The organism is Inquilinus ginsengisoli (assembly GCF_031453975.1).
Taxonomy (GTDB): Bacteria; Pseudomonadota; Alphaproteobacteria; order DSM-16000; family Inquilinaceae; genus Inquilinus; species Inquilinus ginsengisoli_A.
Map to the genome: position 1 here is coordinate 56,943 of NZ_JAVDPW010000008.1, position 55,807 is coordinate 112,749.

Annotated in this window: 55 protein-coding genes and 1 riboswitch (2 of these 56 only partly in view); of the genes, 42 read left to right on the forward strand and 13 right to left on the reverse strand. The window is 70.2% G+C overall.

Annotation, left to right across the window (positions count from 1 at the left end):
• From E9232_RS22110 to E9232_RS22175, 14 genes are all read left to right on the forward strand, one after another.
• Window positions 1–25: the end of a DUF5818 domain-containing protein gene (locus tag E9232_RS22110; protein ID WP_309797553.1), read on the forward strand. The gene continues 365 nt to the left of window position 1, outside the view; 25 of the gene's 390 nt are visible here — the last part of the coding sequence; its start codon lies beyond the left edge, outside the window; the stop codon is at window positions 23–25.
• A 123-nt stretch (window positions 26–148) separates the two neighbouring features.
• The gene (locus E9232_RS22115; RefSeq protein WP_309797555.1) at window positions 149–1,093 is read left to right on the forward strand and encodes an ABC transporter substrate-binding protein; all 945 of its coding nucleotides are present in this window, start codon (window positions 149–151) and stop codon (window positions 1,091–1,093) included.
• Window positions 1,094–1,095: 2 nt separating this feature from the next.
• The gene (locus E9232_RS22120; protein WP_309797556.1) at window positions 1,096–1,875 is read left to right on the forward strand and encodes an ABC transporter permease; all 780 of its coding nucleotides are present in this window, start codon (window positions 1,096–1,098) and stop codon (window positions 1,873–1,875) included.
• Window positions 1,872–2,660: an ABC transporter ATP-binding protein gene (locus tag E9232_RS22125; protein WP_309797557.1), complete on the forward strand. Its 789-nt coding sequence runs from the start codon at window positions 1,872–1,874 to the stop codon at window positions 2,658–2,660. The genes E9232_RS22120 and E9232_RS22125 overlap by 4 nt, the downstream gene beginning before the upstream one ends.
• 340 nt (window positions 2,661–3,000) lie before the next feature.
• Window positions 3,001–3,843, forward strand: a complete 843-nt coding sequence (locus E9232_RS22130) for a hypothetical protein (RefSeq protein WP_309797558.1) — start codon at window positions 3,001–3,003, stop codon at window positions 3,841–3,843.
• Window positions 3,840–5,336, forward strand: a complete 1,497-nt coding sequence (locus E9232_RS22135; protein ID WP_309797559.1) for a choice-of-anchor X domain-containing protein — start codon at window positions 3,840–3,842, stop codon at window positions 5,334–5,336. Before E9232_RS22130 ends, E9232_RS22135 begins: the two co-directional genes overlap by 4 nt.
• A 106-nt stretch (window positions 5,337–5,442) precedes the next feature.
• Entirely contained in the window at window positions 5,443–5,817 is a 375-nt protein-coding gene (locus tag E9232_RS22140) for a YciI family protein (protein ID WP_309797561.1), read from the forward strand.
• Window positions 5,817–7,538, forward strand: coding sequence for a SulP family inorganic anion transporter (locus E9232_RS22145; protein ID WP_309797563.1), 1,722 nt, complete (start codon window positions 5,817–5,819; stop codon window positions 7,536–7,538). Before E9232_RS22140 ends, E9232_RS22145 begins: the two co-directional genes overlap by 1 nt.
• A gap of 104 nt (window positions 7,539–7,642) precedes the next feature.
• Window positions 7,643–8,386 (forward strand): ImuA family protein, encoded by a 744-nt coding sequence (locus tag E9232_RS22150; protein WP_309797566.1) that lies wholly within the window; start codon window positions 7,643–7,645, stop codon window positions 8,384–8,386.
• Complete coding sequence (locus E9232_RS22155; RefSeq protein WP_309797568.1) at window positions 8,301–9,842, forward strand: Y-family DNA polymerase; 1,542 nt, start codon at window positions 8,301–8,303, stop codon at window positions 9,840–9,842. The genes E9232_RS22150 and E9232_RS22155 overlap by 86 nt, the downstream gene beginning before the upstream one ends.
• The gene (locus tag E9232_RS22160) at window positions 9,842–13,078 is read left to right on the forward strand and encodes an error-prone DNA polymerase (RefSeq protein ID WP_309797569.1); all 3,237 of its coding nucleotides are present in this window, start codon (window positions 9,842–9,844) and stop codon (window positions 13,076–13,078) included. The genes E9232_RS22155 and E9232_RS22160 overlap by 1 nt, the downstream gene beginning before the upstream one ends.
• Before the next feature lie 164 nt (window positions 13,079–13,242).
• Window positions 13,243–13,566 carry an ArsR/SmtB family transcription factor gene (locus E9232_RS22165; protein WP_309797571.1) on the forward strand — a complete coding sequence of 108 codons (324 nt, stop codon included), beginning with the start codon at window positions 13,243–13,245 and terminating at the stop codon, window positions 13,564–13,566.
• The gene (locus tag E9232_RS22170; protein WP_309797573.1) at window positions 13,563–14,099 is read left to right on the forward strand and encodes an SRPBCC family protein; all 537 of its coding nucleotides are present in this window, start codon (window positions 13,563–13,565) and stop codon (window positions 14,097–14,099) included. The genes E9232_RS22165 and E9232_RS22170 overlap by 4 nt, the downstream gene beginning before the upstream one ends.
• Window positions 14,100–14,113: 14 nt before the next feature.
• Window positions 14,114–14,479 carry a VOC family protein gene (locus E9232_RS22175; RefSeq protein WP_309797575.1) on the forward strand — a complete coding sequence of 122 codons (366 nt, stop codon included), beginning with the start codon at window positions 14,114–14,116 and terminating at the stop codon, window positions 14,477–14,479.
• A 6-nt stretch (window positions 14,480–14,485) separates the two neighbouring features.
• Here E9232_RS22175 and E9232_RS22180 read toward each other — a convergent pair whose 3' ends face one another.
• The gene (locus E9232_RS22180; protein WP_309797576.1) at window positions 14,486–15,220 is read right to left on the reverse strand and encodes a FadR/GntR family transcriptional regulator; all 735 of its coding nucleotides are present in this window, start codon (window positions 15,218–15,220) and stop codon (window positions 14,486–14,488) included.
• Between the two features lie 113 nt (window positions 15,221–15,333).
• On the opposite strand from E9232_RS22180, the gene E9232_RS22185 reads away from it, so the two are divergent.
• The 6 genes from E9232_RS22185 to rpmB all read left to right on the forward strand — a co-directional run bounded on the left by E9232_RS22185 (window position 15,334) and on the right by rpmB (window position 21,632).
• Window positions 15,334–16,413, forward strand: coding sequence for an ABC transporter ATP-binding protein (locus E9232_RS22185; RefSeq protein WP_309797578.1), 1,080 nt, complete (start codon window positions 15,334–15,336; stop codon window positions 16,411–16,413).
• Between the two features lie 13 nt (window positions 16,414–16,426).
• Window positions 16,427–17,353, forward strand: a complete 927-nt coding sequence (locus E9232_RS22190) for a carbohydrate ABC transporter permease (RefSeq protein ID WP_309797580.1) — start codon at window positions 16,427–16,429, stop codon at window positions 17,351–17,353.
• Between the two features lie 5 nt (window positions 17,354–17,358).
• Window positions 17,359–18,225, forward strand: a complete 867-nt coding sequence (locus tag E9232_RS22195; protein ID WP_309797582.1) for a carbohydrate ABC transporter permease — start codon at window positions 17,359–17,361, stop codon at window positions 18,223–18,225.
• 74 nt (window positions 18,226–18,299) lie between these two features.
• The gene (locus E9232_RS22200) at window positions 18,300–19,613 is read left to right on the forward strand and encodes an extracellular solute-binding protein (RefSeq protein ID WP_309797583.1); all 1,314 of its coding nucleotides are present in this window, start codon (window positions 18,300–18,302) and stop codon (window positions 19,611–19,613) included.
• Between the two features lie 73 nt (window positions 19,614–19,686).
• Window positions 19,687–21,207 (forward strand): arabinosylfuranosidase ArfA, encoded by a 1,521-nt coding sequence (gene arfA / locus E9232_RS22205; protein ID WP_309797585.1) that lies wholly within the window; start codon window positions 19,687–19,689, stop codon window positions 21,205–21,207.
• Between the two features lie 131 nt (window positions 21,208–21,338).
• The gene (rpmB, locus tag E9232_RS22210) at window positions 21,339–21,632 is read left to right on the forward strand and encodes a 50S ribosomal protein L28 (RefSeq protein WP_309797586.1); all 294 of its coding nucleotides are present in this window, start codon (window positions 21,339–21,341) and stop codon (window positions 21,630–21,632) included.
• A 119-nt stretch (window positions 21,633–21,751) separates the two neighbouring features.
• Here rpmB and E9232_RS22215 read toward each other — a convergent pair whose 3' ends face one another.
• Window positions 21,752–22,399: a CatB-related O-acetyltransferase gene (locus E9232_RS22215; RefSeq protein WP_309797588.1), complete on the reverse strand. Its 648-nt coding sequence runs from the start codon at window positions 22,397–22,399 to the stop codon at window positions 21,752–21,754.
• 166 nt (window positions 22,400–22,565) lie between these two features.
• On the opposite strand from E9232_RS22215, the gene E9232_RS22220 reads away from it, so the two are divergent.
• Window positions 22,566–23,237 carry a glutathione S-transferase family protein gene (locus E9232_RS22220; RefSeq protein WP_309797590.1) on the forward strand — a complete coding sequence of 224 codons (672 nt, stop codon included), beginning with the start codon at window positions 22,566–22,568 and terminating at the stop codon, window positions 23,235–23,237.
• 212 nt (window positions 23,238–23,449) lie between these two features.
• Here E9232_RS22220 and E9232_RS22225 read toward each other — a convergent pair whose 3' ends face one another.
• Together E9232_RS22225 and E9232_RS22230 are read right to left on the reverse strand one after the other, a co-directional pair.
• Window positions 23,450–24,238, reverse strand: coding sequence for a carnitinyl-CoA dehydratase (locus tag E9232_RS22225; protein ID WP_309797592.1), 789 nt, complete (start codon window positions 24,236–24,238; stop codon window positions 23,450–23,452).
• On the reverse strand, window positions 24,228–26,303 hold the full coding sequence (locus E9232_RS22230) for an acetate--CoA ligase family protein (RefSeq protein ID WP_309797594.1): 2,076 nt from the start codon (window positions 26,301–26,303) through the stop codon (window positions 24,228–24,230). The genes E9232_RS22225 and E9232_RS22230 overlap by 11 nt, the downstream gene beginning before the upstream one ends.
• Before the next feature lie 128 nt (window positions 26,304–26,431).
• Here E9232_RS22230 and E9232_RS22235 point away from each other — a divergent pair, with 128 nt between their 5' ends.
• The gene (locus tag E9232_RS22235) at window positions 26,432–26,764 is read left to right on the forward strand and encodes an endonuclease domain-containing protein (protein ID WP_309797595.1); all 333 of its coding nucleotides are present in this window, start codon (window positions 26,432–26,434) and stop codon (window positions 26,762–26,764) included.
• Window positions 26,765–26,892: 128 nt separating this feature from the next.
• On the opposite strand, the gene E9232_RS22240 is transcribed toward E9232_RS22235, so the two are convergent.
• Window positions 26,893–28,044 (reverse strand): acyl-CoA dehydrogenase family protein, encoded by a 1,152-nt coding sequence (locus E9232_RS22240; protein WP_309797597.1) that lies wholly within the window; start codon window positions 28,042–28,044, stop codon window positions 26,893–26,895.
• Between the two features lie 90 nt (window positions 28,045–28,134).
• Here E9232_RS22240 and E9232_RS22245 point away from each other — a divergent pair, with 90 nt between their 5' ends.
• Window positions 28,135–29,082, forward strand: coding sequence for a GlxA family transcriptional regulator (locus tag E9232_RS22245; protein WP_309797600.1), 948 nt, complete (start codon window positions 28,135–28,137; stop codon window positions 29,080–29,082).
• Here E9232_RS22245 and E9232_RS22250 read toward each other — a convergent pair.
• Window positions 29,051–30,046 carry a nitrilase family protein gene (locus tag E9232_RS22250; RefSeq protein WP_309797602.1) on the reverse strand — a complete coding sequence of 332 codons (996 nt, stop codon included), beginning with the start codon at window positions 30,044–30,046 and terminating at the stop codon, window positions 29,051–29,053. The genes E9232_RS22245 and E9232_RS22250 overlap by 32 nt on opposite strands.
• A gap of 74 nt (window positions 30,047–30,120) precedes the next feature.
• Here E9232_RS22250 and E9232_RS22255 point away from each other — a divergent pair, with 74 nt between their 5' ends.
• Window positions 30,121–30,999 carry a LysR family transcriptional regulator gene (locus E9232_RS22255; protein WP_309797604.1) on the forward strand — a complete coding sequence of 293 codons (879 nt, stop codon included), beginning with the start codon at window positions 30,121–30,123 and terminating at the stop codon, window positions 30,997–30,999.
• Here E9232_RS22255 and E9232_RS22260 read toward each other — a convergent pair.
• The 5 genes from E9232_RS22260 to E9232_RS22280 form a co-directional block, all read right to left on the reverse strand.
• Window positions 30,996–32,186: an MFS transporter gene (locus tag E9232_RS22260; protein WP_309797605.1), complete on the reverse strand. Its 1,191-nt coding sequence runs from the start codon at window positions 32,184–32,186 to the stop codon at window positions 30,996–30,998. The genes E9232_RS22255 and E9232_RS22260 overlap by 4 nt on opposite strands.
• Window positions 32,183–32,761 (reverse strand): NADPH-dependent FMN reductase, encoded by a 579-nt coding sequence (locus tag E9232_RS22265; protein ID WP_309797606.1) that lies wholly within the window; start codon window positions 32,759–32,761, stop codon window positions 32,183–32,185. The genes E9232_RS22260 and E9232_RS22265 overlap by 4 nt, the downstream gene beginning before the upstream one ends.
• A gap of 118 nt (window positions 32,762–32,879) precedes the next feature.
• A complete protein-coding gene (locus E9232_RS22270; RefSeq protein WP_309797609.1) occupies window positions 32,880–33,770 on the reverse strand; it encodes a LysR family transcriptional regulator in 891 nt (296 codons plus the stop codon).
• 190 nt (window positions 33,771–33,960) lie between these two features.
• Entirely contained in the window at window positions 33,961–35,001 is a 1,041-nt protein-coding gene (locus E9232_RS22275) for an aldo/keto reductase (RefSeq protein ID WP_309797611.1), read from the reverse strand.
• Between the two features lie 108 nt (window positions 35,002–35,109).
• Entirely contained in the window at window positions 35,110–35,724 is a 615-nt protein-coding gene (locus E9232_RS22280) for an arylesterase (RefSeq protein ID WP_441716911.1), read from the reverse strand.
• A 175-nt stretch (window positions 35,725–35,899) separates the two neighbouring features.
• On the opposite strand from E9232_RS22280, the gene E9232_RS22285 reads away from it, so the two are divergent.
• The 6 genes from E9232_RS22285 (at window position 35,900) to E9232_RS22310 (ending at window position 41,403) form a co-directional block, all read left to right on the forward strand.
• Window positions 35,900–36,568: an ABC transporter ATP-binding protein gene (locus E9232_RS22285; RefSeq protein WP_441716518.1), complete on the forward strand. Its 669-nt coding sequence runs from the start codon at window positions 35,900–35,902 to the stop codon at window positions 36,566–36,568.
• The gene (locus E9232_RS22290; protein ID WP_309797616.1) at window positions 36,565–39,090 is read left to right on the forward strand and encodes an ABC transporter permease; all 2,526 of its coding nucleotides are present in this window, start codon (window positions 36,565–36,567) and stop codon (window positions 39,088–39,090) included. Before E9232_RS22285 ends, E9232_RS22290 begins: the two co-directional genes overlap by 4 nt.
• 128 nt (window positions 39,091–39,218) lie before the next feature.
• Complete coding sequence (locus E9232_RS22295; RefSeq protein ID WP_309797619.1) at window positions 39,219–39,974, forward strand: Bax inhibitor-1/YccA family protein; 756 nt, start codon at window positions 39,219–39,221, stop codon at window positions 39,972–39,974.
• An 80-nt stretch (window positions 39,975–40,054) separates the two neighbouring features.
• Window positions 40,055–40,726 carry a fused DSP-PTPase phosphatase/NAD kinase-like protein gene (locus tag E9232_RS22300; protein WP_309797621.1) on the forward strand — a complete coding sequence of 224 codons (672 nt, stop codon included), beginning with the start codon at window positions 40,055–40,057 and terminating at the stop codon, window positions 40,724–40,726.
• A 57-nt stretch (window positions 40,727–40,783) separates the two neighbouring features.
• Complete coding sequence (locus tag E9232_RS22305) at window positions 40,784–41,068, forward strand: type II toxin-antitoxin system Phd/YefM family antitoxin (protein ID WP_309797623.1); 285 nt, start codon at window positions 40,784–40,786, stop codon at window positions 41,066–41,068.
• A 5-nt stretch (window positions 41,069–41,073) separates the two neighbouring features.
• Window positions 41,074–41,403: a type II toxin-antitoxin system RelE/ParE family toxin gene (locus tag E9232_RS22310; protein WP_309797625.1), complete on the forward strand. Its 330-nt coding sequence runs from the start codon at window positions 41,074–41,076 to the stop codon at window positions 41,401–41,403.
• Between the two features lie 75 nt (window positions 41,404–41,478).
• Here the strand turns inward: E9232_RS22310 and E9232_RS22315 are convergent, their stop codons facing one another.
• Window positions 41,479–42,546: a saccharopine dehydrogenase family protein gene (locus E9232_RS22315; RefSeq protein WP_309797626.1), complete on the reverse strand. Its 1,068-nt coding sequence runs from the start codon at window positions 42,544–42,546 to the stop codon at window positions 41,479–41,481.
• A gap of 311 nt (window positions 42,547–42,857) precedes the next feature.
• Window positions 42,858–43,757: an aldose 1-epimerase gene (locus E9232_RS22320; protein ID WP_309797628.1), complete on the reverse strand. Its 900-nt coding sequence runs from the start codon at window positions 43,755–43,757 to the stop codon at window positions 42,858–42,860.
• A 119-nt stretch (window positions 43,758–43,876) separates the two neighbouring features.
• Here E9232_RS22320 and E9232_RS22325 point away from each other — a divergent pair, with 119 nt between their 5' ends.
• From E9232_RS22325 to thiD, 12 genes are all read left to right on the forward strand, one after another.
• On the forward strand, window positions 43,877–44,032 hold the full coding sequence (locus E9232_RS22325) for a hypothetical protein (protein ID WP_309797630.1): 156 nt from the start codon (window positions 43,877–43,879) through the stop codon (window positions 44,030–44,032).
• Window positions 44,033–44,148: 116 nt separating this feature from the next.
• The gene (locus E9232_RS22330; protein ID WP_309797633.1) at window positions 44,149–44,886 is read left to right on the forward strand and encodes a FadR/GntR family transcriptional regulator; all 738 of its coding nucleotides are present in this window, start codon (window positions 44,149–44,151) and stop codon (window positions 44,884–44,886) included.
• A gap of 29 nt (window positions 44,887–44,915) precedes the next feature.
• Entirely contained in the window at window positions 44,916–46,664 is a 1,749-nt protein-coding gene (locus E9232_RS22335; RefSeq protein WP_309797635.1) for an IlvD/Edd family dehydratase, read from the forward strand.
• A 66-nt stretch (window positions 46,665–46,730) separates the two neighbouring features.
• Window positions 46,731–47,507, forward strand: coding sequence for an SDR family NAD(P)-dependent oxidoreductase (locus tag E9232_RS22340; RefSeq protein WP_309797638.1), 777 nt, complete (start codon window positions 46,731–46,733; stop codon window positions 47,505–47,507).
• A gap of 10 nt (window positions 47,508–47,517) precedes the next feature.
• On the forward strand, window positions 47,518–48,522 hold the full coding sequence (gene araD1 / locus E9232_RS22345) for an AraD1 family protein (protein WP_309797640.1): 1,005 nt from the start codon (window positions 47,518–47,520) through the stop codon (window positions 48,520–48,522).
• Window positions 48,523–48,657: 135 nt separating this feature from the next.
• Complete coding sequence (locus E9232_RS22350; RefSeq protein WP_309797642.1) at window positions 48,658–49,386, forward strand: SDR family NAD(P)-dependent oxidoreductase; 729 nt, start codon at window positions 48,658–48,660, stop codon at window positions 49,384–49,386.
• Window positions 49,387–49,390: 4 nt separating this feature from the next.
• On the forward strand, window positions 49,391–50,389 hold the full coding sequence (locus tag E9232_RS22355; protein ID WP_309797643.1) for a phosphotransferase family protein: 999 nt from the start codon (window positions 49,391–49,393) through the stop codon (window positions 50,387–50,389).
• Window positions 50,386–51,660, forward strand: coding sequence for a phosphopyruvate hydratase (gene eno, locus E9232_RS22360; RefSeq protein ID WP_309797644.1), 1,275 nt, complete (start codon window positions 50,386–50,388; stop codon window positions 51,658–51,660). The genes E9232_RS22355 and eno overlap by 4 nt, the downstream gene beginning before the upstream one ends.
• 42 nt (window positions 51,661–51,702) lie before the next feature.
• Complete coding sequence (locus E9232_RS22365) at window positions 51,703–53,055, forward strand: DNA recombination protein RmuC (RefSeq protein ID WP_309797646.1); 1,353 nt, start codon at window positions 51,703–51,705, stop codon at window positions 53,053–53,055.
• A 74-nt stretch (window positions 53,056–53,129) separates the two neighbouring features.
• Window positions 53,130–54,569, forward strand: a complete 1,440-nt coding sequence (locus tag E9232_RS22370) for an aldehyde dehydrogenase family protein (RefSeq protein ID WP_309797647.1) — start codon at window positions 53,130–53,132, stop codon at window positions 54,567–54,569.
• Window positions 54,570–54,708: 139 nt separating this feature from the next.
• Window positions 54,709–54,803: riboswitch (TPP riboswitch) on the forward strand.
• 64 nt (window positions 54,804–54,867) lie between these two features.
• Window positions 54,868–55,545, forward strand: coding sequence for a thiamine phosphate synthase (gene thiE, locus E9232_RS22375; protein WP_309797649.1), 678 nt, complete (start codon window positions 54,868–54,870; stop codon window positions 55,543–55,545).
• Window positions 55,542–55,807, forward strand: partial view of a bifunctional hydroxymethylpyrimidine kinase/phosphomethylpyrimidine kinase gene (gene thiD / locus E9232_RS22380; RefSeq protein ID WP_309797650.1) — the start only. It continues 553 nt past the right edge of the window; the window shows 266 of its 819 coding nt (coding positions 1–266); the start codon lies at window positions 55,542–55,544; its stop codon lies off the right edge, out of view. Before thiE ends, thiD begins: the two co-directional genes overlap by 4 nt.

Genomic DNA, 55,807 nt, shown 5'->3' on the forward strand with positions numbered 1-55,807 from the left:
GTCGTCATCCGTCACCGTCTACTGACCGCCGCTCCGGTTCCGCTGCACCGCAAAACGCCGTAGCCGCCGCCCCGTCTTTGGGGCAGGCTGCGGCGAATCATGCCTGGGCGCCACGACGCACGGGCGACCGGAACAGGGGAACAGCATCATGCGCCTGGGCATCGCCGCCGCCATCGCCTTCGCCTTGACCGCCACGTCGGCCACCGCCGCGGAGCCGGTGAAACTGCGCCTGGCCATGAGCGGCTGGACCGGCTTCGCGCCGATCACGCTGGCCAAGCAGCTGGGCTTCTTCGAGAAGCACGGCATCGACCTCGACATCGTCAAGATGCCGACCTCGAACCGGCACCAGGCCATGGCCTCGGGCGACGTGCAGGTGATCACCACCACCGTCGACACCCATCTGCTCTATGCCAGCTCCGGCGTGCCGGTGGTGCAGGTGCTGGCGCTCGACACATCCTCCGGCGGCGACGGCATCGCCGCGCGCAAGGACATCGCCGACATCGAGGCGCTGAAGGGCAAGAGCATCGCGGTGCAGTTCGGCGGCGATTCGCAGTTCTGGCTGGCCTATCTGCTGAAGCAGCACGGCATGAGCTTCAAGGATGTCAGCCTGACCGACCTGCAGCCGCCCGACGCGGCCGCAGCCTTCATCGCCGGCCAGTTCGACGTCGCCGTGACCTATGAGCCGTACCTGTCGAACATCCGCAAGGATCCGAACGGCAAGATCCTGGTCACCTCGGCCGACACGCCCGGCGTGATCATCGACACCCTGGCGTTCCAGCCGGACTACGTCGCCGCCCATCCCGACGTGGTCAAGGCCGTGGTCGACAGCTGGTTCGAGGCGCTGGACTACATCAAGGCCAACCCGGCCGAGGCCAACAAGATCATGGGCGCCGACGTCGACCAGACGGCGGAGCAGTTCGCCGATTCGGCCCAGTACGTGACCTGGTACGACCGCGCGGCCAACAAGGCCTACCTGACCGGCACCATGCCGAGCTTCATCAACCAGGCGGCGGACATCATGCTCGAGGCCGGGCTGCTGCGGCGCAAGCCGGAGGACCTGACCGCGCTGTACACCGCGAAATTCGTCGAGTAGCCGTGCCCACACCGCTCGCCCCCGTCGGCGCCGCCCGACGCCTCGCCCTCGGCATCCTGTGCTTCGTCCTGTTCGTGGCACTGTGGGGCGCGGCGACCTGGAGCGGGCTGGTCAAGCCGTTGTTCCTGGCCAGCCCGGACACCACCTTCACCGAAGGCGTCGAGCTGTTCATGCGGTTCGGCTTCGCCTGGGACATCGCCGTCACCATGTTCCGCGTCTTCGGCGGCTTCCTGCTGGCGGCGCTGCTGGCGGTGCCGCTCGGCATCCTTATGGGCACCTTCAAGGGCATCGAGGCGTTCTTCGAGCCCTTCGTGTCCTTCTGCCGCTACCTGCCGGCCTCGGCCTTCATCCCGCTCCTGATCCTGTGGGCCGGGGTGGGCGAAACCCAGAAGCTGCTGGTGATCTTCATCGGCTCGGTGTTCCAGCTGGTGATCATGGTCGCGGTGATCACCGGGTCGATCCGGACCGAGTTGGTGGAGGCGGCGCGGACGCTGGGCGCCCGGACCCGCGGCGTGGTGGTGCGGGTGATGATCCCGAACGCGGCGCCGCAGATCTTCGAGTCGCTGCGCCTCGTGCTGGGCTGGGCCTGGACCTATGTCATCGTCGCCGAGCTGATCGGATCCTCCGCCGGCATCGGCCACATGATCATCGACGCCCAGCGCTTCCTCGACACCGGGCAGATGATCTTCGGCATCTTCACCATCGGCACCATCGGCCTGATCACCGACCAGCTGTTCAAGCGGCTGAACCGCGCCCTGTTCCCCTGGAGCCTCGGCCGATGACACTGGTCCGTGTCGAAGGCGTCAGCCGGCAGTATCCCGGAATCCATGGCGGCGCGCCGACCCAGGCGCTGAGCCCGGTCGACCTGACCATCGCCGAGAACGACTTCATCACCCTGCTGGGCCCGTCCGGCTGCGGCAAGTCCACCCTGCTGCGCATCGTCGCCGGGCTGGACCGGCCGAGCACCGGGCGGGTGCTGGTCGGCGGCAGGCCGGTGACCGAGCCGGGGCCCGACCGCGGCGTGGTGTTCCAGGCCTACACCCTGTTCCCGTGGCTGAGCGTGGCGCAGAACATCGCCTTCGGCCTGCGCGAGAAGGGCGTGCCGCAGAGGCAGCAGGCCGAAATCGTCGCCGAATACGTCGCCAAGGTCGGCCTGCGCGGTTTCGAGAACCACTACCCGAAGATGCTGTCGGGCGGCATGCAGCAGCGCACCGCGATCGCCCGGGCCCTGGCCAACGACCCGAAGATCCTGCTGCTGGACGAACCCTTCGGCGCGCTGGACACCCAGACCCGGGCGCTGATGCAGGAGCTGCTGCTGTCGATCTGGGAGGCCGAGCGCAAGACCGTGCTGTTCGTCACCCACGACATCGATGAGGCAGTGTTCCTGGCCAACCGGGTGATCGTGATGAGCGCCCGGCCCGGCCGGATCATCGAGGACCGGCCGATCGCCCTGCCGCATCCGCGCCACTACACGGTGAAGACCACGCCGGAGTTCCAGGAACACCGCGCCGCCCTGACCGAGGCGGTGCGCCAGCAGGCGATGATCGCCGCCGGGATGGCGGGATAAAGCGACGAACGCCATAAAAAGGGCATTTTGTTTCGAGAAACTACCCTTGTTCTGCATCTTTCTTAGAGTATCTGGAAATAATATTCCGACCCTCGGATCCTGATCCGCGGACGGTCGGGTGGAGCGGTCCGGGCCGACCGGCTCGGCATCCCATCATCGAGAGTTGCGGGCCTTCGTCGTTGCGCGGCGGCCGGTGCCTTGGGGCACATCGTCCTGCGGTCCGGTGATTCCCGGCGACTGGCCGGGACCAGCGCATCGGCAGGTGCCGCCGTCCATCGGCGATCCCGCCGACATGCGGAATCCGGGACGGCGCGTCTCCAGCGAACATCGGAGACAGCGCATGGCCATACAATTGGAAATCAGGGACGGCACACCGGACTGGTGGATGAGTCCCGACATCTGGGTCGTCCCAGGCAACGACCCGACCGGACAGCCGGGGGCGCCGATTGCGGGGCAGCCGGCCTATGTCTGGGCCCATGTCGAGAACCACGGATCGAGTGTCGCCGACGGCACCCGCATCGATTTCTGGTGGGCCGATCCCAGCACCCAGATCCTGCGCAGCACCGCCCATTTCATCGGGTCGGCCAATGCGGACCTGCAGCCCGGCGCGGCACAGGACGTGCTGTGCCTGGTGCCCTGGGCGGTGACCATGGTGAATGGCGGGCATGAGTGTCTGATCGCCGTCGCCAATCATTCCGGCAGCTCGATCCCGGTCCCGCCGCCGGATGATTTCAACCCGCCGGCCTATCCGGAGGCCGCGCAGCGCAACCTCAGCGTCGTCGTGGCGCAGACCGGCATTCCCGCCCGGATGCTGACCATCGCGGCCGGCCTCCGCACCGACAAGCGGGTTCTGGTCACGGCCAAGGTCGGGGGCGAACTGGACGAGGCGCAACTGCGCCGGCTGGACCTGGCCGGCCTGAAGCCGTCCAAGGCCGCCAAGGTCGAGGTCGGCATGGGGCAGGAGCCGATGTGCACGCCGGAAAAGGGCGGCCTGGGCAAGCGGGAACTGGAGTTGCACATTCCCAGGGGCACCAAGGCCGCCATCCATGTCGCCATCAGGGCGCCGGACCTGGCGAAGGGCGAATACGCCCTGGTCCGGATCGCCGAGCAGGACGGGGAGGACCGGACGCTCGGTGGGTACACCTTCATCGTTCTGTCCGACCGGAAAGGAGGCCGCAAATGACCGCCACGCCGATGCAGGTGCTCACGCGCCCCTTCGCCGTCGAGCCCGTGACCAATATCATGCTGCCGGACGGCATCTTCGATAACGCTATCTATTCGCTGCTGATCTCGTGCCACTACACCAACAATTCCTCCAGCGACCTGGTCAATGTCCGCCTCTATCTCGAGAGCATTGGCGACCCGGGCATCGTTCCGGCGGCCAACACCCTGGTCTTCTCCAGGATCCCGGCCGGGGCATCGGTGCTGGTGTCCTGGCGGGCGAATTTCGAGAACGCCACGCCGGGCAAGCACCTGGTCAGCTTCATCGCGCGCGCCGACGGCTTCGAGTCCCGCCGCTCGATCCAGCAGATCTTCGTCTCGCAGACCCGGTTCGACTCGACGACCAATTCCTACACTTGCACCGTGGGCGAGGGATCGCTGGTGGTGTCGAACCTGGCCGCCCTCGGGCCGGCCGCGGATTGGTGGAAGTGCAATCCGAAAGACCCGAAATGCGGGCCGGATTTCGGCCCCTGGGTGCCGACCGGGGCGACGATGGTCTGGCAACCCAACCCCGCCTATGACGGGGTCCATGGCGAGCTGCCTTTCGCCGATCCTTGGTGGAAGATCCTCGCCCTCATCGTGCTGGTGGTCGCGGCGATCGTGGCGATCGTCGCCGTGGCCCTCGGTTCCGGGAACGCGAATTTCAGCGCCGGCGGCACCTTCGAGGAGACGGACCCGAGCGTCAGCTGCTGCACCCCGAAGGGCGCCGCTTCCGGCCCGCCCGAATACACGGTGGCGGGCGTGGCTTCGGCCATCGCCTCGGGCGCCCTCGTCGTCGCCTGCTCCGACGCCGCGGATCCCTTCTATCGCGGGCAGGCGGCCACGCCGCCGGGGGCCGGCGAGAAGACCCTGGGTGAAAAGGTGGTGGCGAAATGGAGCCTGCCCGACGCCCCCAACGCCGGCCGCGCCTATCCGGCCGATGTCGAATGGACCTATCAGCGCTTCACCACCGGCCAGACCTACAGCCATTCGGTGTCGGAGACGCAGACCAACATCCATGTCGGCGGCGACGTCGAGATCGAAACCCCCGGCACGGTGCATGCCTTCAAGCCATTGTGGGTGAAGGCGAAGTTTCAGAACGGCGGAGGCGGCTACTTCACCGGGACGGAGCTCTACGCGTTCGCCCTGTTCCAGGCGCCGCAAGGGCTGTTCTTCGTCGTGCCGCTAACGGATGACGGGCTCGGCTTCGACGACGCCGCCAATGACGGCGTCTATGCCGGCAGCCTGGACCTGGAGCGGGCCTACAAGCTGCTGCTGTCCCAGCACCAGGATGTCTACGGCGTCTGGCGGATCTTTGTCTTCGCCCAGGACGTCAACCTGACGAAGCCGGGAACGCCCCCTGAAATCGCGGCCCAGCACATCGGCGGCTTCTTCGTCGCCAGCGCGATCGAGATCACCTTCGATCCCTCCCTGCCATGTCCGCTGAAAGCGCAGAGCACGATCACCGTGGTCTGATCGACCGGGCTTCGGAGCCGGCTGAAGGTGGCCGCGATGTTTCCGTGCCGCCGGACGCCGGCTCCGGGCATACTCCGCGTCGGGGACAGACGAGGGGGCAGCCCGGATGCTCTACGCCATTCTTTGCTACAATTCGCAGGACGCCATCGGCGCCTGGACCAAGGAAGAGGATGACGCGGTCATGGCCCGGCTGGACGTCGTCCACCGCCGGCTGGCCGAGCAGGGCCGGCTGGGGCCCGCCGCGCGGCTGATGCCGACCACCGCCGCGACCACGCTGGTGAAGGGCCATGAGCCGCCGCTGGTGATCGACGGGCCCTATGTCGAGACCAAGGAGCAGATGCTCGGCTTCTACATCGTCGACTGCCCGTCGATCGAGGAAGCGGTCGCACTGGCCCAGGACCTGGAGCGGGCGAATCCCGGCATCGGCGGCTACGAGATCCGCCCGGTCAAGCTGTTCCTGCCCGGAAGCGGCATGGCCTGATGCCCGGCCCCGGCCGAAGCTGGCGTCCCTTCCGGGCCGTGGCGGGCTGGACGCTGCGGGACGGCCGGTCCGACCTGGTCGCAGGCCTGACGCTGGCGGCCATCACCATCCCCGAGCAGATGGCCACCGCCCGGCTGGGCGGCTTCGCGCCGGAAATCGGCTTCTTCGCCTTCGTCGCCGCGGCGCTAGCCTTCGCGGTGTTCGGCGCCCATCGCCTGCTGTCGGTCGGCGCGGATTCCACCATCACCCCGATCTTCGCCGGCGGCCTGGCCCTGCTGGCGGCGGCGGGATCGCCGCACTACGCGGCCCTGGCCGCCGCTTTGGCCCTGATGGTCGGCCTGATCGTCTGCTGCGGCGGCGTGTTCCGCCTGGGCTGGATCGCCGACCTGCTGTCGGTGCCGGTCACGACAGGCTTCCTGGCCGGGATCGCGGTGCACATCGCCGTCTCGCAGCTGCCGGGGCTGCTGGGCCTGCCGGCGCAGGACGGCAGCACGCCGCAGCGCATCGCCGAGACCGTGGCGCAGCTGGGGCAGGTCAATCCCTGGAGCGCGGCGCTGGGGATCGGCGTCTTCCTGGCGGTGTTCGGCGCCGAGCGGATCAGCCCGCGCATTCCGGGCGCGCTGATCGGCCTGGTGGCGGCGACGGCCGCGGTGGTCGCCTTCGGCCTCGAGAATCGCGGCGTCGCGGTCCTCGGCCCCCTTCCCGGCGGCCTGCCGCAGCCGGCGCTGCCGGCGGTGGATTTCGACGAGCTGCGCCGCCTGGTGTCCCTGGCGCTGATCGTCGCGCTGGTCGTCATGGTGCAGACGGCCGCCACCAGCCGCTCCTTTCCGCCCCAATCCGGCGCGCCGCCGGCGCTGAACCGCGATTTCATCGGCGTCGGCGCCGGCAGCATCCTGTCCGGCCTGTTCGGGGCCTTTCCGGTGAACGCCAGCCCGCCGCGCACCGCCACCGTGGCCGAGACCGGCGGCCGGTCGCAGGTCGCCGGCCTGGTCGCCGCCGCCATCGTGCTGGCCCTGGCGCTGCTCGGCGGCGGGCTGCTGTCGCATGTCCCGCATGCGGCCCTGGCCGGGGTCCTGGTGTTCGTGGCCCAGCGGGTCGTCCGGGTCCCGACCTTCGTCGCCGTCTACCACCAGGCGCCGGGCGAGTTCGCCCTGATTCTGGCCACCGCGGTCGCCATCGTGGTGCTGCCGATCCAGGCCGGAGTCGCCGTCGGCATCGGCCTGTCGCTGCTGCACGGCATCTGGGCGATCACCCGCGCCCAGCCGATCGAGTTCGAGAAGGTGCCGCAGACGTCGATCTGGTGGCCGCCCGCCGCCGGCTCCCATGGCGAGACGCTGCCCGGGGTCGCCGTCATCGCCTTCCAGGCCCCGCTGAGCTTCCTCAACGCCGGGACGTTCGAGGCCGGCATCGGCCGCCTGATCGACGCCAGGCGGGACGCGCTGCGCCTGGTGATCCTGGAGGCCAGCAGCATCATCGAGATCGACTATTCCGCGGCCCGCAGCCTGGCCGGGGTGATCGCGCAGTGCCGCGTCGCGGACATCACCTTCGCCATCGCCCGGCTCGAATCGGTCCGCGCGCAGCAGGCCCTGTCCCGCTTCGGCATCCTGGCGCAGATCGGCCCGGACCATGTGTTCCATAGCGTCGACGAAGCGGTGAGGGCGCTGGCCGGCCCGCCCCCCGATCCGGCACCCGGTGCAGGGCACGCATCAGCGAGTCCCTGAGGCCGCGCAAAGCCGCCGTTTCCCTGGGCCCGCCGCCCCGAGCTTGACTCTGCAGCGCTGCAGTGGATTCATATAAGAACAAATATAGAACATCTGTGAGCGCCATGTCCGCCCTCGCCGCCCTGCGCGAGCGCCTGAACCGCTATGGATCCGCCGTCGAGGATCCCGGAATCCTGCCGCTCGACCTGCCGCCGATCGATGCCCGCCTGCCGCGCGGCGGGCTGGCGCTCGGCCGGCTGCACCGGGTCGCCGCGGCCGGCGGGGGCGGGGCCGCCGCAGGGGCGGCCGCGACCGGCTTCGCTGCCCGGCTGCTGGCCCGGCTGCAGCGGCGCGGGCCGGTGCTGTGGTGCACGACGAGCGACGACCTCTATCCGCCGGCGCTGGCCGCGCTGGGCCTGGCGCCCGACCGGCTGATCCTGGTGCGGCCGCGCGACGAGAAGGGCGTGCTGGCGGTGGTGGAGGAGGCGCTGCGCACCCCCGGCTTCGGCGCCGTGCTGGCCGAGGCGGTGCGGGCCGACCTGCTGGCCGAGCGGCGGCTGCAGCTGGCCTGCGAGACCCGGGGCACCACCGCCCTGCTGCTGCAGCGCGAGCTGCTGGCGCCCCGCCTCGGCCGTACCGCCGCCAGCGCCGCGGTGACGCGCTGGGCGGTGGCCCCGGCGCCCAGCGGCGGCACCGCCACCTGGGTCGGGCCGGTGCGGTGGGAGCTGGCGCTGACCCATTGCCGCGGCGGCGCGCCCGGCCGCTGGATCGTGGAGACAAAGGATGGGACGGATCGTCTCGCTGTGGTTGCCGAACTGGCCGATCACGCGGCTGAAGCTGACCACGCCGGAGAACGCCTGGCCGGCTGAGCCGGTCGCGGTCGTCGAGACCATCGGACAGCGGCGCCAGGTCGTCGCCGTCGACGACCGCGGCTGGGCCGCCGGCATCCGGCCGCAGCAGAAGGCGACCGACGCCCGCGCCGTGCTGCCCACCCTGGCCCTGATCCCGGCGGACCACGCCGCCGACGCCCGCGCCCTGGCCCGTCTGGCCCGCTGGGCCGGCCGCTACAGCCCCGCCGTGGCGCCCTGCCCGCCCGACGGGCTGTGGATCGACATCACCGGCTGTGCCCATCTGTGGGGCGGCGAGGAAGGCTTGGTCGACGACCTGGCCGGACGGCTGCGGCGGCGCGGCCTGCCCGGCCGCATCGCCGTCGCCGGCAGCTTCGGCGCCGCCTGGGCCCTGGCGCATCACGGCCGCGCCGAACGGCCGATCCACATCCTGCCCGACGGCGAGGAACGGGCCGCCCTGTCCCCCCTGCCCGTCGCGGCGCTGCGGCTGGACGAGGATGCGGTGCAGGCGCTGCGCCGGATCGGCCTGACCAAGGTCGGCGACCTGCTGGCGGCGCCGCGCCCCGGCCTGGCCCGCCGCTTCGGCGCCCGGCCGCTGCTGCGGCTGGACCAGGCGCTGGGCCGGGCGGAGGAGACGGTCGGCTTCCGCCGGCCGCCGACGCCCTGGTTCGCCCGCTTGGCCTTCCCCGAGCCGGTCGGCACGCCGGAGGACCTGCAGCGCGCCATCGCGGTGGTGACGGCGGAGCTCTGCGCCCGGCTGGAGGCCCGGATGATGGGCGCCGCCCAGTTCGCCGCCGACTTCCACCGGGTCGACGGGCGGCGCCAGACCGCCGCCATCCGCACCGCTTTGCCGGTCCGCGACGCGGCGCGGGTCGCGCGCCTGCTGGCCGAGCGGCTGGACCGGGTCGACCCCGGCTTCGGGGTCGAGGTGGTGACCCTGCGGGCCGACCGGGTGGCGCCGCTGGACGGGCGCCAGACCGGGCTGAGCAAGCTGGAGGACGAAGGGGCCGCGATCGGCGACCTCGCCGGCTTCGTCGACATCGTCGGCAACCGCATCGGCTTCGACCGGATCTGGCGGCCGGCCGCGGTGGAGAGCCATCTGCCCGAACGCTGCGTCGCCGCCGCGCCGCCGCTGGCCCCGGCCGAGGTCACGGCCTGGCCCGAGGGCTGGGTGCGCCCGCTGCGCCTGCTGCGCCGGCCGGAGCCGATCGAGGCGATCGCCCAGGTGCCGGACGACCCGCCCAGCACCTTCCGCTGGGCCGGGGCGACCCACAAGGTGCGCCGCGCAGACGGGCCGGAGCGGATCGCCTATGAGTGGTGGCGCCGGACAAAGCCGGAGGACCGGAGCGAGCCGGAGATGATCCGCGACTACTACCGGGTCGAGGACGAGGCCGGCCGCCGTTTCTGGGTTTACCGCGCCGGGCTGTACCGCACCGGCGAGAGCGCGCGCTGGTTCCTGCACGGGGTGTTCGACTGATGGTCGATTATGCCGAGTTGCAGGTCACCACCAACTTCTCCTTCCTGCGCGGCGGGTCGCACCCGGCGGAGCTGGTGGAGACGGCGATCCATCTCGGCCTGTCCGCCATTGCCGTGACCGATCGCAACAGCCTGGCCGGGGTCGTGCGCGGCCATGTCGCCGCCAATCGCGACGCGGACCGGCAGAAGGCCCGCCGCATCCCCTACATCGTCGGCTGCCGGCTGGACTTCACCGATGCGCCGAGCCTGCTGTGCTATCCGACCGATCTCAAGGCCTATGGCCGGCTGTGCCGGCTACTGACCATCGGCAAGCGCCGGGCGAAGAAGGGCCAGTGCGACCTGGCCTTCGCCGACCTGCTGCCGTTCAGCGACGGCCAGATCCTGGTGGCGCTGCCGCCCGATACGCTTGACGACGGCTTCGCCGGCCATCTCGACCGGCTGCGGTCGGATATGGGGAAACGGGTCTATCTGGCGGCCAGCCATCGCTATCGCGGCGATGACGCCCGGCGGCTGGAAGACCTCCGCGACCTCGCCTTCCGCACGCGGGCGCCCCTCGTCGCCACCAACGACGTGCTGTACCACGCGCCGGAGCGGCGGCGGCTGCAGGATGTCGTCACCTGCATCCGCGAGCACTGCACGATCGACGAGGCCGGCTGGCGGCTGGAGGCCAATGCCGAGCGGCACCTGAAGACGCCGGACGAGATGGCCCGGCTGTTCCGCGACCATCCCCAGGCGCTGGAGCGGACGGTCGAGATCGCCGAACGCTGCCGCTTCGACCTGGATGAGCTGTCCGCCAAGTACCAGTACCCCGAGGAGATCACCCCCGACGGCGAGCCGGCGCAGGCCCGGCTGGAGCGCATGACCTGGGAGGGGGCGACAACCCGCTATCCCCAGGGTGTGCCGGCCGATCTGCGTAGCCAGATCGAGAAGGAGCTGGCGCTGATCGGCGGGCGCGAATACGCGCCCTTCTTCCTGACCGTGGCCGACATCGTCGCCTTCGCCAAGAGCCAGCACATCCTGAACCAGGGCCGCGGCTCGGCCGCCAACAGCGCCGTCTGCTTCTGCCTGGGCATCACCTCGGTCAACCCGGTCGAGGTCAACCTGCTGTTCGAACGCTTCATCAGCGAGGCGCGCCACGAGCCACCCGACATCGACGTCGATTTCGAACATGAGCGGCGCGAGGAGGTGATCCAGCACATCTACCAGAAGTTCGGCCGGCACCGCACCGGGCTGACCGCGACCGTGATCTGCTACCGAACCCGCGCCGCGGTGCGCGACGTCGGCAAGGCGATGGGCCTGTCAGAGGACATGATCGGCGCCCTGTCGGGATCGGTCTGGGGCTGGAGCATGACCGGATTGGACGAGGACCAGGTGCGCGAGGCCGGGCTGGACCCGGCCGACCCGCGGCTGCGCCTGGCCCTGACGCTGAGCTGCGAGCTGATGGGATTCCCGCGGCATTTGAGCCAGCACACCGGCGGCTTTGTCTTCGCCCGCGACCGGCTGGACGAGCTGGTGCCGATCGAGAATGCGGCGATGGACGATCGCACCGTCATCTGCTGGGACAAGGACGACATCGAAGCGCTGGGCATGCTGAAGGTCGACGTGCTGGCGCTGGGCATGCTGACCGCGCTCAAGCGCTGTTTCGACCTGATGGAAACGCATTACCCCGATAATTTCCGGGAACGGCCGAAGCTGGGCCGGAGGCCGACCGACAAAGCGGTCTTCGACATGCTGAGCCGGGCCGATTCGATCGGCGTGTTCCAGGTCGAATCCCGGGCCCAGCAGTCGATGCTGCCGCGGCTGAAGCCGCAGACCTATTACGACCTGGTGATCGAGGTTGCGATCGTCCGGCCGGGACCGATCCAGGGCGACATGGTGCATCCCTATCTGCGCCGCCGCGACGGCATCGAGCCGGTGAGCTACCCGAAGGACGAACTCAAGGAGGTCTTGGAGAAGACCCTGGGCGTGCCGCTGTTCCAGGAGCAGGGCATGAAGCTGGCCATTGTCGCCGCCAAGTTCAGCCCGGCCGAGGCCGACAACCTGCGGCGGGCGATGGCGACATTCAAGAATGTCGGCACCATCCACCAATACGAGACCCGCTTCGTCGAGGGCATGGTCGCCAACGGCTATGAGCGCGACTTCGCCGAGCGCTGTTTCAGCCAGATCAAAGGCTTCGGCAGCTACGGCTTCCCCGAGGCGCATGCCGCCTCCTTCGCCCTGCTGGTCTATGAGAGCGCCTGGGTGAAGCACTATCACCCCGAGGTGTTCTGCTGCGCCCTGATCAACTCCCAGCCGATGGGCTTCTACGCCCCGGCGCAGCTGGTGCGCGACGCCCGCGAACACGGCGTTGAGGTCCGCCCGGTCGACGTCAACCGCAGCGACTGGGACTGCACCCTGGAGCCGACCGGCGGCCGCGACCACGCCCTACGGCTGGGCCTGCGCCTGGTGAAGGGGCTGAGCGAAGACGAGGCTGAGAAGATCGTGGAACAGCGCGGCGCTGGCTATGCCGCGCCGGCCGATCTCGTCCGCCGCGCCGGCGTCTCGGCCCGCGCCCTGAACCGGCTGGCCGAGGCCGCCGCCTTCGGCTCGATGGGGCTGGACCGGCAGCAGGGGCTGTGGGCGGTGGCCGGCATCGCGGGCGAGGCCCTGCCGCTGTTCGCCGCCCGGCCGGCCCAGCTGGCGCTGTTCGAGGAGCCGCAGGCGGCGCTGCCGCCCCTGCCACCCGGGCTGGAGGTGCTGGAGGACTACGCCACCACCGGCCTGTCCCTGACCCGCCACCCGCTGGCCCTGCTGCGCCCGGCGCTGGCGCCGCTGGGCATCGTCCCCATCCGGACGCTGCGTGATGATGCGACCCGGGACAGCGCCCGCATCCGCCTCGCCGGCATCGTGCTGTTCCGGCAGCGGCCGCAGACCGCCAAGGGCACCATCTTCGTCACCATCGAGGATGAGAGCGGCGCCGCCAACCTGGTGGTCTGGGCCGACGTGTCGGAGAAGTACCGCCGCGCCGTCTATGCCGGGCGCCTGCTGGCCTGCGAGGGCCGGGTGCAGAAGGTGGGCGAGGGCGAGCACATGGTGATCCATGTCGTGGTCGAGCGTTTCGTCGACTGGAGCGACCAGTTGCCCGTCCTGGCCAAGGGCACCGATCAGGTGGTGCTCGACCCCGCCCATCAGGGCCGCCCGCGCGCCGAGGCCGGGCGCGGCCATCGGGTGACCCTGCGCAGCCGCGATTTCAAATAGGCCGGCCGGGCTCGCCTTCCCTATTCGTCATTGCGAGGAGGCGAAGCCGACGAAGCAATCCATGGCGCCGCCTGGCATGGATTGCTTCGCTGCGCTCGCAATGACGATTGGGGGTCTCCATAATTAAGAATTGACTTATTTAAGTTTTAGCTTCATAAAAACCCATGAACGCCTTCGCCGCCCTGGCCGACCCCACCCGGATGCAGATCGTGGAGATGCTGGCGGCAGGGGAGCGGACGGCCGGCGACATCGCCGCGCAGTTCGCCATGAGCGGCCCGGCGATCTCGCAGCATCTGAAGGTGCTTCGCGAGGCCGGGCTGATCACGGTCCGCGCCGAGGCGCAGCGGCGCATCTACGCGCTCGATCCCCGCGGCTTCGGCGCGCTGGACGACTGGCTGCAGCACATCCGCCGCTTCTGGGGCGGCCGGCTGGACGAGCTGGAACGGCAGCTGCGCGCCACCCCCGGAACAGAAGGACAGGAATCATGAGCGATTACGGCGCCATCACCGCCCCCGGCACGGTCCGGTTCGAGCGACTGCTGCCCGGCCCGATCGAACGGGTCTGGGCCTATCTGACGGAATCGGACAAGCGCGGCACCTGGCTCGCCACCGGCGCCGTCGAGCCCCGAATCGGCGGCCAGGTGGAGCTGCGCTTCCTCCATTCCGGGCTGTCGCCGCTGCCGGACGAGATCCCGGCCAAGTACAAGTCGCTGGAGAAGGGCGCCGACTCCACCGCCCGGGTGACGCGGTGGGAGCCGCCACGGCTGTTGAGCCACAGCTGGCCCGGCGGGGACTCCGAGGTGACCTTCGAGCTGACGCCGCAGGGCGAAGACGTGTTGCTGGTGCTGACCCACCGCCACCTCGGGACGGAAAAGATGCCGAGCGCCGCCGGCGGCTGGCACACCCATCTCGGCATCCTGGTCGACCGGCTGCACGGCCGGGTGCCGCAGCCCTTCTTCCTCACCCACACGCCGCTGGAGGCCGAGTACGAGAAGCGCGTCGCCTCGGCGTCACAATCCTGATCGGAGGGACTGCCATGACCACCGCATTCGCCGGCGGCCGCAACATCGCGCTGAAGGTGCCGCCGCACCAGTACGACGCCACGGTCCGGTTCTACCGCGACATCATCGGCCTGAAGCCGCTGGACAACCACCCGCCCGCCATCGGCTTCGAATTCGGCGCCAACCAGCTGTGGATCGACCGGGTCGACGCCATCAGCCAGGCCGAGCTGTGGCTGGAGATCGTGGCCGAGGACGTGCCCAGGGCGGCGGAGCATTTCGCCACGGCCGGCGTGGTGAGGCGCGACGAGATCGAGCGCCTGCCGGACGGCTTCGACGGCTTCTGGATCTCCGACCCCGCCGCGATCATCCACATCGTCACCGCCAAAGACAGCCAGTACTGAGGGCCTTTACGCCCCCTTCGGCGCCGTGGTCAGCGGCAGCAGCCGGGCCTGTGACGCTTCCAGCAGCCGGGCCATCGCCGCCGCCGCCCGCTCCGGCTCGCGGCCGATGATGGCGGTGCGCACCGCGTCGTGCAGCGCCACATCCTCGCTCGGCTTGGCCGCATGGCGCTGCAGCATCTCGGAGGAGACGCGCAGCGCCGACTTCACCGCGGCGCCGATGGTCACGAACAGGCCGTTGTGCGAGGCGGTGATGATGGCGAGGTGGAACTCCAGCGCCGATTCGGACCCCACCTTGACCGGCTGGTTCTCCTCATAGGCCCGCGCCAGCTGGCGGAAATGATGCTCGATCAGCGCGTGGTCCTCGGCCGTGCCGTCGCGCGCCGCCAGGAACGACGCCCGGGGCTCGAAGCACTGGCGCATCTCGTAGATGTCTTCGACGATCTTGGCGTCGAACTGGGCCAGCAGCCGCCACGACAGCACGTCGCGGTCCAGCAGGTTCCATTCGCCGAAGGGCAGCACCCGCGTGCCCGTCTTCGGCGACACTTCGATCAGCCGCTTGCCCGCCAGGTTCTTGATCGCCTCGCGGATCGTGGTCCGGCTGACGCCGTAGATCTGGCACAGCTCGCCCTCGATCGGCAGCGAGTCGTTCGGCCGGAATTCGCCCGACACGATGCGCATCCCCAGGCTGTTCGAGATCTGGCTGCTCATCGTCCCGACCAGGATCAGCTCACGCTCCAGCATCCGACCGTCTCCACCTGCCCCCTCTCGAATAGGCCGGGGAAGGCCCGTTGACAAAACCCATCGATCGCCGCGATGATCGAATCATATGATAATACCATTGGGGAGGAAATGGCGTGGCCGACATCGAGATCCGGGGTGTCAGCAAGCGCTTCGGGCCGGTCACGGTGTTCGACGGCCTGTCGCTGTCGATCACGTCGGGTGAGTTCGTCGTCTTCCTCGGGCCGTCCGGCTGCGGCAAGTCCACCCTGCTGCGCATGATCGCAGGGCTGGAGAGCGTCGACGGCGGCGAGATCCACATCGGCGCCGCCCGGGTCGACACCCTGCCGCCCGGCGCCCGCCAGGTGGCGATGGTGTTCCAGCACTACGCCCTGTACCCCCATATGACGATCTTCGAGAACATGGCGTTCGGGCTGCGCAACATCGGCCTGAAGCGGCTGGAGATCGAAGCCCGGGTCCAGGAAGCCGCCCGGACGCTGGAGATCGAGCCGCTGCTGCAGCGCAAGCCGGGCCAGCTGTCCGGCGGCCAGCGCCAGCGCGTCGCCATCGGCCGCGCCATCGTCAAGGAACCCCGCGCCTTCCTGTTCGACGAGCCGCTGTCCAACCTGGACGCCGCCCTGCGCGTCCGCACCCGGGTCGAGCTGGCCCGGCTGCACCGCCGGCTGCGCGCCACCATGATCTTCGTCACCCACGATCAGGTCGAGGCCATGACCCTGGCCGACCGCATCGTGGTGATGAACGAGGGCCGGATCGAGCAGGTCGGCACGCCGATGGAGATCTATGCCCGCCCGGCCACCCGCTTCGTCGCCCGCTTCGTCGGCGCCCCCGCAATGACCTTCCTAGACGTCACCGTGGTCGGCGAGGATGGCGGCGCGGTGCTGCGCCTGCCCGACGGCACCGAGCTGCGGACCCCCGTGTCGCCCGACGGCCTGCCGGCGCACCAGCCGGTGACGCTGGGGCTGCGGGCCGAGGCGGTGCGGGTCGACGGCCAGGGCGCCACCCGCGGCACGGTCGAAGTGGTCGAGCGGCTGGGCGACCGCACCCATCTGCATGTCCGGCTGCGCGACGGGTCGACCCTGATCGCGGAGGATGGCGGCGCCAGCGGCGTGGCCGTCGACGACCGGGTGGCTCTGCGCATCGACCCCGCCTCCGCCCACCTGTTCGGCGCCGACGGCCTGGGCCGTCACGCCGCCTGAGGGGAGGATGGCCGTGACCGACGCCACCGCCCCGGCCCGCACCATCGAACGGGCCCGCCGCGCCGGCGGCGCCTGGATCGGGCCGGACTGGCGCAACATCGGCTTCGTGCTGCCCTTCCTGGCGGTCTATGTGGCGCTGCTGGTCTGGCCGCTGTTCGACGGCATCTGGATCAGCCTGCAGAAGTTCGACATGTTCGACGGCACCGGTGCCTATGCCGGGCTGGCCAACTACAAGCGGCTGTTCGCCGACAAGATCTTCCTCGGCACCATCGAAAACACCGCGCTGTTCGTGGTGATGACGGTGCCGGCCTTCGTGGTCATCGGCCTCGGCCTGGCCCTGGCGCTGAACCGGCCGACCCGGATCGCGGCCGTGCTGCGGGCGACCTTCTTCGCCACCTCGGTGCTGTCGGTCACCATCGTCACCATCGTGTGGAAGATGGTGTACCTGCCGGACCGCGGCCTGCTGACCAACATCCTCGCCGTGTTCGGGCATGAGCCGATCGCCTTCCTGAGCAGCCAGACCCTGGCGCTGCCCGCCATCGCCATCGCCACGGTGTGGTGGGGCATCGGCCTGCCGATGATGCTGTTCCTGGCGGCACTGCAGCAGATCCCGCGCGAGCTGTACGAGGCCGCGGCGCTGGATAGCGCCGGCCGCTGGCGGTCGTTCCGGCACATCACCCTGCCTTCGATCCGGCGTACCACCGTGCTCGTGGCGGTGGTCGAGATCGTCTACCAGTTCCAGCTGTTCGGGCAGTCGCTGCTGCTGACCCGGGGCGGGCCCAACAACGCCTCGCGCCCGATCGTGCAGTTCATCTACGAGACGGGCTTCCGCGACTGGGACCTCGGCTACGCCGCCGCGGCGTCGGAGGTGCTGTTCGGGCTGATGCTGATCGCTGCCATGGCGCAGTATCTGCTGACCCGCCGCCGCGGCGAGGGGTGACGGCCATGGCCATGACAGCAACCCAGGGCACGGCCGGCCAAAGCATGGTGGGGCGCAGCCTCGGCGACCGGCTGATCCTCGCGGCCATCATCGCCCTGGTCATCGTCTGGATCGTGCCGATCGCCTGGATCGCCGGCCTGTCGTTCAAGCCCAACAGCGAGCTGATGGCCAGCACCGGCACGCTGTTCCGGGCGCCCTACACGCTGAAGAACTACACCGACATCCTCGCCAGCTCCGGCGTGTTCCGCTGGATCCTGAACAGCGTCGTCGTCGCGCTGGGCCAGACCGTCGGGGTGCTGGTGCTGGCCTCACTGGCCGGCTACGGCTTCGCCCGCACCCAGTTCCCCGGCCGCGGCGTGCTGTTCGCACTGGTGCTGATCGGCCTGGCGGTGCCGGAGCAGGCGGTGATCATCGCCCGGTTCCAGACCTTCAACGACCTGAAGCTGCACAACTCCTATCTCGGGCTGATCCTGCCGCATCTGTCCGCGCCGTTCGGCGTCTTCCTGATGACGCAGTACTTCAAGGCGATCCCGCGCGAGCTGGACGAGGCGGCGATGCTGGACAACGCCTCGCGCTTCAAGACCTTCTGGCGCGTGCTGCTGCCGCTGACCGTGCCGGCCCAGGCGACGCTGGGGATCTTCACCTTCCTGGCCGCCTGGAACGACTACCTGTGGCCGCTGATCTCCGCCACCAAGCCGGAGATGTTCACCCTGACCGTCGGCCTGGCCTCGACCCAGACCAACTTCGCCCAGTCCGAGGGCCTTGGCTTCCTGATGGCGCAGTCGGTCTTCGCCGGGCTGCCGGTGCTGATCGTCTACCTGTTCTTCCAGAAGTACATCGTCACGGCCGTCGCCGGGGCCGCCATCCGCTGAGGCGGCGGCCCCGGGGAACGGGAGGCTTTCGATACCGGCGCCGCACCAATGCCGCCGGAACCGTGGAGGAAATCATGAGAGGCAGCATCACCCTGGCCCTGTTGTTCCTGGCTGGCGCCGCCGCCCCGGCCTGGGCGCAGGACAAGACCGAGATCTCTCTGTCGCGCTTCTTCGGCGCCTGCGAGGCCGATTACGGCAGCGTCACCGACGTCGCTCAGGCGCATGGCGAATGCGGGATCATCACGGCGCTGATCAACAAGTTCAACGCCGAGAGCCGCGACGTCCACGTCAAGGTCGATATCGTCGAATGGCCCGGCTACGACCAGCTGACCGCCCGGCTGCGGTCCGGCGAGGCGCCCACCATCTCGGTGATGCACGAGTCGGTGATCTCCGACTACGCCTCGCGCGGCCTCCTGGAGCCGCTGGATGACGGCCTCAAGGCGGCCGGCGTCGACACCGCAGACTTCACCGACGCGGCCCGGACGGGGGTGACCAAGGACGGCAAGGTCTACGCCCTGCCCTTCGACACGCACACCTGGCTGTGGCACATCAACATGAACCTGTTCAAGCAGGCCGGGCTGGTGGCCGCCGACGGCAAGCCGATCCTGCCGAAGTCGCCGGACGAGCTGCTGGCCCAGGCCAAGCAGTTCCGTGAGAAGACCGGCAAGCCGTACTTCGTCCAGGCGCTGGCGAACGAGCAGGCGAACTACACCCGCACCCTCTACACCCTCCTGTACCAGCAGAATTCCGACTTCTTCGCCGATCCCACCAAGATCAACCTGCAGACGCCGGAAGCGAAGAATGCGGTGACGCTGTTCAAGGCGATCTACGACGACGGCGACACCACCAAGGACCAGGACTACGCGGCGGCGACGGCCGGCTTCGCCCAGGGCGACGGCGGCGTCTACATCATGGGCACCTGGCTGATCGACAGCTACACCCAGGAGGCCGCCAAGGCCAGCGGCGCGCTGAGCGGCGGCTATGCCGTGATGCCGTTCCCGCAGCTCTACGGCAATCCCAAGGTCTGGGCCGACGGCCACAGCTGGGTGGTGCCGAAGGCCGACCTGGACGACGCCCACCGGAAGGCCGCCTTTGAGGTCCTGAAGTTCCTGTGGGACAACGACTTCGAATGGGCCCGCACCGGCCACCTGCCGGTCCGCAAGTCGGTGGCCGCGTCCCAGTCCTTCCTCGACCTGCTGCACCGCAGCGACATCGTCAGCCTGACCAAGGACGGCACCGCCCTGCCGCAGGCGGTGAAGCGGCAGTTCGGCCTGCAGTCGATCATCCAGGAGGAGTTCACCGCCGCGGTCCAGGGCGGCAAGTCCATCGACCAGGCCCTGGCCGACGCCGAAAGCCGCTGCAACGAGCTGCTGGCCAACGCCAAGTGACGCGCACCCGGCCATGCCCCATCAGGGGCATGGCCGTTTCCCTCATCTCCCATCAGACCGAGACGGGCATTCCATGATCTCCGCAAGGCTCATCGTCGATCGCGACTTCGTCCTCTCCGACCTCGACCGCCGCGTCTTCGGCGCCTTCGTCGAGCATATGGGCCGCTGCGTCTATGGTGGCATCTTCGAGCCCGGGCACCCCACCGCCGATGCCCGCGGCTTCCGCGGCGACGTGCTGGAGCTGACCAAGGAGCTGGGGCCGACCATCATCCGCTACCCAGGCGGCAACTTCCTCTCGGGCTACAACTGGGAGGACGGGGTCGGGCCGGTGGAGGACCGCCCGGTGCGGCGCGACCTGGCGTGGTTCTCGACCGAGACCAACCGCTTCGGCACCAACGAGTTCATGGAGTGGTCGCGCGCCGCGGGCATCGAGCCGATGTTCGGCGTCAACCTCGGCACCCGCGGGCCGGACGAGGCGCGCCGCTTCCTGGAATACTGCAACCACGAGGGCGGGTCCGAGCTGTCGGAGCTGCGCAAGTCGCACGGCCATGCCGCGCCGCACGACGTCAAGTTCTGGTGCCTGGGCAACGAGATGGACGGGCCCTGGCAGATCGGCGCCAAGACCGCCGAGGAGTACGGCCGCACCGCGCTGGAGACCGCCAAGGTGATGCGCTGGATCGACCCGACCATCCAGCTCGCCGCCTGCGGCTCGTCCCACCGCAACATGCCGAAATACGGCGCCTGGGAATACGAGGTGCTGGACCACTGCTACGACCAGGTCGACTTCATCTCGCTGCACACCTACTTCAACAACAACGCCGATTCGGCGCCGGAGTATTTCGGCGTGATCGAGCTGATGGACGCCTTCATCAAGGAGGTGGCGGCGATCTGCGACGCGGTCGGGGCCAAGCGCCGGTCGCACAAGAAGATCATGCTGTCCTTCGACGAATGGAACGTCTGGTACAAGACCCACAAGATCGAGCACATGCGCAAGCCGGGCTGGCCCGAGGCGCCGGCCCTGATCGAGGAGGTCTACAACGCCGAGGACGCGCTGATCGTCGGCGGCGCGCTGATCGCCCTGATGAACAACGCCGACCGGGTGAAGACCGCCTGCATCGCCCAGCTGGTCAACGTCATCGGCCCGATCATGACCGAGACCGGCGGCCCGGCCTGGCGCCAGACCATCTTCCACCCCTTCGCCCTGGCCGCCCGCTTCGGCCATGGCAGGGTGCTGCGGACCCAGGTCGAATCGCCGAGCTACGGCGCCACCTCGTTCCCGGAGATCCCGTATCTCTACGCCACCGTGGTCGACAATCCGGCCGACGGCACCACCGCGATCTTCGCCCTCAACCGCAGCCTGTCGGACCCGCTGGAGCTGAATGTCGAGCTGCGCGGCCTGGGCGCCGACCGTCGGCTGGTGACGGCGACCGAGATCCACCATTCCAACCTGAAGGCGGTCAACACCAAGGACGCGCCGAACACCGTGGTGCCGATGGCGAACCCCGATGTGACGGTGGATGGCGAGCGCCTGCGGGCGAAGCTGAAGCCGGCCTCGTGGAACGTGATCGTGACCCGGAGCGTGCCGCGGGCGTAGTCTGCGCCCCGCTTCGATGAGGGGCCGCGACGAACGGCTTGACGTCGGCGGTGCGGCCCCTTATACGAACGCCCTCGTCCCGGCAGCGATGCCGGGGCAATTATTTTTGACCGTGCTTAAGGATACGTGCCATGGCGCGACGCTGCCAGGTGACCGGCAAGGGCGTGATGAGTGGTAACAACGTCAGCCATGCCAAGAACAGGACCCGCCGTCGGTTCCTGCCGAACCTGCAGACCACTTCGCTGGTCTCGGAGGTTCTCGGCGTGTCCGTCCGGATGCGGCTGAGCACCAACGGCATCCGCACCATCGAGCATCGCGGTGGCCTCGACGGCTACCTCGCCAGCGCCGCCGATTCGGCCCTGGACGCCGAGCTGCGTGGCCTGAAGCACCGCATCATCAAGGCCCAGGCCGCTCAGGCCGCCTGATCAGCCGGTTTCGCGGCCCCCCGGGCCGCGGCAAGCTGCGATCAAGCCCGCGACCGCGTCGCGGGCTTTTTCATGCCCTTTGCGGGCCGGTCTCGCCGCCCGGTCTACGCACGCCCCCATCACGCGCGCTTCAGCAGGCGCCGGAAGATGCCCGCGAACCAGCCCGTGGCGGCGACGTCGGCCGCGGTGTCCAGCCCGCCTTTCTCCACGGCGGAGAGGAATGCCTCGATATCCCCGCCCATGAGCAGCGGGATGAAGCGCCCGACCTTCTCGTCCGGCCAGGTCCACCACGCGACGTCCAGGAGACGCTCGACGATCTCCGGCTCGAACCGCGTCCGGACCGCGCGCGCCGGATTCCCGGCAACGATCGCATAGGGGGCGATGTCGCGCGTGACCATCGCCCGGGCGCCCACCACCGCACCATCACCGATCGTGACGCCGGACATGATGGTGCACCCGTCGCCGAGCCAGACGTCGTTTCCGATCAGCACGTCCCCCTTGGTCGCGGGGTGTCCTGCGATGGCGGCAGCCTCCGGCCACCGCTCGATCGCACTGAAGGGATAGGTGCTCACCCAGTCGGTGCGATGATTGCCGCCGAGGAAGATCGTCACCCCTTCCGCGATCGAGCAATAGCGCCCGATGCGCAGCCGGGCCGCCTCGCCCCACCATCGGATCGACGGCGTGCCATAGGTGTGGTCGCCGATCTCGAAGCCGGATTGCGCGACGAGATCGGCGAGGATGGTCTTTGTGTAGAACGAGGTGGTCACCGGCTTCTCCCTTGCCCAGGAGGGATAGAGACCGGCGAGCCGGCCTGTCAAACGGCCATGGCCGCTGACGGCGCCGCCTGTGATGGAACCGTTCGTTTGACGGCATTGTCAGGCCTCATCCCGTTCGCGTAACGTTCTTGTTCTGCGAATCGGGAGGGGCTGCGCGATGGCGATGACGCTGTATTCCGGCCCGCTGAGCCTGTTCTCGCGCAAGGTCGAGATCGCCCTGGTCGAGAAGGGCTTGGCCTGCGAGCGGGTGCTGGTGCCGTTCAGCCAGACCGAGGGCTACGCCCCCAAGCACCCGGCGGTGCTGGCCGCCAACCCCAAGGCCCAGGTGCCGGTGCTGGTCGATGGCGCCCTGACGCTGTTCGATTCGACCGTGATCCTGGAATACCTCGAGGACGCCTATCCGGTGCCGCCCTTGTACCCGCGGGACCCCGCGGACCGCGCTCGCTGCCGGCTGGTCGAGCTGGCGGCCGACGAGGTGGTGATGCCCGATGTCCGCCCGCTGATGCATCGCAGCGAGCCGCCCGACCCGGCGCGGCTGGAGGCGCAGGAGGCCGCCGCCCGCACCGCCGAGGACGCGCTGCGCCGCCACTGGCGCCGGCTGGACGGGCAGCTGGCCGGGCGCGAGTTCTTCTTCGACGCGCTGACGGTCGCCGACATCGCCATGTTCATGACCGTGCTGTTCGCCCTGCGGCTGCACGGGCCGCGGCTGGACGAGTGTCCCGCCCTGGCCGGCTGGTACGAACGGTTGAGCGCACGGCCTGCCTTCGCCAGGGTGCTGGGAGAAGTCGCGGCGGCGGATCGGGAGCTGTCGCCGCATCTGGGCGGATAGGGTGGCTCCTTCCCCTCACCCGGCTTTTCGAGTCCCCCCTCCCCCTGCGGGAGGGGGTAGGGGGAGGGGGTTCTCTCGGCGGGTACCGGCGACAATCCAGCGGCCGCAGCGAGAACGGAGACAATCCTACCCATAAGCGCGCGGACGCGCGCAGACCCCTCCCCCTATCCCCCTCCCGCAAGGGGAGGGGGACTCCTTCAGGTTCGGCCTGCCTACCGCCCCTTCCACACCGGCTTGCGCTTCTCGGCGAAGGCGCGGGCGCCTTCCAGTTGGTCTTCGCTGTCGTAGAGCGTCGCCACGGTCGGGAAGCCGCGGGCCATCACCCGGGCCAGCGCCGCCTGGGCCGGCATCGCTTCAGCCTCCCGCGCGACCTCCTTGATCGCGGCGAACACCAAAGGCGGGCCGTCGGCGAGGTGGCGGGCCAAGGCACGGGCGCGGTCCATCAGCTCCGCCGCCGGCACCACCGCGTTGACCAGCCCCCAGCGCAGCGCCTCCTCCGCCTCCATCCAGCGGCCGGTGTAGAGCAGGTCCATCGCCACGTGATAGGGGATGCGGCGCGGCAGCTTGATCGTCGCCGCATCGGCCAGGGTGCCGGCATTGATCTCCGGCAGCGAGAACCGGGCATGGTCGGCGGCCAGGATCAGGTCGCAGGACAATGCGAGCTCGAAGCCGCCGCCGACCGCCATGCCGTTGACCGCGGCGATGACCGGCTTGTTCAGCCCCGGCAGCTCCTGCAGCCCGGCGAAGCCGCCGATGCCGTAATCCTCGTCCGGCCGGATGCTCTCGGCCGCCGCCGCCTTCAGGTCCCAGCCGGCGGAGAAGAACCGGTCGCCGCCGCCGGTGACGATGGCGACGCGCAGCGCCGGGTCGTCGCGGAAGCCGGCGAAGACCTCGCCCATCCGCCGGCTGGTGGCGCTGTCGATCGCATTCGCCTTGGGGCGGTCCAGCACCACCTCCAGCACGGCGCCGTCGCGGGTGACGCGTAGGGGATCATCGGTCATCGGGGTCCTCCACCAGTCGCAGCAGCACATCGGCGGCGACGGCGCCGCTTGGTTGGATCATCAAGGGATTGACGTCGAGTTCGGCCAGCCAGTCGGCCTGGGCCAGCGCGAAATCCTGGATCGCCAGCACGGCGTCGACCGCGGCATCAAGGTCGCCGGACGGCCGGCCGCGATGTCCGGCGATCAGCTTTGCCACCTTCAGCGCCCCGATTGCCGCCGCGATCTCCGCCCGCGCCGCCGGCAGCAGCAGGATCCTGGTGTCGCCGACCAGCTCGACCAGCGTGCCGCCGGAGCCGAGCACGAGGTGCAGCCCGATCTGCGGGTCGCGGCCGATGCCGACGATCAGCTCGGCCACCGCATCGCCGACCATGCGTTCGACCAGCAGCGCCTCGCCCAGGCCCGCCAGGGCTTCGGCCGCCTGCCGTACCGCGACGGCATCGGCCAGGTTCAGCCGCACCGCACCGAGTTCGGTCTTGTGCGCCAGGGCGGCGCCGGTGGCCTTGAGCACCACGGGGAAGCCGATCGCCTCGGCCGCCGCCACCGCCTCATCCGGCGACCGGGCCAGCCGCCCGTCCGGCACCGGCACCCCATGCCCGGCCAGGCGGCGCTTGCCGTCCCATTCCGAAAGGGTGCGGACGGCGCCCGGACGCAGCGGCACCGCCGGGGCGGGATTCGGCCGGCCGGCGTCGCGCAGCACATCGCCCACCGCCGCCGCCACGGCGATCGCCGCCAGCGCATCGTCGATCCCCAGCAGCGGCACGACGCCGGCGGCGACCAGTGCCTCGGCCCGGTCCTCCGGCAACGCCTCGGGCAGGGAGGCGACCAGCGCCCCCTTCCGCCCGGTGCGATGGGCGGCGGCGACCAGCGCCTCCAGCGACGGCAGCCAGGCCGTATCGCTGCAGCGGTCGCCGCGCGGCAGGTCGAGGACCAGCAGCGTCAGGTCGAATTCCGCCGCCATCATCGCCGAGAAGGTCTCGGTCATGGCCGGGGCGTTGGCCCAGATGAAGGTGTGGTAGTCGAAGGGGTTGGAGACCGTGACCAGCGCCGACACCGTCGTCGCCACCCGGGCGGTCTGCGCCGCATCCAACGGCCGGAAGCGCAGCCCGGTGCCGAGCACGGCATCGGCGATCAGCGCCGCCTCGCCGCCCGAGCAGCTCATCGAGGCGATGTCGCGGCCGGGCAGCGGCCCCACGACATGCAGCAGCTTCAGCGCCTCCAGCAGCACCGGCAGCGAGGCGACGCGGACCACGCCGATGCGCTGCAGGAAGGCGTCCATTACGGCATCGGCGCCCGCCAGCGAGGCGGTGTGGCTGAGAGTCAGCCGCGCCCCTTCCGGCGACCGGCCGGTCTTCAGCGCCAGGATCGGCACGCCCTGCCGCCGCGCCCGTGCCGCGGCCCGGGCCAAGGCGGCGGGGTCGGCCAGCCCTTCGATGTGCAGGCCGATGGCGGTGACCCGGGGGTCGTCGAGGAAGGCCTCGACCATCTCGCCGAGGCCGGCCACCGCCTGGTTGCCCAAAGTCGCGACATAGGCGATCGGCATGCCGCGCCGCTGCATCGTCAGGTTGATGGCGATGTTGCTGGACTGGGTGACCAGGGCGACGCCGCGCTCCACCCGCTGCCCGCCATGCTGGTCGGGCCACAGCAGCGCGCCGTCGAGATAGTTGATCACGCCGTAGCAATTGGGGCCGAGCACCGGCATCGCCCCGGCGGCCGCCACCAGCCCGGCCTGCAGATCCGCGCCCTCGGCCCCGACCTCGGAGAAGCCGGAGGCGTAGCAGATGGCCCCGCCGGCGCCGCGTGCGGCCAGGGCCGCCGTGATCTCGACGGTGGCATGCCGGTTGATGCCGAGGAACACGGCGTCGGGCGCATCCGGCAGGTCGGCGACCGAGCGGAAGGCGGGCAGGCCTTCGACCATGTCGTGCTGCGGATGCACCGGCCAGATCTCGCCGGCGAAGCCCATGCGACGGCTCTGCCGGATCACCTCAGCCGCAGGTTTCCCGCCGATCACCGCGATCGAGCGCGGGCGCAGCAGGCGGGAGAGGTCGAAGCGTCGGGGCTGGGTCATGCCCGAGCCTCCGCGTGTACAGAGCTATGGCCCCTAGGCTTCTCGTCATTGCAAACTTGAGTCCCCCCTCCCCTTGCGGGAGGGGGGTAGGGGGAGGGGGTTCCCTCAGCAAGAGAAGGCCTGCCCGGATGGCCGACCGTCGCGTCCAGTTCCTGCGCCGGCATCTGACGGAGGCCGAACGCCTGCTGTGGCACCAGCTGCGCGATAGGCGGGTCGGCGGTGTCCGCTTCCGGCGGCAATATCGGCTGGGTGCCTATGTCGTCGACTTCGTCTGCCTTCCGGCCCGGCTGGTGATCGAGGTCGATGGGCCGTCGCACGAGTTCACCGCGGAGGCGGATGGGCGGAGGACCCAGTGGCTGGAGAGCCAGGGCTTCCGTGTCGTTCGCCTTTCCAATGAGCAGGTCATGAGCAACCTTGCGGGGTCGGTTCAGACGATCGAGGTCGCCTTGGCGAGCAGTTGAACCGGCCTGCGCCAACGGCGCGAACCCCCTCCCCCTACCCCCCTCCCGCAAGGGGAGGGGGGACTGAATTGGGTGGCAGCCGCTCGAGACTGGAGCAATCAGAGAATTCAGCATCCAGGCCATCTCGCTCAAGCCCCCAGCGGGCGCAGCAGGTCGCGCGCGATGATGTGGCGCTGGATCTCGCTGGTGCCGTCCCAGATCCGCTCCACCCGCGCGTCGCGCCAGAAGCGCTCGATCGGCAGATCGTCCATCAGCCCCATGCCGCCATGGATCTGCAGCGCCGCGTCGGTGACCCGGCCCAGCATCTCCGACGCGAAGAGCTTGGCCTGGCTGATCGCGCGGTTGGCGTCCTGGCCCTGGTCGATGCGCCAGGCGGCGGACAGGGTCAGCCAATCCGCCGCGTCGATCTCGGTGATCATGTCGGCCAGCTTGAAGCCGGTGCCCTGGAAGCGGCCGATCGGCTGGCCGAACTGCTTGCGCTGGGCGGCATAGAAGAGGGCCAGGTCGAAGGCGCGGCGGGCGCGGCCGACGCACATCGCCGCCACGGTCAGGCGGGTGGCGTGCAGCCAGGTGTTGGCGAGGTCGAAGCCCCGCCCCTCCTCGCCCAGCATCTGCGCCGCCGGCACCCGGCAGTCGTCGAAGGTCAGCGTCGCGTTGTGATAGCCGCGATGCGACACCGAGGCGTAGCCGGGATGGATTCCGAAGCCTGGCGTGTCGCGGTCGACCAGCAGGCAGGAGATGCGCTTGCGCCCGGCCGCATCCTCGCCCGTCGCCACGAACAGGATGACGAAATCGGCGACATCGGCATGGCTGATGAAGTGCTTGGTGCCGTTGATCACCCAGTCGCCGCCATCCGGCCGGGCGCTGCAGCTCATGCCGCGCAGATCGGAGCCGGCATCCGGCTCGGTCATCGCCAGGGCGTCGACCTTCTCGCCGCGGACGCAGGGCAGCAGGTAGCGCTCACGCTGCTCCGGCGTGCCGGCACACAGGATGTTGGAGGGCCGGCCCCAGAACACCGACAGCGCCATGGACGCGCGGCCCAGTTCCCGCTCCAGCAGGGTGAAGGTCAAATGGTCGAGACCGCCGCCGCCGAATTCCTCCGGGATGTTGGGGGCATAGAAGCCGAGGTCGCGGACCTTGCGCTGGATCTCGCGGCCGACCTCCAGCGGCACCTGGCCGGTGCGCTCGACCTCCCGCTCCAGCGGCTGCAGCTCGTGCGCGACGAAGCCGCGCACCGTGTCGACCACCAGCTGCTGCTCGTGGCTCAATCCGAAATCCATCATCGCCTCCCAGGCTTTCCCGGAGGCTATTGCGGCCCGGCATCTACGGGCGATACCATTTCGGATCAGAACGATACGGAATCGGATGTCATGAGCGGGCCGCGCCGCATCGCGATCCTGGTCCTCGACGGGTTCTCCAACCTGACCCTGGCGGCGCTGATCGAGCCGCTGCGCGCCGCCAACCGGATGGCGGGGCGGCCCCTGTTCGCCTGGACCGTGCTGAGCGAAAGCGGCGGCCCGGTGGCCAGCAGCAGCAACCTGCGGCTGGAGGCCGATGCGGCGATGGCGGCGGCCGGCGAGGCCGACGACCTGTTCGTGGTCGCCAGCTACGAGGCCGAAGCCCGGGCGACGCCCGCGGTCCGGCGCTTCCTGCGGGCGGCGGCCCGGCGCGGCACCATGATCGCCGGGCTGGAATCCGCGCCCTATGTGCTGGCCCTGGCCGGGGTGCTGGACGGCCACCGCGCCACCACGCATTGGGAGGATCTGCGCGACTTCGCCGAGCGCTTCCCGGCCGTGGACGCCGTGCCCGACCGCTTCGTCATCGACCGCCGCCGCATCACCGCCGGCGGCGCGCTGCCGACGCTGGACCTGATGCTGGATCTGCTGCGGCGGGAGCAGGGGTTGAGCCTGGCGCTGGCCGTCTCCAGCACCTTCCTGTACGAGGGCGCGCATCCCGGCCACGACCCGCAGCACATGGTCGCCGCCGGAAGGCTGGCCTGGCAGGACCCGCTGCTAGTGCGGGCGATCCGGCTGATGGAGGCGAACATCGAGGCGCCGCTGCCGGTCGAGGCGATCGCGGCCACGCTGGGCATCGGCCCGCGCGCCCTGCTGCAGCGCTTCACCGCGACGCTGGGCACCGGCCCCAAGGCCTATTACGCCGAACTGCGCCTGACCCTGGCCCGACGCCTGCTGGAAAACACCGATCGGTCGGTCAATGATATCGCCGCCGATTGCGGCTTCGCCTCCGGCTCAGCCCTCGCCCGCGCCTTCCGCACCCGCTACGGGGTCAATCCGGCGAGGGCGCGGCGGGCCGCTTGACCACCGGCTCCGGCGAGAACCGGGCCTGGCGGGGATCGAGCTCATGGCCCTGGCGTTCGGTCAGCAGGCCGTAGAGCTCCGGCCGCCGGCCGCGGATCCAGCGCCGGCCGGTCGCCAGCGGCAGCAGGTCGAGGTCGAGATCGGCCACCACCATGGCGTCGTCCGCCACGCCGGTCTCGGCCAGGATGCGGCCATAGGGGTCCAGCACCATGGCGTTGCCGGTGCGCACCTCGCCGTCGTCCTCGCCGACGCCGTTGCTGAACAGCAGGAACAGGCCGTTGTCATGCGCCCGCGCCGGCAGCCAACGCATCAGCCAGCCGCGGCCCTTCGGCCCGGCGAACTCCGCCTCGATCGCCGCGGGATCCTCGTGCCGTCGATGCCACAGGTCAGGGTCGATCAGCCCCATGGCGTGAGGGCTGCGCGAGGCGCAGCCGCCGGTCTGGTGCGGGGCCAGCAGGACCTCGGCGCCCAAGAGGGCCGTGGCGCGCGCATTCTCCACCAGGTTGTTGTCCCAGCAGATCAGCACGCCCAGCCGCACGCCCCAGGGCGTGTCGAACACGGTGTAGCGGTTGCCGCTGGCGATGTGGTCGCTTTCGAAGGCGTGCAGCTTGCGGTGGCAATGCACCGTGCCGTCGGGCAGGCAAACGGCGTAGGAATTGTAGAAGCGGCCGTCACCGCCCACCTCGACCAGCCCGGCGCCGATCGCCATGCCGTGCTGCGCCGCCAGTTCCTGCAGCACCGCGACGGACGGCCCGTCCGGCACCGGCTCGGCCAGGGCGGCGATGGCGTCACGATCGAGGTTGCGGACATGCCAGTAGCCGGTGATGCACATCTCCGGAAAGGCCAGGATCTTCATGCCATCCGCCGCGGCGGCCGTGGTGAAATGGCGGATGCGGGACAGGTTGTACGGTTTGTCACCGGCACGGTGATGGAACTGGACGGTGGCGGCGCGCAGCAGGGTCATCACGGCCTCGCGGGATGTCGATGGCGAGACTCTAGCTGCCCGGCGGCCTGTGCGTGGACTATCATCCCTGCACCATGCCCGATCGAAACCGCACAGCCCGGCTGGACTGGGACGATGTCCGCTACGCCGTCGCCCTCGCCCGGCACGGCAGCCTGTCCGCCACCGCCCGGGCGCTGGGGGTCAACCACGCCACCGTGTCGCGCCGGCTGGACGGGCTGGAGCGGGCGCTGGGCCGGCCGCTGTTCGACCGCCGCCCCGACGGCTATCGCCCGAATGCGGCCGGCGCCGCGGTGCTGGCCGAGGCCCAGGCGATGGAGGACGGCGCCCTGGCCCTGCTGCGCCGGCTGGACCATGCCGAGGACGGCCTGGCCGGCCGGGTGCGGCTGACCACCGCCCGGGCGCTGGCGCTGGGCTTCCTGATCGACCGGCTGGGGGACTTGCGGGCGCGTTGGCCTGACATCGACCTGGAGCTGGTGCTGGAGACGCGGATCACCAGCCTGGCCCGGCGCGAGGCCGACATCGCGCTCCGACTCGGGCGGCCGGCGGACAGCGCCCTGGTCGGGCGGCGGGTGGCGACCATCGCCTATGCCGCCTACGCCGCGCCGGCGATCGCGGCCACCGACGGCGCCCCCCTGATCGGCGACGATGGCGCGGATGCGGCGTCGGAGACGGCGTGGCTGATCCGCCGCCATCCCGGCCGCCGCGTCGCCTTTGCCTGCAACAGCCAGCTGGCCCAGGCCGCCGCCGCCCGCGCCGGCTGGGGCGTGGCGCTGCTGCCGCGCTATCTCGGAGATCCCGATCCCGGGCTGGTGCCGGTCGATCTCGGCGCCCTGCCGCCGCCCCGCGAGATCTGGCTGCTGATCCGCCCCGATCTGACCGATGTGCCGCGGGTGCGGGCAGTGGCGGATGCGCTGGTGGACCTGTTCGCGGCGAACCGGGCGCGGTTCGGCTAGATCAGGAACACCCGCCGCAGCCGGACGGCGACCGCGATGCCGATCAGGCCCGCGACCGCCACCGGGATCGCCGCGGCGGGCCAGCCGGCGGCATCGACCGCACCGCCGACCACCACCGGGGCGACCACCTGGCCGAGAGCGCTGCCCTGCATCACCAGCCCGACCACCATCGGCCCCAGATCCGGCCGCGGCGCCGCCAGGGAGGCGCCGCCGATGACGCTGGCCGGCAGCAGGCCGGCCACACCGGAGAACAGGACGCAGAGCAGGAACACCGCGGTCGGCGGCAAGGCGAGCCAGAAGATCGCGACGCCGCTGAGGGCCATGACGGCGCAGGCGGCCGCGACCAGGGCCCAGCGCGCCGTGCCGCGGCCCAGCAGCAGGCCGGCGGCAAGGTTGCCCAGCACATTGGCACCGACCGCGACGGCGCTGAGCGCGCCGGCCACGGCGACCGACACGCCCATCCGCTCCGCCAGCAGCACCGGCAGGAAGCCGACCAGGGCGAAGTACATCACGTTGTAGAGGGTGAAACTGGCGGCCAGCAGCAGCGGGCCGGACGAGGTCACGGTCAGCACCGCGTCGCGGCCGGCGGCGCGCCAGGACAGGGCGGCCGCAGTGCCACGCGGCACCAGCAGGAGCAGCAGCAGGACGAAGGCGGCGGCCAGCACCGCGTTGGCGACCCAGAACGGCCGCCACCCCGCCAGGGCGGCACCCAGCAGCAGGGCGATCGCCATGCCGGCGGGCATGTAGGCGCTCCAGATCCCGAAGGCGAGGTCGCGATCCCCCGCGGCGGCGATGCGCTGCAGCAGGGCCGGTGCCGCGACCGACACCAGCAGGAACCCCAGCCCTTCCACGACCCGGGCGCCCAGCAGCAGGGCGAAGCTGCCGGCCAGCGCCCCCACCAGCCCGCCGACGGCCAAAGCGAGCAGGCCCAGCGCCAGCAGCCGGCGGTCGCCGAACCGGCTGACCGCAGCCCCGGCCGGAATGCCGCCGACCACGCCGAGCACCGCGAAGACCGACAGGACCCAGCCGGCGGCCTCCAGCCCCAGCCCGAACTCGGTGCGCAGGGCCGGCAGGGTGATCACGCCCTTGCCGACCTGCAGCGCGGTGACCACGCCGCAGGCGACGACGATGCCGGCGGCGATCCAGTCGGTCCGCAGCGGCCGGGCGGCGACGGCCGGCGCGGTCACGCCACCCGCTCCGCCGCCGGTCCCTGGATCCGGCGGGTCCACACCACCAGCCCGTCCAGCATCCGGCCGATGATCGCCCGCGTCGGTTCGTCGGCCAGCCGCAACGTCTCGTCGAATTTGCCCCCGGCCTGGCCGACGAACACCTCGGGCCGGTTCAGCACATGCATGCCGGTGCCGATCGCGACCTCGCGCAGATGCATCTGCGCCCGCACCGTGCCGAGGCCGGGGGAGGCCCCGAACAGGGCGACCGGCTTGCCCTCGAGCACCGATTCGCCATGGGGACGCGACGCCCAGTCCAACGCGTTCTTCAGGGCCGGGGCGAAGGAGCCGTTGTATTCCGGCACCGCCAGCAGCAGGGCGTCGGCGGCCACGATCTTCGCCTTGAGCGCCGCGACCGCCGCGGGGATTCCGTCCGCCTCCACATCCTCGTCGAAGAACGGCAGGTCGTTGAGCGGATGGATGTCCAGCACCGCACCGGCCGGCAGCATTTCGCCGGCGGCGCGCAGCAGGGCAGTGTTCAGCGAGCCCCGGCGCAGGCTGCCGGACAGGCCGAGGATGCGGATGCGGTTCGACATGACGAGCCCTTCCGAGAGGCGCCGGCAGCGGTGCCGGCCGATGCTCAATCTGGGCCGGATGCCCGCCGGCACCTATCGGCGAGCTTCGTATGCGCCCCATACGATTCCGTATAGGCGATCAGGCCGGGTTGAGCTCTGCCGCGCGGGTCTTCAGCATCGCGACCGCGAAGTCGATGAAGGCGCGGATGCGCGGCACATCCCGCAGATCGGCATGCACCCCCATCCGCACCGGCTGGGTCGGGCACGGCAGCGGCGTGTCGATGCGCCGGAGCGCCGCCCGTCCGTCGCCCAGCAGGCGCGGCAGGGCCGCCATCGCCGCGCCGGTCTCGGCGGCGGCCAGTTGCGAGCCGAGGCCGCTGCTGCGCAGGATCACCCGGGCCGCCGGCGCGGTCGCCTGCAGCCAGACCGACTGCACCGGCCGGCCGGCGAATTCATACATGGTGACCACGGCATGGCCGGCGCAGCCGGCCGCGAAGTCGGGATCCCCGTGCCGGTCGAGATAGGCCGGCGCGGCGTAGAGGCCGTAGCCGATCTCGGCCACCTTGCGCTCGACCAGATCCTCCTGCTGGAACGGGCCGAAGCGGAAGGCAATGTCGGCCTCACGCCGCGACAGGTTGAACACGCGCGGCTCGACCAACAGTTCCACCGCCACCAGCGGGTGCAGCGCGCCGAACCGCGCCGCGATCGGGGCGATGACGCCATCCCCCAGCCAGTCCAGGCTGGTGACGGAGATCGGGCCCTGCAGGCCGGTATCGCGCGCCGCGATGCGCCGTTCGACCGCCAGGGCGCCGTCTTCCATGCGCTGCAGCCCGTCGACCAGCGCGGCGCAAAGGGGTGTCGGCGACAGGCCGCTGGCGCCGCGTTCGAACAGCTTGACCCCGATCCGCCGCTCCAGCCCGTCGAGCCGTCGGCTGACCGTCGGCTGGGTGGTGCCCAGAACCCGCGCCGCGGCGCTGAGCGACCCGTGCCGGGCCACGGCGAAGGCGAATTTCAGATCGTCCCAATCCATGCGCGATGACTCCGGCCGGCCGGAGTCATCTATACGCTGTTGTATGGGGCGTGCAGACTATTTTAGATGTCATGCCACGGCTTGACCGTGCAATCCAGGGGCGGCCAGAGCGGCTCTCGGTGGCCCCTGGATTGCCCGGTCAAGCCGGGCAATGACAGGAAGAAGGCAATCGTGGTGGTGGGCTGTTCCCTCAGGGACAGGGGTTGGGGAACGCCGTGTGGATCGCCTCGATCCCCTCCAGCACCTCTGGCGACAACGTGATGTCGGCCGCGGCGATGTTGGCGCGCAGATGGTCCATCGAGGTGGCGCCGATGATCACCGAGGTCATGAACGGCCGCGACAGGGCATAGGCGATCGCCATCTGCGCCGGGTCCAGCCCATGGTCGCGCGCCAGGGCGATGTAGCGCTTGGTCGCCGGCTCGGCGTTCAGCCGGTCGTAGCGCGACTTGCGGCGGTCGACGTCGCGGCGCGACCCCGGCGGCACCTGGCCGTCGAGATACTTGCCGGTCAGCGTCGCGGCGGCGAGCGGGGCGTAGCCCAGCAGGCCGACCGCCTCGCGATGGGCGCATTCCGCCAGCCCGACCTCGAAGCTGCGGTTCAGCAGGTTGTAAGGGTTCTGGATCGAGACCGGGCGCGGCAGGCCCAGCCGGTCCGACGCCTCGACGAAGCGCATCAGGCCCCAGGGCGTCTCGTTCGACAGGCCGACATGGCGGATGCGCCCGGCCTTCACCTCGTCGGCCAGCGCCGCCAGCGTCTCCTCCGGCGCGACGAAATCCTCCGCCTGGTCATGGGCGTAGCCGAGCTTGCCGAAGCTGTTCACCGACCGGTTCGGCCAATGCAGCTGGTACAGGTCGATCCAGTCGGTCTGCAGCCGCTTCAGGCTGGCCTCGACCGCGGCCTTGATATTCCTGGCGTCGAGCCGGGGCTTGCCGTCGCGGATATAAGCCATGTGGCCGCCCGGGCCGCTGATCTTGGAGGCCAGGAACACCTGGTTGCGCTTGCCGGTGCGGGCGAACCAGCTGCCGATGATCCGCTCGGTGCTGCCATAGCTCTCGGCCGTCGGCGGCACCGAATACATCTCGGCCGTGTCCCAGAAGGTGACGCCGCGGTCGAGCGCGTAGTCCATCTGGGCGTGGCCTTCGGCCTCGGTGTTCTGCGTGCCCCAGGTCATGGTGCCGAGGCAGATCGCGCTGACGTCGAGACCGGTGCGGCCGAGCGGACGCTGTTCCATCGAGAAGGGCTCCGGAAGGGCGGTTCGGGACTTAGGTCGGACGATTCCGCCCGATCCTCGCTCTATACCCGGAAACGCCGCCGCACGGAACCGCCCGCGGCGGCGGCCTTACCCGGTCTTGGCAAAGCCGCCGGCCTTGATCAGCGAAACCACGGCGGGGGTGATCCGGTCGACGATGACCTTCACCCCGGCCGCGTTAGGGTGCATGCCGTCAGCCTGGTTCAGCGCCGCCTGGGCCGCCACCCCGTCGAGGAAGAAGGGGTACAGCGGCACGCCATGGGCCTTGGCCAGATCGGGATAGATCGCGTCGAAGGCCGCGCCATAGGCGGGCCCCAGATTGGGCGCGGCCAGCATGCCGGCCAGCAGGGTCGGGATCTTGGCATCGCCCAGCCTGGCCAGGATCTTGTCGAGATTGGCGCGGACGGCGGTCGGGTCGACGCCGCGCAGCATGTCGTTGGCGCCGAGTTCGACCAGGGCGAGGTCGGGCTTGTCGGCCAACGCCCAGTCCAGCCGGTCCAGCCCGCCGGCGGTGGTGTCGCCCGACACCCCGGCGTTCAGCACCCGGACGTCGTAGCCCTGCGCCTTCAGCGCTGCCTCCAGCTGCGTCGTGAAGGCGTCCGCCTCACTCAGGCCCAGACCGGCGGTCAGGCTGTCACCCAACGCCAGGATGCGGATCGCCTCGGCCTGGGCCTGGCCGGCCGATCCGACCGCCAGGCCGAACACCAGGGCCAACGCCGCCGCATTGAAAAGCCGCCGCGGGGTGCTATTTGTCCGAAGTTGACGGAAAGACCACGGAATGCGCATGGACGGGACTTCTCCTGCACCGCCGACCGAGTCCGGAGCGGCGCGCGCAGGGGGCGCGGCGCCGACGATCCGGCTGACGGATGTGCATCTTGAATTGGCGAGCGCGGCCGGCCCCGTCAACATCCTCCGTGGAATCGACTTGCGCGTCGGCGCCGGCGAGGTGGTGTCGATCGTCGGCCCCTCCGGCTCCGGCAAGTCCAGCCTGATGATGCTGCTCGGCGGGCTGGAGCGGCCGACCAAAGGCCGCATCGCCGTCGCCGGCCGCGACCTGACGGCGCTGGGCGAGGACGCCCTGGCGCTGTTCCGCCGCGACCATGTCGGCATCGTGTTCCAGAACTTCCACCTGATCCCGACCATGACGGCGCTGGAGAATGTCGCCATCCCGCTGGAGTTCGCCGGCACCGCCGACGCCTTCGACCGGGCGGCGGAGCGGCTGCGCGCCGTCGGGCTGGGCCATCGCCTGACCCATTATCCCGGCCAGCTCTCAGGCGGCGAGCAGCAGCGCACCGCCCTGGCCCGCGCCTTCGCCGCCGACCCCGACGTGATCCTGGCCGACGAGCCGACCGGCAATTTGGACGGCGAGACCGGGCGGCAGGTGATCGAGCTGATGTTCGACCTGTCGCGCAAGCGCGGCGCCACCCTGCTGCTGATCACCCACGACCCGGCGCTGGCGGCGCGGTGCGACCGCATCATCCGGCTGGTCGACGGCCGCATCGCCGATGACGGCACCGCCACCTCCGCCGCGCTGGCGAAGCTGCGATGACCCTCGCCGTCGCCGCCCGCCTGGCCCGGCGAGAGCTGCGCGGCGGGCTGAAGGGCTTCCACATCTTCCTGGCCTGCCTGGCGCTGGGCGTCGGCGCCATCGCCACGGTGCAGTCGGTCGCCGACGGCATCCGCAGCAGCATCGCCCAGGACGGCCAGGCCATCCTGGGCGGCGACGTGGCGCTGCACCGGCTGTACGAGCCGGCGACCGCGGCGGAGCGGGCCGAGCTGGACGCCGCCGGCCGGGTGGCCGAGGTGGTCGAGACCCGCGGCATGGCCCGCAGCCCGAAGGACGAATCGACCACGCTGGTCGAGCTGAAGGCGGTCGACGGCGCCTATCCGCTGTACGGCAAGGCCGAGCTGGACGAGGGCGGCGACCTGCAGGCCGCCCTGGCGCAGCGCGACGGCGTCTGGGGCGCGGTGGCCGACCCGGAGGTGGCGGCGCGGCTGGGCCTGGCCGTCGGCGACCGGATCGCGGTCGGCGATGCGGTGCTGCAGCTGCGCGGCACCATTGCGCGCGAACCCGACAAGGCGGGCGGCAACGGCTTTTCGATCGGCCCGCGGCTGATGATCGGCCGCGGCGCGCTGGACGCGACCGGGCTGGTCCAGCCCGGCTCGATGCTGGCCTACGATTATCGCCTGGCGCTGCCGCGCGGCAGCGACGCCCACGCCTTCGCCACCGGTCTGAAGACTCGCTTCCCCGACGGCACCTGGCGGATCCGCGACGACCGCGACGCGGCGCCGTCGCTGCGCCGGACCATCGACCAGCTGACCATGTACCTGACCCTGGTCGGGCTGACCGCGCTGCTGGTCGGCGGCGCCGGGGTCGGCAACGCGGTGCGCGCCTGGCTCGACGCCCGGCTGGCCACCATCGCCACGCTGAAATGCCTGGGGGCGCCCGGCCGGCTGATCTTCGAGACCTATCTGATCCAGGTGCTGGTGCTGGCCGGCCTGGGCATCGTCATCGGCTTGGGCGTCGGCGCTGCGGCCCCGCCGGCCGTGGCCGCCCTGATCGACGGGCTGCTGCCGGTGGAGACCAGGATCGGCGTCTATCCCGGTGCCCTGCTGCTGGCCGCCGGCTTCGGCCTGCTGACCGCCCTGACCTTCTCGCTGTGGCCGCTGGCCCGCGCCGCCCGCACCCCGGCCGCGGCGCTGTTCCGCGACCGGGTGGCGCCGCGCCACATCCGCCCCGCCGCCATCTTCATCGCCGCCACCGCGCTGTGCGGCGCGGCGCTGGCCGCCCTGGCCGTGGCCACCGCCTCCGACACGATGCTGGCCGCGATCTTCGTGGCCGGCGCCATCGCCGCGATCGGCCTGTTCCACGGCACTGCGCTGGGCGTCATGGCGCTGTTGCGCCGGGCGCCGCGGCCGCGCCGGCCGGGCCTGCGGCTGGCCCTGGCCAACCTGCACCGGCCGGGCGCGCCGACGCCGCAGATCGTGCTGTCGCTCGGGCTGGGCCTGACCGTGCTGGCGGCGATCGCCCTGATCCAGGGCAACATGGACCGCCAGATCCAGGACACCCTGCCCGGCGCCGCGCCGTCCTTCTTCTTCGTCGATGTCCAGAAGTCGCAGAAGGACCAGTTCGACGCCCTGATCCAGGGCACATCGGGCGCCAGCGACCTGGCCGAGGTGCCGAGCCTGCGGGGCCGCATCGTCTCGGTCAACGGCGTGCCGGTGGAGAAGGCGGTGGTCGACCCCAAGACCGCCGGCTGGGTGCTGCGCGGCGACCGCGGCATCACCTACGCCACCGCCAAGCCGCCCAAGGACAAGATCCTGCAGGGCGAATGGTGGCCGGCCGATTACGACGGCCCGCCCAAGGTCTCGACATCGCAGGAGATCGCCGGCGCCTTCGGGCTGAAGCCGGGCGACCGCATGACCCTGAACGTGCTGGGCCGCGACATCGACGCCGAGGTCGCCAACATCCGCGAGATCGACTGGGGCACGCTGGGCATCAATTTCACCCTGATCATGTCGCCGAAGCCGCTGTCGGCCGCGCCGCACACCTGGCTGGCCACGGTGAAGGTGCCGCCGGCGGCGGAGCCGGGGCTGCAGCGGGCGGTGACCGACGCCTTCCCCAACGTCACCACGGTGCGCCTGAAGGATGCGCTGGAGACGGTGAACGCGCTGCTGTCCCAGATCGGCACCGCGGTGCGGTCCACCGCCGGCATCACCCTGCTGGCCGGCGCGCTGGTGTTGGCCGGGGCGGTCGCGGCCGGACACCGGCGGCGGATCTACGACGCGGTGGTGCTGAAGGTGCTGGGCGCCACCCGCGGCGACGTGATGCGCGCCTTCCTGATCGAATACGGGCTGCTGGGCCTGCTGACCGCCGCGATCGCCTGCGTCCTCGGCACCATCGCCGCCTGGGGCGTTCTGACCTATGTCATGAAGATCGGCTGGACCTTCCTGCCGCTGACCCTGCTGGGCACCGCCGGCCTGTGCGTCGCCATCACCCTGGGCTTCGGCTTCCTCGGCACCTGGGTCGCGCTGGGCCAGAAGGCGGCGCCGCTGCTGCGCAACGAATAGGCCGGTTGAGGCCTTTCTGGACCGGCTTCACCTGAGGCCCTTCGGCGCAGGCCGCACCTGTTGTATGTTGGCCCCGCGCTGCCAATATTTCAGCCGCGTGGTTCTTCACCACCCATAGAGGTTTTGAGATGGCCTTCGATCCACAGGGCCGTTACGCGACGGGGCCGGGCGCCAATGCGCACGCCATCGAGCGTGCGGCGTTCGACGAGGGTCTGCGGCAGTACATGCTGCGGATCTACTGGTACATGGCTGGGGGCCTGCTGATCAGCGGCATCACCGCCGCGCTGGTGATGTTCACCCCGCTCGGCGGCACCTTCCTGGCCGTGAACGCCTTCGGGCGGGTCGGCCTGACCGGGCTGGGCTGGGTTGCGCTGCTGGCGCCGATCGGCCTGATCTTCTGGATGAGCATGGGCATCCGCTCGATGAGCGCGTCCACGCTGCAGACTCTGTACTGGGCGTTCGTCGCCCTGCAGGGCATCGGCCTGGCGCCGGTGCTGATGGCCTATACCGGCGAGAGCGTGGTGCGGGTGTTCTTCATCACCGCGGCGTCCTTCGCAGGCCTGAGCCTGTACGGCTACACCACCAAGCGCAGCCTGTCGGCCTTCGGCTCGTTCCTGGTGATGGGCCTGTTCGGCATCATCATCGCCAGCCTGGTCAACATCTTCCTGGCCTCGAGCGGCCTGGCCTTCGTCATCAGCGTGCTCGGCGTGCTGATCTTCGCCGGCCTGATCGCCTACGACACCCAGCGGCTGAAGGAGCAGTATGCCGAGGGGCAGGGCCATGAGGTCGAGACCAAGACCGCGGTCTGGGGCGCCCTCACGCTGTATCTGAACTTCCTCAACCTGTTCATGTTCCTGCTGCGGCTGCTCGGCAACCGCAACTGAGCGAGCAGACCATAGCCGCAGACAGCCCGGCGGTCCCATCCGCCGGGCTTCGTCTTTCTGGGCCCCCCATCGACATGGACATGACCGACGCCGTTCCCGATCAGCCCCGAAAGGGCTGGGGCCGCCTGGCCGACGCGTTCGACAGCTGGATCGTCGACCATTGCGCGTTCCGCACCTTCGTCAACACGCGGGTCGAGTTCGCGCCCGGCGTGTGGCGCTCGGGCCAGCCCCTGCCCTACCAGATCCGCGGCATGGCCCGCGACGGCATCCGCACCATCATCAACCTGCGCGGCCCACGCGACTGCGGCTCGTACCGCCGCGAGGCCGAGGCCTGTCGCCGCCACGGCATCACGCTGGTCGACCTGACCCTGAAGTCGCGCGACGCGCCCAAGGTCAGCGTGCTGCACCAGATCCGGCGGGTGCTGGACGCGGCGGAGCATCCGATCCTGGTGCATTGCAAGTCCGGCTCCGACCGCGCCGGGCTGATGGCGGCGCTGATCCTGATGACGCGCGAGGGCCGCCCGGCCGCCGAGGCGCTGCGGCAGCTGCACTGGCGCTACCTGCACTTCAAGAAGTCGCCGACCGGCCTGCTCGACCGCTTCATCGAGGCCTATGCCGAGGCCGATGCGCGCGAGCCGATCGCCTTCTGGGACTGGGTCGACACCGGCTACGACCGCAAGGCGGTGAAGGCCTCCTTCGTGCCCAGCGGCATCGCCACCATGATCGTCGACGGGCTGCTGGGGCGGGAGTAGCCGACTTTCCGCAGGTCCGAATTCGGTCTATATTCGGACTGAGCCCAGGAGGCCGCGATGAAACTGTCCGACCGCATCAAGCCGATCAGCTATCTGAAAGCCCATGCCCCGGAGGTGATCCAGGGGCTGCGGGAGGGGCAGGAGCCCTTCATCATCACCGTCAACGGCGAAGCCAAGGCGGTGCTGCAGGACATCGACAGCTACGAAGAGACCCAGGAAACGCTGGCGCTGCTGAAGATCCTGGCGCTGGGCGAGCGCGACTATGAAGCGGGCAGGTTCCGGCCGGCCGAGGACGTCTTTGCCGACCTGGAAGCCCGCCTCGAGGCCCGCCTCAAGGATTGATCCCCGTGTCCCTGCCGGTCATCGTGCTGCGGGAAGCGGAACGGGACCTCGAAAGCATTGTCGACTTTATCGCCGAGCACGATTCAGCGGAGAACGCTCGTCGTATCCTCCGATCCCTGAACGACGTGATCCGGCGGCTGGCAAACCTGCCATCACGCGGCAGCATCTCGAAGGAATTGCGCGCCCTCGGACTGGCTCAGTTCCGCGAGGCCCACCACAAGCCCTACCGCATCATCTATCGGATCCGCGAGGACGCGGTGGTCGTCCATTGCGTTGTCGACGGGCGGCGCGACATGCAGAGCCTGCTGCGGCACCGATTGCTGCAAATGCCCTGAGCCAAATGAAAAGGTCGCGACCTCGGCCGCGACCTTTCCCGTTTCTTCCCTAAACCCGATTCTTGTGCCCGGTTCTCAGGCGTAGTGCTGGCCGAAGCGGTTGGCCAGGAAGTCGGACAGGTTGGCCTGCTCCTGCCGCACGAAGCCGCTCTGCGGCAGCTGGCCGGCGCGGTGCAGGTCGACCATGGCACAGATGCCCGCCGCGGTGGTGACCTGGATCGCGCTCCAAAGCTGGCCGCCGATCTCCTTGGCGTAGACCTTCTTGGCGTAGGTCTCCTGCATCAGCCGGCCGTCCTTCTTGCCCCAGGCGGTGACGAAGATCAGGACCACGTCCTGCTTGGTCATCGGGATCGAGGCCTCGAGCACGTCCTTCAGGATGTCGCGGCGCTGCCCCAGCTGCAGCTCGTTGACCAGGATCTTGACGATGTCGCGATGGCCGGGATAGCGCACGGTCTTGTAGTTCAGGAACTTGACCTTGCCCTCCAGCGTCTCGCACAGCGTGCCCAGGCCGCCCGAGGTGTTGAACGCCTCGTAGTCGATGCCGTCGAGCGAGATGTGCTCCATGCCCTCGAGCGGCAGCACCTCGCGCAGCTCGCCCTCATGGATCGCCTCGCAGGGGTTGCAGTACTCGTTGATCAGGCCGTCGGTCGACCAGGTCAGGTTGTACTTCAGCGCGTTCGACGGATAGACCGGCAGGGCGCCGACGCGCATGTGCACGGTGTGCAGCTCGTCGAAGCGCTTGGCCAGGTCGTAGCCGACGATCGAGATGAAGCCCGGGGCCAGGCCGCATTGCGGGGTGAAGGCGGTCTTCGCGCCCTCGGCCAGGGCCTTGACCCGGCGGGTGCTCTCGACGTCCTCGGTCAGGTCGAAGTAATGGGCGCCGCGGTCCTTCGCCGCCTCGGCGATCAGCGGCGTCAGGTGGAACGGCGCGGCCGAGATCACGACGTCGTGGCCGGACACCGCGTCGCGCAGCGCCTGGGCGTCGTCGAAGCGCAGCTGGCGCTTGGCGACATTGCCCTCGAGCCGGTCGAGCATGCCCTGATCCTGGTCGCCGACGGTGAGCTGGTAGTCCCCGGTGGCGGTCAGCAACGCGGTGATGCAGGTGCCGATCTTTCCCCCGCCGAGCAGCAGAACCTTGGTCATGGCGCGTGTCCCTCACAAACGGACGCCCCGGGGCGAGGTCGCGCCGGGGCGGTACGGATGGATGAGGTCTACATCAGCCGGAAAGCCGCAGAAAGCCTGGTGAACAGCCGTTCCGGAAGGTGCGCGCGGGGGCCGGGCGACCTTCGAGTCGCCGGCCGATCCGGGGCGCCGAGCAAGATAATTAGCCGACCTGAAATTGTGAGTCAGATGGCATTCAACACTGATTCTTCGACGTAGGTTGGGTTCGCCTCGACGAACCCAACGCGCCACAGAAAGATGTTGGGTTCGCTGGCGCGAACCCACCTACACCGCTACGCCACCACCTCCGGCCGCAGGCGGATCACGCCGCGCAGCACCTCGCCGGGCTGCAGCACCGTCGTCCCGGTGTCGGTGCGGCCGGCCTCGGCGAGATTGAAGGCGTCGGTGATGTTGCTGACCGGCTCGACGCAGACATAAGGGTCGTCGGGTGCGTAGCAGACCAGGAAGTCGAGCGGCGCCTCGGCCTCGATCGCGATCCAGGCCCGCCGCTCCGGCCACTCGATCACCGCCCGGCGGTCCCAGTCGGTGAAGGTGTTGTCGGTCCGCACATCCTCCGGCCGGAAGCCGCGGCGCAGGTCCTTGCCCGGCGGCGGCTCGACCAGTTCCAGCGGCATCACCTCGGCGTCATTGGCCCACATCCCGGTGATCCCGGCGGTAACGGTGGTGGCGGGGGTGCGCGGGAAGTAGAGGTGCTGGCCCAGCCCGGCCGGCATCGCCGTATCGCCGGTGTTCTCGACCGAGATCGCCAGGTCGAGCCCGGCCTCGCTCAGGGTGAAGTCCTGCCGGGCATGATAGGGGAAAGGCCAGGCGTCGGCCGCGTGGTCGTAGCCGATGGCGCAGTGGGTCGCCGACTGTTCCAGCACCCGCCAGGGCCGCTGCCAGCCATAGCCGTGCAGTTGATGCCGTTCCGCCGCCGTGTTCAGGGGCAGCGCCACCTCCCGCCCCTGGAAGCGGAAGCGGCCTTCGCGGATCCGGTTCGAGAACGGGGTCAGCGGGAAGTTGCCGAGGCCGAGCGGGTCGCCCGCCGCCAGAGCGGCGGCGGTGGCCGGCCGCAGCCAGTCGCGCCGGGCTTCCCCGGTGCCGGTCCAGTAGGCGGCGATCCCGCCGCCGATCGCCGGCACAAGGTCGAGGCCGCTCGCCCCCGCCCGCAGCCGCACCGTCTCCACCGCCATTCCGTTTCTCCCTTTCGGCAATGCTTGACGCCGATCTTGAGACAGCCCAATACTCTATTTGTATGATGAATAGCAAAGAGCACGATCGGCAAGTCTGATCGTGCCGCTGGGGAAAGGCCGTGGTCGAGAAGAGCGATGAGAATGCCGTCTCCATGGACGGCATCCGGATGGTCTACGTCAAGACCATTGCCCTGCGCGACGCCAGCCTGCAGGTCGGCCGCAACGGGATCGCCGGGCCGCGGCCGCCGCTGATCCGGAAAGGCTTCCGCCAATGACGGGCGTGCCCTACCCGCCCGTGACGGCGGATCCCGCCGCGCCCGGGCGCGACAAGGGGGAAGACCATCCGGCCGAACCGCTCCCCCCAGGCGGCCAGCCACCGCGGGCGAGAGTCATGGTCGAGCATTCCCGCAGCAGCAAGACCTTCTCCCGCCGGTCGCTGCACGGCCAGATCGCCTACGACATCGGCGTGCGGATCGTGCGCGGCGACGTGCAGCCCGGCACCGTGCTGCCGAACGAAGCCGACCTGTCGGTGCAGTTCTCGGTCAGCCGCACCGCGCTGCGTGAGGCGATCAAGGTGCTGGCGGCCAAGGGGCTGGTCGAATCCCGGCCCAAGACCGGCACAAGGGTGCGGCCGCGCGACGAATGGAACATGCTGGACCCCGACCTGCTGGCCTGGCAGTTCGCCACCCAGCCGATCGAGCGCCTGGCCAAGGACCTGTTCGAGATCCGCCAGGTCATCGAGCCCGCGGCCGCGTCGATGGCGGCGGAGCGCGCGACCGACACCCAGCGCGAGGCCATCGCCCGCGCCTTCTCGGACATGGAGGCGGCGCCGGACGGCGACGCCTCGATCGAGCCCGACCTGCGCTTCCACCAATCGATCCTGGCGGCCTCGAACAACGAGTTCCTGCACCCGCTCGGCGCCCTGATCGAGACCGCGATGGCAACCAGCTTTCGCATCACCAACAACGAACCCGGCGCGCTGCAGATCTCGCTGCCGCGCCACCGCGCGGTGCGCGACGCAATCCTGGCGCGGGAGCCGGAGGCGGCGCGCCAGGCGATGCGCGTCCTGCTCGAAGATGCGGTGGAGGATCTCCGCCGCGCCCTGCCGCACATGATTCCAACGCCCTGACCACAGCCTAGCCAGACAAGGACCCCGTGATGGCTGACGACGCCAGCGACAACAACAACAAGAAACCCCTCCGCTCTGCGGCCTGGTTCGGCCCGCACGACAAGGACGGCTTCCTCCATCGCAGCTGGATGCGCAACCAGGGTTTGCCGGACCATGTGTTCGACGGCCGCCCGGTGATCGGCATCTGCCAGACCTTCTCCGAGCTGACCCCCTGCAACGCGCATTTCCGCAAGCTGGCGGAGCATGTGAAGCGCGGCGTGTGGGAGATGGGCGGCTTCCCGCTGGAGTTCCCGGTGTTCTCGACCGGCGAGACCAACCTGCGGCCGACCGCGATGCTGTACCGCAACCTGGCGGCGATGGATGTCGAGGAGGCGATCCGCGCCAACCCGATCGACGGCGTCGTGCTGCTGACCGGCTGCGACAAGACCACCCCGTCGCTGCTGATGGGCGCCGCCAGCTGCGACATCCCCGCCGTCGTCGTTTCCGGCGGGCCGATGCTGAACGGCCGCTACCAGGACCAGACCATCGGGTCGGGCACCAGCGTCTGGCAGTTCGACGCCGACGTGAAGGCCGGCGTCATCAGCCTGCAGCAGTTCATGGAGGCCGAGGCCGGGCAGTCCCGCTCCGCCGGCCACTGCATGACCATGGGCACGGCCAGCACCATGAATTCGATGGCCGAGGCGCTGGGCATGAGCCTGACCGGCTGCGCCGCGATCCCGGCGGTCGACGCCCGCCGCTACGTCATCGCCCACATGACCGGCCGCCGCATCGTCGAGATGGTGCATGAGGACCTGCGCATCTCGAAGATCCTGACCCGCGAGAACTTCCTGAACGCCATCCGCGTCAACGGCGCCATCGGCGGGTCGACCAACGCGGTCATCCATCTGCTGGCCATCGCCGGCCGCGTCGGCATCCAGTTCGAACTGAAGGACTGGGACGAGTTCGGCCGCGACGTGCCGACCCTGGTCGACCTGATGCCGTCGGGCCGCTTCCTGATGGAGGATTTCTACTACGCAGGCGGTGTCCCCGCGGTGACCCGGGCGCTGGGCGAGAACGGCATGCTGTTCAAGGACGCCCCGACCGTCACCGGCAAGTCGATGTGGGAGAACGTCAAGAACACCGCCAACTGGAACCCGGAGGTGATCCGGGCCTGGGACAACCCGCTGGTGAAGCAGGGTGGCATCACCGTGCTGAAGGGCAACCTGGCGCCGGACGGTGCCGTGCTGAAGCCCTCCGCCGCCACGCCGGAGCTGATGCAGCATCGCGGCCGCGCCGTCGTGTTCGAGAACATCGAGCACTACAAGGCACGGGTGGACGACCCCGATCTCGACATCGACGAGACCTGCATCATGGTGCTGAAGAACTGCGGCCCGAAGGGCTATCCCGGCATGGCCGAGGTCGGCAACATGGCGCTGCCGCAGAAGGTGCTGAAGAAGGGCGTGCGCGACATGGTCCGCATCTCCGACGCGCGCATGAGCGGCACGGCCTACGGCACGGTGGTGCTGCACACGGCGCCGGAAGCGGCCGCCGGCGGCCCGCTGGCCCTGGTGCAGGACGGCGACATGATCGAGCTGGACGTCGCCAACCGGCGCCTGCATCTCGAGGTCTCGGACGAGGTGCTGGCCGAGCGGCGCAAGCTGTGGTCGCCGCCGGAGCCGACGATGAAGGGCGGCTACCAGTCGCTGTATGTCCAGCACGTGATGCAGGCCGACAAGGGCGCCGACCTCGACTTCCTGGTCGGCAGCCGCGGCCATGCCGTGCCGCGCGACAGCCACTGACGATCGAACCGCAGGCCCGCCCCTGATCGGGGCGGGCCGCTCTCTATTCTGGCCAAGCGGATCATCATGACCGACTACGCAAGTTATCCATCGCTGCGCGACAAACCCGTCTTCGTGTCGGGCGGCGGCAGCGGCATCGGCGAGAGCATCGTCGAGCATTTCTGTCGCCAGCAGGCGCGCGTCTTCTTCGTCGATATCAACGAGGAGGCGTCGACCGCCCTGGTCGACCGGCTGAAGGCCGAGGGCCTGGCCGCGCCGGTGTTCCGCCGCTGCGACCTGCGCGACATCGCCGACCTGCGCAAGGCGGTGGCCGAGGCCAAGGAGGCCGTCGGGCCGATCCGCATCCTGGTCAACAACGCGGCGCACGACCAGCGCCACGCCCCCGAGACGGTCGAGCCCGACTATTGGGACGACCGCATGGCGGTGAACCTGCGCCACCAGTTCTTTGCCGCCCAGGCGGTGCAGCCGATGATGCAGGCGGCCGGCGGCGGTTCGATCATCAATTTCGGCTCGGTCTCCTGGCGGCTGAAGCAGGGCAACATGCCCGCCTACACCACGGCCAAGGCCGGGGTCGAGGGGCTGACCCGCGGCCTGGCCCGCGACTGGGGCAAGCAGCACATCCGGGTCAACACCGTGATGCCGGGCTGGGTCATCACCCAGCGCCAGAAGGATTTGTGGCTGACACCGGAGGCCGATGCCCGCCGGGCCGAGGACCAGTGCATCCCCGACTATGTGATGCCGGTGCACCTGGCCCAGATGGTGCTGTGGCTGTCCGCCGATGATAGCGCCCTGTGCACCGGCCAGACCTTCGTGGTCGATGCCGGCTGGGCCACGGGATTGTGAGGCAAAAAAGATGAACCTGATCCAGATCCGCACCCAGGCCGGCGAACGTCGCGTCGGCGTCGTCTCCGGCGGCGGCGACACGCTGAAGCTGCTGTCGGTCTTCGAGACCACCTACGACCTCGCCCAGGCGGCGATCGGCGCGCGCAAGGGCATTGCCGAGCTGGTCGCGGCCGATGAGGGCGACGGCACCGACTCCTACGCCGCCGTCATCGCCGAGGGCCGGCTGCTGGTGCCGCTAGACCATCCCGACCCGGCGCATTGCATCGTCACCGGCACGGGGCTGACCCATCTCGGCAGCGCCGACGCCCGCGACCAGATGCACAAGACTCTGGGCGAGGCGGAAAAGCTGACCGACAGCATGAAGATGTTCCGTGACGGCATCGCCGGCGGCAAGCCGGCCGGGGGCCAGGCGGGCGGCAAGGCCGGGGTCCAGCCGGAATGGTTCTACAAGGGCGACGGCTCGATCGTGGTCGCCGGTGAGCAGCCGCTGACCATGCCCGACTTCGCCCTGGACGGCGGCGAGGAGCCGGAGATCACCGGCTGCTACCTGGTCGGGCCGGACGGCACGCCCTGGCGCGTCGGCTTTGCCATCGGCAACGAGTTCTCCGATCACATCACCGAGCGGCAGAACTACCTGCTGCTGGCCCATTCCAAGCTGCGGCAGTGCTCGGTCGGGCCGGAGCTGCTGATCGGCCCGCTGCCGGACGACGTGCGCGGCACCAGCCGGATCACCCGCGGCAACCAGGTGATCTGGGAGAAGCCGTTCCTGAGCGGCGAGGCCAATATGAGCCATTGGATCGCCAATCTGGAGCACCACCACTTCAAATACGGCCTGTTCCGCCGGCCCGGCGACGTGCACCTGCACTTCTTCGGCACGGCGACGCTGAGCGTCACCGACGGCATCAAGCCCGAGCCCGGCGACCGCTTCGAGATCGAGGCCGCCGCCTTCGGCCGGCCTTTGCGCAACCCACTGGCGCGCGCGGCGGAGGAGACGGTCGTGGTGCGGGCGCTGTAGGCTCGGGGCACGGACCACTCCCTTACTGTCATTGCCGGGCTTGACCCGGCAATCCAGAGGGTCTCGACAGACTCTGGATGCCCGGGCCAGGCCCGGGCATGACAGGCAGAAACGACGGAAGACGGGGAAACGCAGATGAACAGGATCGACCTCGACGGCAAGATCGCCGTCGTCACCGGCGGGGCGCAGGGCATCGGCCGCGCCGTCGCCGAACGCTTCATCGCCTCCGGCGCCCGGGTGGTGCTGTGGGACCGCGACCAGGCGCTGGTCGAGCAGACGGCGAAGGCGATGGGCGCCACCGGCACCGCCATCGACGTCACCGACGCGGCCGCGATCGCCGCCGCGGTCGAGGCCCAGGGCCAGATCGACATCCTGATCAACAACGCCGGCATCGCCGGGCCTTCGGTGAAGACCTGGGACTATCCGATCGACACTTGGCGCCAGGTGATCGAGCTGGACCTGAACGCGGTCTACTACTGCTGCCGCGCGGTGGTGCCGGGGATGATCGCCCGCGGCTATGGCCGCATCGTCAACGTCTCGTCGATCGCCGGCAAGGAGGGCAACCCGAACGCCAGCGCCTATTCCGCCGCCAAGTCGGGCGTGATCGCCCTGACCAAGTCGCTGGGCAAGGAGTTGGCCGGCCAGGACATCGCGGTCAACTGCGTCACCCCGGCCACCGCAAAGACCCGGATCCTGGAGCAGATCAGCCAGGAGCATATCGACTACATGCTGTCGCGCATCCCCCGCGCCCGCTTCCTGAAGGTCGAGGAGGCGGCGTCGATGATCGCCTGGCTGTGTTCGGCCGAGAACAGCTTCACCACCGGCGCCGTGTTCGACCTGTCCGGCGGCCGCGCCACCTATTGACCCGATGACGGCCCCCGACCTGCTGCCGGCCCTGCGCCGGATGGGGCTGGCGGGCCCGGGCGAGACGCCGCGCTTCACCGCGCTGACCGGCGGCGTCTCCTCCGACATCTGGCGGGTCGACCTGGCCGCCGGCCCGGTCTGCGTCAAGCGGGCCCTGCCGAAGCTGCGGGTCGCGGCCGACTGGCAGGCGCCGGTGGTGCGCAACCTGTATGAGGCGCGCTGGATGCGGGTGGCCGCCGGCATCGTGCCGCAGGCGGTGCCGGCCCTGCTGGGCCAGGACGATGCCGCCGGCGCCCTGGCCATGGCCTATCTGGCGCCGGAGGACCACCCGGTGTGGAAGGCCCAACTGCGCGACGGCCAGGCCGATCCGGCGGTCGCGGCCGAGGTGGGACGGCGGCTGGTCAGGATCCATGCGGCGACGGCGGCGGATCCGGGTCTGGCGGCCGAATTCCCGACCGACGGCATCTTCTACGACATCCGGCTGGAGCCCTATCTGGTCGCGACCGCGGCCGCGCATCCGGATTGCGCCGACGCGCTGTTGGCCCTGGTCGAGACCACGCGGGCGACCAAGCGGGCGCTGGTCCATGGCGACGTCAGCCCGAAGAACATCCTGATCGGACCGCAAGGCCCGGTGTTCATCGACGCCGAATGCGCCTGGTGGGGCGACCCGGCCTTCGACCTCGCCTTCTGCCTGAATCATTTGCTGCTGAAGGGGCTGTGGCGGCCCGAATCGGCCGGGCAGTTCCTGGCTTGCTTCGACGCGCTGGCCGTCGCCTATCTCGCCGGCGTGGACTGGGAACCGGCCGCCGCCTTCGAGGCCCGCGCCGCGCGGCTGCTGCCCGGGCTGCTGCTGGCCCGGGTCGACGGCAAGTCCCCGGTCGAATACCTCACCGACTCCGCACAGAAGGACCGGGTGCGCCGGGTGGCGAAACCGCTGCTGCTGGCCCCGCCGAACAGACTGGCCCAGATCCGCATCGCCTGGGCCGAGGAGTTGAGCCTGTGACCCGCACCACCATCGCCGAGATCCGTGGCCGCCGCGTGTGGGACAGCCGCGGCCGGCCGACCGTGGAGGCCGAGATCCGGCTGGAGGGCGGCGCGATCGGCCGCGCCATCGCCCCAGCCGGGGCCTCCACCGGCTCGGGCGAGGCGCTGGACCGGCGCGACGGCGGCACCGGCTTCGGCGGCCATGACGTGCGCGGCGCGGTCGATGCGGTGAATGGTGAGATCGCCCGCGCCCTGGCCGGCTTCGACGCTTCCGACCAGGCCGGGCTGGACCAGGCCCTGATCGGCCTGGACGGCACCGCGAACAAGGCGCGGCTGGGCGGCAACGCCACCATCGCCGTGTCGATGGCCACGGCCCATGCTGCCGCGGCCGCCGCCGGCCTGCCGCTGTGGCGCCATCTCGGCGGCGACGATGCCGTGCTGCTGCCCCTGCCGGAGATCCAGATCTTCGGCGGCGGCGCCCATGCCGGACGGCGGCTGGACCTGCAGGACTTCATGGTGATCTGCCCCGGCGCCGGCAGCTTCGCCGAGGCGCTGGACTGGACCGCGGAGGTCTACCGCGCCGCCGGGTCGCTGATGGCCGAGTCCGGCAAGCTGTGCGGCGTCGCCGACGAAGGCGGCTTTTGGCCGGCCTTCGCCGATTCGGCCGAGGCGCTGGACATGCTGGTCCGCGCCATCGAGACCGCCGGCCGCCGGCCGGGCGATGAGGTCGCGATCGCGCTGGATGTCGCCGCCTCCGAATTCGGCCGCGACGGCCGCTACCGCTTCGAGGGGCGGGAGCGCGACACCGGCGAGATGGTCGAGCTGGTCGCCGGCTGGACCCGGCGCTGGCCGATCCTGTCGGTCGAGGACCCGGTGGCGGAGGACGATGCCGCCGGCTTCCGGGCCATCACCGCGGCGATCGGCGACCGGGTGCAGATCGTCGGCGACGATTTCCTGGTCACCGATGCGGCGCGGGTGCGCGAGGCCGCGGCGACACGGGCCTGCACCACCGTGCTGATCAAGCCGAACCAGCGCGGCACCCTGACCGAGACCAGGGCGGCCTGGGATGCGGCGAAGGCGGTCGGGCTGACCGGCATCGTCTCCGCCCGCTCGGGCGAGAGCGAGGACACCACCATCGTCGACCTGGTGGTCGGCTGGGGCGTCGGCCAGCTGAAGGTCGGGTCCTTCGCCCGGTCGGAGCGGATGGCGAAATGGAATGCGGCGCTGCGGATTGAGGAGGCGCTGGGCGGCCGCGCCATCTTCGCCGGCCGAAGCACCTTGCGCGGGTGAGCGGTCTGGGGTGTTCTGCCGGTCCCGCATCCGGATGAGCTTATGAATTTCGACCTCGCCTCGATCGATCTCCGCATCCTCGGCCTCGTCATCCTCGGCGTCGCGCTGCTGACCCTGCTGGTCGCGCTGTTCCGGCGGACCCGGCTGGATCTGAGCCCGCTGACCGGCGCGATCGAGGATCTGCGCCGCGACCTGGGCCGGGTGGAGCAGGAGTTGCAGACGGCGGAGCGTCGCGCCGAAGCCTCGGCCGAGGCCCGCGACAGCCGCCAGCGGCAGGAGATCGCGGCGTCCCTGCGCCACACCGGCGAGACGCTGGTCGGCGCGATGCGGGCGATCGGCGAGACCCAGCAGACCCGGCTGGACACCGTCGCCACCCGGCTGCAGGCCCTGTCCGAATCGATGGCGCAGAGCCAGGGCCGGCTGCGCGAGACGCTGGACCTGAACCTGCAGAAGCTGCGCCAGGAGAATGAGGCGAAGCTGGAGCAGATGCGCGCCACCGTCGACGAGAAGCTGCAGGCGACGCTGGAGACCCGGCTGCAGGCCCAGTTCCAGACCGTGAGCGAGCGGCTGGAGCGGGTGCATCAGGGCCTGGGCGAGATGCAGGTGCTGGCCGGCGGCGTCGGCGACCTGAAGAAGATGCTGTCCGGCGTGAAGACCCGCGGCACCTTCGGCGAGGAGCAGCTGGACGCCCTGCTGGAGCAGGTGCTGACCGAGGACCAGCTGGTGCGCAACGCCCGGCCGCGGCCGGATAGTTCCGAGACGGTGGAGTTCGCCATCCGCCTGCCCGAAGGCGTGCTGCTGCCGGTCGACAGCAAGTTCCCGCAGGAGGATTACGAGCGGCTGAACCTGGCGCTGGAGGCCGGCGATACCGTGGCGGCCGAGGCGGCAGGCCGGCAGCTGGACCGGCGGATCCGCGACGAGGCCAAGAAGATCGCCACCAAATACATCTATCCGCCTGTCACCACCGATTTCGCGGTGCTGTTCGTGCCGACCGAGGGGCTGTTCGCCGAGATCCTGCGCCGGCCCGGCCTGCGCGAATCGGTGCGCGAGCAGTACCGCGTCACCATCCTGGGCCCGACCACGCTGGGCGCCTTCCTGTCCAGCCTGCGCATGGGCTTCCGCACCCTCGCCATCCAGCACAAATCGGCCGAGATCTGGCAGGTGCTGGGCGCGGTCAAGGCGGAGTTCCAGAGCTATGGCGAGCTGATGGACAAGGTCGGCAAGAAGCTGCAGGAAGGGCAGAACGTGATCCAGCAGATCGGCACCCGCACCCGCGCCATCCACCGCAAGCTGCGCCAGGTCGAGGAACTGCCGATGGACAAGGCGGCGCCGCTTCTGGAGCTGGACGTACCCGAGGCCGACATGCCGGCCATGACGGAAGACGAAACGCCATAGCCTTGTTGCATCGGATATCGGCACGACCTATCCAGTAGCCATTCATCCGACAATAGGTCGAGAGAGGGAACGAAATGAGCGTCCACGCCAATTACATCGCCGGATCCTGGGTCGAAGGCCCGGACGCCGCGAAGAACGTGAACCCGTCGGACCTGTCGGACGTGGTGGGCGAATACACCCGCGCCGACCGCGCCCAGGCGGAGCAGGCGATCGCCGCGGCCCGCGCCGCCTTCCCGAAGTGGTCGATGACCACGCTGCAGGAGCGGCACGACCTGCTGGACAAGATCGGCAACACCATCCTGGCGAAGAAGGAAGAGCTGGGCCGGCTGCTGTCGCGCGAGGAGGGCAAGACCCTGCCCGAGGGCATCGGCGAGGCCGCCCGCGCCGGCCAGATCTTCAAGTTCTTCGCCGGCGAGGTGCTGCGCATCCAGGGTGAGAAGCTGGCCTCGGTCCGCCCCGGCATCGATGTCGAGATCACGCGGGAGCCGATGGGCGTCATCGGCCTGATCACGCCGTGGAACTTCCCGATCGCGATCCCGGCCTGGAAGATCGCCCCGGCCCTGGCCTACGGCAACTGCGTCGTGTTCAAGCCGGCCGACCTGGTGCCGGGCAGCGCCTGGGCCCTGTCGCAGATCATCATCGACTCCGGCGTGCCGTCCGGTGTGTTCAACCTGGTGATGGGCCGCGGCTCGGTGGTCGGCGAGGCCTTCGTCGCCAGCCGCGATATCGACGCCATCAGCTTCACCGGCTCTGTCGGCACCGGCCGCGCCATCGCGGTGCGCTGCGCCGAGATCGGCAAGAAGGTGCAGCTCGAGATGGGCGGCAAGAACCCGATGGTCATCCTCGACGATGCCGACCTGAACACCGCCGTCGGGGCCGCCACCAACAGCGCCTTCTTTTCCACCGGCCAGCGCTGCACCGCCTCGTCCCGCCTGATCGTGACCGAGGGCATCCATGACCGCTTCGTCGCGGCGATGACCGAGAAGCTGAAGTCGCTGAAGGTCGACAACGCGCTGAAGCAGGGCACCGAGATGGGCCCGGTGGTGGACCAGAGCCAGCTGGACCAGGACCTGTCCTACATCGACATCGGCGTCAAGGAAGGCGCCAAGCTGGCCTTCGGCGGCGAGCGGCTGAACCGCGAGACCGAGGGCTTCTACCTGTCCCCGGCGCTGTTCATCGAGACCACCAACGACATGCGGATCAGCCGCGAGGAGATCTTCGGGCCGGTCGCCTCGGTGATCCGGGTCAAGGACTACGAGGCTGCACTGGCAACGGCGAACGACACCGAATTCGGCCTCTCCGCCGGCATCGCGACCTCGAGCCTGAAATACGCCAGCCACTTCAAGCGGGCCAGCCAGGCCGGCATGGTGATGGTGAACCTGCCGACCGCGGGCGTGGATTATCACGTGCCGTTCGGCGGCCGGAAGGGCTCCAGCTACGGCCCGCGCGAACAGGGCCGCTACGCCGCGGAGTTCTACACGGTGGTGAAGACCGCTTATACCTTCCCAGGCTGATCGGCTGAAGGCCGATCATGGCCTCGGGCTGATCTGACGCAGGCTGATCAATGCAAAGGGCCCGGCCGGCGACGGCCGGGCCCTTTCATTTGGCCGGGCGCGCTTGACACCCCGCCCGGCCCTTGCGAGCCTCGGCCCTGGAAGTGACACGGGGTGCCCGCGCTCGGGCTGAGATCATACCCGTCGAACCTGATCTGGGTCATGCCAGCGAAGGGAACCGTCACGCGATGCCTGGCCCACGGGCCATGATCCTCTTGGATCGATCGCCGACGCCCCCTTCGCCACGGCGGAGGAATGGATGAGCACGGCATTTCAGGCATTCGGATCGACCGGGCGGCGACGCTTCGACCTGTCGGTCTATCTCGTCACCGACACCCGGCTGAGCGGCCCGCGCGGCGTCGCGGCGGTGGCCGCGGCGGCGGTGCGGGGCGGCGTCACCCTGGTGCAGCTGCGCGACCCCGACGCCACCACCCGGTCCCTGATCGAGGCGGCGCGGCAGCTGCAGGCGGTGCTGGCGCCGCTGGGCATCCCGCTGATCGTCAACGACCGGGTCGACGTGGCCCTGGCGGTCGGCGCCGACGGCGTGCATCTGGGCGACCGCGACATGCCGGCGGAGACCGCGCGCCGGCTGCTAGGCCCTGAGCTGATCATCGGCGTCACCGTGCATGACGCGGCGGAGGCGCGGGCGGTCGATGCCGCCATCGCCGACTACGCCGGCATCGGCCCGGTCTTCGCCACCTCGACCAAGGCCGAGGCGCGGCCGGCGATCGGCGTCGACGGCTTCCGCACCCTGCGCGAGCAGGTGCCCCTCCCCGTGGTCGGCATCGGCGGCATCGATGCGGCCCTGGCCGCCGCCGTGGTCGCGGCCGGGGCCGACGGCGTCGCCGTGGTCTCGGCGATCTGCGCCGCCGCCGACCCGGAGGCCGCCGCCCGGGCGATCCGCGGGGCGGTGACCAACGGGCGGGGAACGGCGTGATCCCCGCCGGCACCATCCCCAACGTCCTGACCATTGCCGGCACCGACCCGTCCGGCGGCGCCGGCATCCAGGCCGACCTCAAGGCGTTCTCCGCCCTCGGCGCCTACGGCACCACGGTCATCACCGCGCTGGTGGCCCAGAACACCCGCGGGGTCGAGGCGGTGGAGCTGGTGTCGCCGGCCTTCGTGACCCGGCAGATCGACTGCCTGCTGGCCGATGTGCGGATCGACGCGGTCAAGATCGGCATGCTGGCCACCGCCGG

Excerpts from the sequence above, each read along its gene's own strand:
- E9232_RS22115 (WP_309797555.1), top strand. The coding sequence starts at position 149 with ATGCGCCTGGGCATCGCCGCCGCCATCGCCTTCGCCTTGACCGCCACG.
- E9232_RS22125 (WP_309797557.1), top strand. The coding sequence starts at position 1,872 with ATGACACTGGTCCGTGTCGAAGGCGTCAGCCGGCAGTATCCCGGAATC.
- E9232_RS22130 (WP_309797558.1), top strand. The coding sequence starts at position 3,001 with ATGGCCATACAATTGGAAATCAGGGACGGCACACCGGACTGGTGGATG.
- E9232_RS22135 (WP_309797559.1), top strand. The coding sequence starts at position 3,840 with ATGACCGCCACGCCGATGCAGGTGCTCACGCGCCCCTTCGCCGTCGAG.
- E9232_RS22140 (WP_309797561.1), top strand. The coding sequence starts at position 5,443 with ATGCTCTACGCCATTCTTTGCTACAATTCGCAGGACGCCATCGGCGCC.
- E9232_RS22145 (WP_309797563.1), top strand. The coding sequence starts at position 5,817 with ATGCCCGGCCCCGGCCGAAGCTGGCGTCCCTTCCGGGCCGTGGCGGGC.
- E9232_RS22150 (WP_309797566.1), top strand. The coding sequence starts at position 7,643 with ATGTCCGCCCTCGCCGCCCTGCGCGAGCGCCTGAACCGCTATGGATCC.
- E9232_RS22155 (WP_309797568.1), top strand. The coding sequence starts at position 8,301 with ATGGGACGGATCGTCTCGCTGTGGTTGCCGAACTGGCCGATCACGCGG.
- E9232_RS22160 (WP_309797569.1), top strand. The coding sequence starts at position 9,842 with ATGGTCGATTATGCCGAGTTGCAGGTCACCACCAACTTCTCCTTCCTG.
- E9232_RS22165 (WP_309797571.1), top strand. The coding sequence starts at position 13,243 with ATGAACGCCTTCGCCGCCCTGGCCGACCCCACCCGGATGCAGATCGTG.
- E9232_RS22170 (WP_309797573.1), top strand. The coding sequence starts at position 13,563 with ATGAGCGATTACGGCGCCATCACCGCCCCCGGCACGGTCCGGTTCGAG.
- E9232_RS22175 (WP_309797575.1), top strand. The coding sequence starts at position 14,114 with ATGACCACCGCATTCGCCGGCGGCCGCAACATCGCGCTGAAGGTGCCG.
- E9232_RS22180 (WP_309797576.1), bottom strand. The coding sequence starts at position 15,220 with ATGCTGGAGCGTGAGCTGATCCTGGTCGGGACGATGAGCAGCCAGATC.
- E9232_RS22195 (WP_309797582.1), top strand. The coding sequence starts at position 17,359 with ATGGCCATGACAGCAACCCAGGGCACGGCCGGCCAAAGCATGGTGGGG.
- E9232_RS22200 (WP_309797583.1), top strand. The coding sequence starts at position 18,300 with ATGAGAGGCAGCATCACCCTGGCCCTGTTGTTCCTGGCTGGCGCCGCC.
- arfA (WP_309797585.1), top strand. The coding sequence starts at position 19,687 with ATGATCTCCGCAAGGCTCATCGTCGATCGCGACTTCGTCCTCTCCGAC.
- rpmB (WP_309797586.1), top strand. The coding sequence starts at position 21,339 with ATGGCGCGACGCTGCCAGGTGACCGGCAAGGGCGTGATGAGTGGTAAC.
- E9232_RS22220 (WP_309797590.1), top strand. The coding sequence starts at position 22,566 with ATGGCGATGACGCTGTATTCCGGCCCGCTGAGCCTGTTCTCGCGCAAG.
- E9232_RS22225 (WP_309797592.1), bottom strand. The coding sequence starts at position 24,238 with ATGACCGATGATCCCCTACGCGTCACCCGCGACGGCGCCGTGCTGGAG.
- E9232_RS22230 (WP_309797594.1), bottom strand. The coding sequence starts at position 26,303 with ATGACCCAGCCCCGACGCTTCGACCTCTCCCGCCTGCTGCGCCCGCGC.
- E9232_RS22235 (WP_309797595.1), top strand. The coding sequence starts at position 26,432 with ATGGCCGACCGTCGCGTCCAGTTCCTGCGCCGGCATCTGACGGAGGCC.
- E9232_RS22240 (WP_309797597.1), bottom strand. The coding sequence starts at position 28,044 with ATGGATTTCGGATTGAGCCACGAGCAGCAGCTGGTGGTCGACACGGTG.
- E9232_RS22245 (WP_309797600.1), top strand. The coding sequence starts at position 28,135 with ATGAGCGGGCCGCGCCGCATCGCGATCCTGGTCCTCGACGGGTTCTCC.
- E9232_RS22250 (WP_309797602.1), bottom strand. The coding sequence starts at position 30,046 with ATGACCCTGCTGCGCGCCGCCACCGTCCAGTTCCATCACCGTGCCGGT.
- E9232_RS22255 (WP_309797604.1), top strand. The coding sequence starts at position 30,121 with ATGCCCGATCGAAACCGCACAGCCCGGCTGGACTGGGACGATGTCCGC.
- E9232_RS22265 (WP_309797606.1), bottom strand. The coding sequence starts at position 32,761 with ATGTCGAACCGCATCCGCATCCTCGGCCTGTCCGGCAGCCTGCGCCGG.
- E9232_RS22270 (WP_309797609.1), bottom strand. The coding sequence starts at position 33,770 with ATGGATTGGGACGATCTGAAATTCGCCTTCGCCGTGGCCCGGCACGGG.
- E9232_RS22275 (WP_309797611.1), bottom strand. The coding sequence starts at position 35,001 with ATGGAACAGCGTCCGCTCGGCCGCACCGGTCTCGACGTCAGCGCGATC.
- E9232_RS22290 (WP_309797616.1), top strand. The coding sequence starts at position 36,565 with ATGACCCTCGCCGTCGCCGCCCGCCTGGCCCGGCGAGAGCTGCGCGGC.
- E9232_RS22295 (WP_309797619.1), top strand. The coding sequence starts at position 39,219 with ATGGCCTTCGATCCACAGGGCCGTTACGCGACGGGGCCGGGCGCCAAT.
- E9232_RS22300 (WP_309797621.1), top strand. The coding sequence starts at position 40,055 with ATGACCGACGCCGTTCCCGATCAGCCCCGAAAGGGCTGGGGCCGCCTG.
- E9232_RS22305 (WP_309797623.1), top strand. The coding sequence starts at position 40,784 with ATGAAACTGTCCGACCGCATCAAGCCGATCAGCTATCTGAAAGCCCAT.
- E9232_RS22315 (WP_309797626.1), bottom strand. The coding sequence starts at position 42,546 with ATGACCAAGGTTCTGCTGCTCGGCGGGGGAAAGATCGGCACCTGCATC.
- E9232_RS22320 (WP_309797628.1), bottom strand. The coding sequence starts at position 43,757 with ATGGCGGTGGAGACGGTGCGGCTGCGGGCGGGGGCGAGCGGCCTCGAC.
- E9232_RS22330 (WP_309797633.1), top strand. The coding sequence starts at position 44,149 with ATGGTCGAGCATTCCCGCAGCAGCAAGACCTTCTCCCGCCGGTCGCTG.
- E9232_RS22335 (WP_309797635.1), top strand. The coding sequence starts at position 44,916 with ATGGCTGACGACGCCAGCGACAACAACAACAAGAAACCCCTCCGCTCT.
- E9232_RS22340 (WP_309797638.1), top strand. The coding sequence starts at position 46,731 with ATGACCGACTACGCAAGTTATCCATCGCTGCGCGACAAACCCGTCTTC.
- araD1 (WP_309797640.1), top strand. The coding sequence starts at position 47,518 with ATGAACCTGATCCAGATCCGCACCCAGGCCGGCGAACGTCGCGTCGGC.
- E9232_RS22350 (WP_309797642.1), top strand. The coding sequence starts at position 48,658 with ATGAACAGGATCGACCTCGACGGCAAGATCGCCGTCGTCACCGGCGGG.
- E9232_RS22355 (WP_309797643.1), top strand. The coding sequence starts at position 49,391 with ATGACGGCCCCCGACCTGCTGCCGGCCCTGCGCCGGATGGGGCTGGCG.
- E9232_RS22365 (WP_309797646.1), top strand. The coding sequence starts at position 51,703 with ATGAATTTCGACCTCGCCTCGATCGATCTCCGCATCCTCGGCCTCGTC.
- E9232_RS22370 (WP_309797647.1), top strand. The coding sequence starts at position 53,130 with ATGAGCGTCCACGCCAATTACATCGCCGGATCCTGGGTCGAAGGCCCG.
- thiE (WP_309797649.1), top strand. The coding sequence starts at position 54,868 with ATGAGCACGGCATTTCAGGCATTCGGATCGACCGGGCGGCGACGCTTC.